The following is a 57168-nucleotide window of genomic DNA, read 5'->3' as shown; positions in this document are numbered from 1 at the left end:
CCTCGACGGCGCTGCCGCCCAACTCCTCGTGCACGGACGGCATCAGGAGGACGTCCAGGGCGGTCATCACGGCGGGGATCTCGTCGTTGGGCAGGAACCCGGTGAAGACGAACCGGTCGGTGAGACCGGCCTCGGCCACCGCCGCCTCCATGTCGGCCCGCTGCGGTCCGTCTCCGACGACGAGGAAGGTGAAGTCCCGGCCCGCGTCCGCGAGTTCGGCCACCGCCTGGACGGCGTGGCGCCAGCCCTTCTCGTGGGCGATCCGGCCGACGAATCCGATGACGGGACCGCCCTCCTGCGGCAGGCCGAAACGCTTCTTCAGCCGCTCGACCTCGGCGGGCGCGGCCTCGGCCCGATCGGGGTCGACCGCGTCGGGCACCACGTCGATCACCCTCTGGGCCGCGCCCAGTTCGGCGGCGAGCACCGTGGCGGTCCGCTCGGTCAGCGTGGTGATCCCGGCCGCACGGCGCAGCGCCCAGCGCTCGACGGCGGTCACCAAGGGGTGCTGGATGCGGTCGACGGTGGACATGGGCTGATACACCGCCAGCCGCGAGCAGTGCACGGTGACCGTGTACGGCACGCCCACCAGGCGGGCGGCGACCGGTCCCGCGAGCAACGCCCAGAGCTGGCCGTCCAGATGGACCTGGATCAGGTCGGCGGGCCAGCGGCGCCGCAGTTTCACGCATTCGGTGAGCGCGGCGGCCAGCCACGCCTGGTTGAGGCCGACCAGGCCGGTGATCCTGGAGCGCAGCCTGGGCAGCGGGGCCCTGGTGATCCGCACCACCAGGTTCTCGGAGTCGCGCCGCACTCTGGGCAGACCGGGGAAGCCGACGGTGAGCACCTGCTGGCGCACCCCCAACTCGGCCAGGGCGCGGGACATCCGCAGGATCTGTACCTGCATGCCGCCCACCGCGTCGAACTCGGCGGGCCAGCTGTCCACACAGTCGTGGTGGTAGAACGGGGTGAGCCGGAGTACGCGCACGCTGTACCTCCATCTTGCCTAGTTCAGCCCAATGGGTTCTGGTCCGGCGCCCTCGCCTCGTGGGAACGGCTCCTGCCCGTCGTCAGCCCTTCGTGACCACGTAGACGAGTTCGTCGCCGAACTCGATCTCGTCGCACTTCCAGGGCCGTTCGGCGACGCGCCGGGCGAATTCCGCGGAATGGGTCTGGTACATGCCCCTGGAGCGGCGGCCCAGGGTCTTGGTGGGGAAACTCACCACCAGGACGGGGGAATTGATCTGGTCGAGCAGCTTCCAGCCGAGGCCCTTGCCCTGTGCCTCAAGGCAGGGGACGGCCTTGAACAGGAAGGTGACGTCGGCCGGTTCGGGATCCGGGTCCGTCAACAGGTCCCGCACCTCTACCCGGTTGGGGACTCCGAGAGCGGTGAGCACCGTTCCCGCGAAGTCCATCAGACGGTGGTCGATGTCGGAGGCGAGGTAGGTCGTCCCGGCGGGCAGCGGCATCCAGGGGACGGTCAGCGGGTTCATCCCGCAGGCCAGGTCGCGCACGGTGGCGGGGGCGGTGTCGAGGCGGTCGAAGACCTCGGCGTACATTTCCGTGAGGATGGGGAGCCGCTCCCTGGTGGAGGAGTGGGCGCCGAGGGCGGGTTTCAGGGCGGTGCGGATCGCCTCCGGGTCATCGAGCTCGACGGCCTCCCGCACATCGCGCAGCAGCGCCTCGTACTTGGGCGTCATCGGCATGAAGGCGCCGAAGACCTCGTGGAGTCCGCGCTTGGTCCGCTTGGTGGCCCTGGTGACGTCGCCGCCCTCCACAGCGAGTGCCGCTCTGGCCAGTCGGCGAACGGCCTGGTCGGTCACGCTCCGATACCGCCTGCCGCCCCGGACCGCCTCCACGACTCGCGTTAACTTGGGGTCCTCGTCGGACGCGGACTGCGACATGGGCCATCCTCTCCATGGGGTGAACGCGCCGGTCGGGGCGGACGGTGAGCCCGCCCCTCCCGTGACGAGGAACGTAACTGATCTTCGGAAGCCGGGATCATGCGGAACGATCACATCGGCCGAAATCACACCAGCCCTGGCGCGGTGCGCACGGCCGCGAGGCGCGCGGGCAACTCCTGTATCTCCGCGCCGAGTTCCGCGTCCCCGACGCGCCCCTGGCGGATCAGCCACAGGGCGACCTCGGTGACGCGCGACGGTCCGCCGCGCTCCTGGTAGGACGGCGCGAGCCGGTCGAGCAGGCCGAGGTCGAAGACCTGGTCCCAGCGGGAGGTCTCGGCGAGGAACTCGGCGTCCTCCAGCTGCTCGGCGGCCCACTCCGCGGGTACGGAAACCGGGTTGAAGGGGCGTCCGAGCGCGTGGTGGACCCGCTCGTACAGCTCGCGCCAGGGCAGCGGATGCCGGGAGGCCAGGTGGACCAGGACGCCGCGAGCGCGGTCGTTGGCCAGCAGTTCGGCGAGTGCGGCGCCCGCGTCGTCGGCGTGCAGCAGGTTCCACCGCGCCGCGCCGTCGTCGGCGAGCACGGCAGGCGCTCCGGCCGCCGCGTGCGCCAGCCAGCAGCCGTCCTCGGCGAGTTGGCCGTCCAGATCCGCGCCGAGCCGGTAGACCGCGCCCAGGCGCACGAGCAGGGCCTGGGAGGTGCCGTCCGCCCAGGCGGCGCGCACCGTCTCCTCGACGGCCAGCTTGTCGATGCCGTACTCGGAGAGCGGCGGTGCCGCTGTCGCCTCGGTGACCGGAGTGGTGGTGGCGGGCCCGGCGGCCGTCACCGAGGAGACGACCACGACGCGGTCGACCCCGGCGCAGGCCCGCAGGGTGACCGCCGCGTCCGCGGCGTCGTGGCAGGTCAGATCGATCACGGCGTCGGGCTTTTCGGCGGCGACCAGCCTGGTGTAGGCGTCGGGCTCGGTGCGCTCCAGGCGTACGGCGCGTACGCCTTCGGGCAGGAGCGCGGGGCTGTAGCCGCGGCTGGCCACCACGACGTGATGGCGGGCGGCGTTGAGTGCCCTGACGACACCCACACCGACGTTGCCGGAGCCTCCGGTGACAAGAACCCGCAAAGTGTCCTCCTCAGGTTTGCAAAGATTGGCCGATAACTCGGGCCCCCGCAGAGCGAGTTGACTGCTCACGGCGCGCCGTCGGCCGCCGTCGTCGTCAGCGGACGGCGAAGGGATGATCACCCGTCAGGTGATCCACGTCGCCCGCCACGAAGTGCGCGTGGGTGTGCCGATCGGAGCCGTCGACCCAGGACTTGACGGTGTCGGGCAGCTGGATCGGCGGCATGTCGAACCACTCTGTGTAGTGGGTCATCGCCAGCAGGGGCCGGGGGGCCGCGCTCAGATTGGGTACGCCGCGGTGCCACAGCCTGCCGTCGCGGATGACGACCGAGCCGACGGGGATGGGGAAGCGGACCGGCGGCGCGACGGCCCGGCGCCGCTCCAGCTCGGCGGGCAGCACACAGCCCCGCTCGTCGTAGCACTCGTCGGGGTTGAGGACGTGGGAGCCGGGCCAGTACTCGGTGCTGCCGTTCTCCAGCGTGAAGTCGATCAGGGGGACGTCGACGCAGAGGCAGTACGGGGGGTGGCTGATGCCCGGCCACAGGTGCGGCTCGTCCAGGTGGACCGGCTGCTCGTGGCTGCCCGGCAGGTTCATGTTGCCGCTGTAGACGGCGTTGCGGGCGTCCGCGCCGAGCACGGCATGGGTGATCTGGTAGACCACCGGGTTGAGCAGCACGTCGGGGAAGAGCAACGACTCCCGTACCGGCGGGTCCTGTTGGACGTGTCCTGGCACGAAGTTCGTGGGCACGTCCTGCTGCCGCAGCACCTCGGGCAGGTCGTCGAGCATCGCCGTGCGCAGCTGATCGGTGAGCCGGGTCCTGAGCATCCCGGTCAGCACCAGGATGCCGTGCTCGGCGAGTATGGCGAGCGCGCGGTCGAGCGAGGCGGGATCGAGGGTCTTGTCGTCCGGTGTGAGGGCGAGGGTCAGTTCGCCGGGCGGAGCGGCAAGGGCCATGGCTGGTCTTCCCTTCTCAGGGGCTGATGAGGGGGGGGGAGGGGGTGACGAGACGCCGGGGGCGGGGTGGGCGCGACGGGGCACGCCCGGGGTGGGCGGGACGGGGCACACCCGGGGGCGCGGCGCGGCACACCGCCGCCCCTGCGGGGTCCGTCAGGTCAGCTCGCGTCGTGCAGTTCTCGCAGGTTGTCGCGGACCTTGGCGACGGCTTCGAGGATGTCGCCGAGGTCCTTGTCGTCGCCGGTGAGCAGCGCGTGGTGCACCCACACGGACTCGTCGGCGGCGGCGCGGTCGGCGACGGGCAGGTCGACGCTGTCCGGGCCGATCCGATCGCCGTACCTCTCGGCGATCATGGGCCAGTGGACGGCGTCCACCGCGAACAGTTCGCTCTTGTGTACGGGCGGGTAGAAGGCGTCGCCCTCCAGCTCGATGCCCTCGGCAAGGATCGCCGAGAGGACCTCGTCCCGGTGCAGCCCCTCCCAGGCGGCGGGGTCGAAGCGGTAGATGACCTCGTAGTACTGGCGCCGGGTGATCCTCGGGTCGTCGTTCCCCACGGGAGTGAAGCCGCCGATCTCGGCGAGCCCCGCGGTGAGCTTCGCCGCGCTCGCCGCCCGCTTGGCGTGCAGCGCGTCGTGCTGCTCGACCTGCCCGATCATGAAGGCGGCCTGCAGTTCGCTCGCGCGGGCGTTCCAGCCCAGGGTGCGGCCCGCGAAACCGTCGTAACCCGGCTCCTTGCGGCCGCAGTTGGCCAGCGACATCATCCGCTGGTACACGTCCTCGTCCCTGGCCACCAGGAAGCCGCCCTCACCGGCAGTCATGATCTTGCTGCTCTCGAAGCTGAAGCTGCCCGCGTCCCCGTGGGTGCCCACGCACTGCCCCCGCCACTCGGCGAAGTGCCCGTGCGCGGTGTCCTCCAGGATCGCGAGTCCGTGCTTGTCGGCGATCGCCCGCAGCGCGTCGAGGTCGGCGATCTGATTGCCCAGATGGACCGGGACGATCACCTTGGTGCGCGGGGTGATCGCCGCCTCCACCGCCGCCGGGTCGATGCACCAGGTCGTGGGGTCGATGTCCACCAGGACGGGGACGGCGTTGATGTGCACGATCGCCGCGGCCGTGCCCATCCAGGTGTAGCCGGTGGTGATCACCTCGTCCCCGGCACGCACGCCCAGGGCGCGCAGCGCGATGGAGAGACTGATGGTGCCGTTGGAGACCATCAGGCCGTACGGGGCGCCGAGCTTGCCGGTGAACAGGTCGGCGAAGGCGGTGTGGTGGGTGTTGGGGAAGGGGATGCCGCCGAAGTTCCCCGAGTCGAGGACGGATTTGAGGCGGTCGAGATCGTGCGGCCCGATGTGCGGGCCGTCGTAGAACTCCTCGTTCCGTACGGGAGTTCCGCCGAACAGCGCCAGCTTCTTGCTCATAGCGACTCCTTGTCGGGTGTCACGGCGGCCAGCGTGGCCAGTGCCATCCGCTCGGCCAGGTCCTGGGGGAAGCCCGCCGAACTCCAGAGCCGCTCGCACGGGACGGACGCGCCGTCCGGCCGGTACGAGAGGACCTCGGAGGTGTCGGCGGCGGTCATCTGCGAGCGGTACAGCGCGAGATCGGCGCGCTTGGCCGCCTCGTGCCCCCTGATGTCGACCAGCCAGGGCCGGTGGTCGGAGGGCACCTCGACGGGGCTCTCCAACGCGTACGGCAGGTCCTCGTACCAGAGGCAGGGGGTGGCGCCGAGCGACTGCCGCACCGCGGTGCGGACGATGCGGTGATCCACGTGGCCGCCGACAGCCAGCGGCGCGACGACCAGGTCGGCCCCGGCGAGCGCCGCCGCGATCAGCTGCCGCACGGCGGCCCGGCGAGGATCGGTCGCCTCGGGGGCGATGAGCTCCTCCTCGTCGTCCATGCCCAGGCAGGAGCAGTCCTCCTGCCGGAGAGAGGTCAGCCGCAGCCCGTGACGGCGCGCGTAGTCGCGGTCCTCGCGCTCCCGGAGCGTGCTGATGGCCTCCTTGGTGACGGCGCGCGGGCTGTGGGGCGCGTACAGGGTCGTGCCGAAGACGGTCAGCAGGTCGAACCGCCAGCCCTTGGCCGCGAGCCCGCGGGCGTGGGCCGCGACCCAGCCGCCGAAGGACAGCGCGATGTCGTCGGGGTGGGGGGAGACGAGGAGGACCCTCACAGCCCGATCTCCCGGTAGATGCCCGCCAGTTGGTCGCCCGCCGCGGAGAGCGAGTACTTGGCGGCGGGCAGCGGGGCGGCGTTCTCCGCCATCCGCTCGCGCAGCTCCGGATCGTCGAGGAGCCGCTCGACGGCGTCGGCCATCTCCGGGGTCCTGAACGGGGGTACGACGATTCCGGTGGTGCCGTCCTCGATGAGCTTGTTGACGCCGTTCACGTCGTGCGCGACCAGCGGCCTGCGCATGGTCATGCACTCCAGGATGACGATGCCCAGCTCCTCGTACCGGGACGGCAGCACCACGAGTTCGCCCAGGGAGATCATGGATGGGATGAACTCGTGGGACATGAAGCCCGTGATGGTCACCCGGTCGCGCAGCCCGCGGGCGCCGATCAGCTTTTCGAGGTCCGGCCGGGCGGGACCGTCCCCGGCGATGACGAACTGGCAGTCCCGGCCCCTGCGGGTCAGTTCGGCCGCGGCCTCGATGTAGTACTCCACGCCCTTCTCGGCGGCGATCCGCCCCACGTAGAGCACGATCGGGCGGTCGTCGAGGCCGTAGCGCTCCCGCAGTTCCGCCCGCCTCGCCTCGGTGTCGGCGTCCTTGAACTGGTCGCTGGCCAGGTACGCGAGCCGGTGCACGCGCTCCGCGGGCAGCTGGGCCTTGCGCCGCATCTCGTCGCGGGCCCGGTCGGTGAGCATCAGGACCGCGGCGGCCTTGCGGACGGCGTGCCGCTCCGCCCACTTGGCGATCGGGTCGGTCACCCGCTCGAAGAGCGTGGTGGGGTGCTGGCTCAGATAGCGGCTGGAGTGGATCTGGACCACCAGCGGCACGCCGAGGATCCGGGACATCAGATACGGGTAGAAGGCCGCGGCGCCCGAGCCGTCGCAGTGCGCGTGCACCGCGCCGATCTCCCGGCGCAGCCGCTTGCGGTTGCGCAGCACCCACAACAGGCTGCCCTTGGCCCAGGCGCCGACGAGTCCGAAGTACCCCTCCAGGTCGGAGGGGATGGGCAGCACGGGCAGCCGCCGGGCGTGCACCTTGATCCGCTGCCCGATCCTGATGTCCTTGGGCACCTTGGGCGGTGACATCGTCAGGACCCGGTGCGGGACGCCGCGGCCCGCCATCTCCTCGACCAGGGCCCGCACCAGCAGGTGCATGCCGCCCATGGGGTCGAACTTGGGATCCCAGTGGTCCTGGTACTCCGAGTACAGAAAGAACGGAGTCAGCGCGAGCACACCCTTGGCAGGCTCGGTCATGGTCCCTCCATCGGTGAGGTGCGGACGAGGTACGGACGAGGCACCGCGGCGGGTCGGCCGCGGCCCCGGGCGGTCATCCCGAGCCCGGTGGCGTCGGCGGTCTTCCGGAGCCCGGCGGTGTCGGCGGTCGCCCCGAGCTCGGTGGCGGTCATTCCGAGCCCGCCGCCGTCGTCGACGCGCCAGGGCCGACCGGCGCGCCGGACAGCCGCAGTACCCGCCCCTCCGCGTGACTGCGGTAACCGGTGGCCAGGACACGGGCCGAGGCGAGCGCTTCCGCGGGGCCGTGGGTGAGGGGGATGCCCTGGCCCACCGCCTCGATCACGGTGCCGTCCTGGTGGTAGTAGCCGCTCGCCCGGATCCACTCCCATTCCGGATGCACCCAGCCCTGCTCGGGATCCCAGACGTCCTGATAGCCCTTGTCCGAGTAGGCGCGCAGCCCCATGCCGGTCCACAGGTCGACCTCGACCCTGCCCTTGGTGCCGATGATCTCCGCGGTGACCTGCTCACCGCCCTGGGTGACCCAGGAGACGTCGCACTGCCCGACCGCGCCGTCGGCGAACTCCATGACCAGCAGCGCCTGGTCCTCCAGCGCGACCCGCGCGGTTCCCGCGGTGCCGGACGCGCGGTCCGCTTCGGCGTCGTGGGGCGGCCGCACCCGCTGCAGTCGGGCGCTGACCGACTCGACGTCGGCGCCGTCGAGCAGCCACCGGCACAGCTCCACCGCGTGACAGCCCAGGTCCAGGAGGGCTCCGCCGCCCGCGAGGTCCTTGGACGCGGCCCAGGCGGCCTCGGGGCCCGAGTTGCGGAAGACGACCCGGACCAGGTGCGGCCGTCCGAACGCCTCGGTGTCCGCGACCAGTTGACGGGCCCGGACGAACTTCGGGCTGTGCACGAAGTTGCTTCCGTGGGCAAGGACCCGGTCGTGCCGTCCGGCGAGTTCGACGAGCTCGGCCACCTGCTCCGGCGTGACACCGAGCGGCTTCTCCACCAGTACGTGCTTGCCCGCCCGCAGCGCCTCGGCCGCCTGCCGGTGGTGCAGCCCGTTGGGCGTGGTGATGATGAGCAGGTCGATCGCGGGGTCGGCGAGCAGGTCCGCCCAGGAGGGCTCGGCCCGCTCGGCGCGGAACCGCTCGGCCAGGTCCCTGGCGGCGGCGGGGTCGAGGTCGTGCACCGCTTCGAGCCGGGCGCCGGGATGAGCCGCCACCACCTCGGCGTGCACCCCGCCCATGAACCCCGCACCGACGACGCCGACGCGCACGGGGGCGCTCACCCGGCACCGCCGAGGACGGTGGCGGCGTCGTCGGTCCTCGCGGCCGCGGGCCGTGGGGGTTCCGCGAGTTCGTCGACCACCGCGTCGACCAGGTCCCGTGGCGCCGCCGTCAGGACGGTGCCCTCGCTGCGCAGCACCTTGCCGGGGGATTCGAGCAGCACCATCGGATAGGTGTCGGCGGAGGCCGGGAGGTAGCCCCGCTTGTTGTCGAAGGAGAGGCGGTGCCTGACGGCGGAGAGCGGTATGTCGGACGGGATGCGCCGCGCGACCCCGGTCTTGGCGACGAGCTCCCGGTGCAGGTCGACGAGTTCGGCCGAGGCCCAGCCCGCCCGGTGGGAGACCTGGGCGGCGGCGATCATGCCGAGCGCGACGGCGGCGCCGTGCGGCACGGCTCCCTGCGAGGAGTGCTCCACGGCGTGCCCGACGGTGTGCCCGTACTCCAGGATGAGTCCCTCGCCGCGCTCGTACTTGTCGTACGCCGTGACCTGGGCCTTGGCGGCCAGGCTCTCGTAGATGATCCAGTGCATCGTGTCGTCGGGATAGCGGCCGTCGGGGCGCAGCCCGGCCGACAGCTGGTCGATCATGCTGGGGCGGATGGCGAGCGAGTTCTTCACCACCTCGCACATCCCCGACCTGACCTCGCGGACCGGCAGGGTGCGCAGCATCGCGGTGTCGGCGAGCACTTCGACGGGCTGGTAGAAGGTGCCGACCAGGTTCTTGCCGACTCCCGCGTTCACGGCCTGCTTGAGCGAGAGCACCGAATCCAGCATGGCCACCACGGTGGTGGGCACGTGCACCAGACGGATGCCGCGGAAGAGCAGCGCGGCCAGCAGCCCCGCGATGTTCCCGGTGACACCGCCGCCGAGTGCTACGACGATGCTCTGCCGGTCGGCGCCGCGCCGCAGCGCCTCCTCGGCCAGGTCGTGCAGTGCGGGCAGGCCCTTGTTCTGTTCTCCCGAGGCATGGGTGATCAGCTCGGCGGGTCCCGCCTGCTCCGCGAGCCGTTCGCGCAGCCCCTGCCCGTACAGCTCGGCGACCCTGGGGTCGCTGACGATCAGGTAGCGGCTGGCGCCGAGTTCGCCGAGGCGCGTGACGATGCCGTCGAGGCAGTCCGTGCCTAATCGGTAGGGATACTGGACGTCATCCATCGTGATGGTGGTGACCTGCATGGTCTGTCCCCAATCCTGAAGGCGTGTGTGACGGCTTCGGCTCAAGCGGCCAGGACGGCCCGGTGCTGGAGCACCTTGGTGAACGCTTCCGCGATGTCCCTCATGTCCGACTCGTCGCCGAGCAGGGCGGCGTGGTGGAAGGTGACGAGCCGACGCGTCAGGCGGCCGCTCACCGGGAGCACGAATCGGGCGGGGTCGATGAGCTTCTCGTGCTGCGGTCCGAGGGCGAACCGGCTGCGACTGGCCGGGTCGTACAGGGGGTTGGCGTTGAGCGGCGAGTAGGCCGGTGCCACCGGGAAGCCGAGTTCGGCGGTCAGCGCCTCGGTGACCTTGGTGATGTCCGCGCCGGGCAGTTCCGCGTCGGGCAGCTCGGCGACGTAGGTGTAGTACGTGCGGGCGGTGGTGCCGGGCGTGCTGCGCTGCGGGCGGTATCCGACGTCGGTCAGCAGCGCGTCGAGGAGTTCCGCGTTGTGCCGTCGCAGGGCGTTGAACCGGTCGAGTTCGCCCAGCTGCTCGGTCAGGACCGCTGCCTGGAACTCGGAGATGCAGCGGTTGCTGCCCATCAGCTCGCCCGTCTCGACGAGCTCCATGTGGCCGGAGGGCGGCGCCTGATCGCGGTAGCAGCGGCCGTCCGCGCGCAGGTGTTCCATCCGGCGGGCGAGCACCGGGTCGGCGGTGATGGCGGCGCCGCCCTCGCCGCTGGTCAGGACCTTGCTCTGCTGCATGCTGAAGGTGCCGACCGCGCCGAAGGTGCCGACCTTGTGGCCTTCGAACTCGGCGCCGTGGGCCTGCGCGCAGTCCTCGATGAGCACGATGCCGTGCCGGTCGGCCACCTCCTTGAGGCGGGTGAGGTCGGCGACGGCCGCGTAGAGGTGGACGACGACGATCGCCTTGGTGGCCGGGGTGATGGCCGCCTCGACGGCGTCCGGGTCGAGGCAGAGGGTGTCCGGGTCGATGTCGGCGAACACCGGCACCGCGTTGACGCCCACCACCGTGGAGGCGGAGGCGACCCAGGTGACGCCGGGCAGGATGACCTCGTCTCCCGCGCCGACGCCACAGGCCTCCAGGGCCAGCATCAGGCTCGCCGTACCGCTGGAGGCGGGCACGCAGTGGGCGATGCGGTGGTAGTCGGCGAACCGGCGGGCGAAGCGGCGTTCGGCCGACTCCACGCCCCGGTAGGGGCCGCTGATGGCCCAGCGGCCGGAACGCAGGACGCGGGAGAGGGCGTCGAGGGTGCCGTCGGTGGGCTGCGGCCACACCGGCCAGGGCTTGCCGCGGACGGGGGTTCCGTTGTCGACCGCAAGCCGTGAACTTTGCAGGGGCATGACACATACCTCCAAGGTCGAAGACAGTTCGCGCGTCACGAAGGGGGATTCACGAAGGGGGTGGCTCGCCACGGGGAAGGGCGGCAGGGCGTACGGGGGAGGGGAGAGGGGGCGGCCGTCAGGAGATGCCGACCGCGATCCGCCGGGCATTGGCCTGGATGGTGAGGGTGGGATTGAAGTTCCCGGCGAAGGGGAACGTCGCGCCGTCCGCCGACCACACGTTGTCGTAGTCGTGCAGCCGGCCCGTCCGGTCGGTCACCGAGGTCGCGGGGTCGTCACCGGCGCGCAGCGTGCCGTGCAGATGCGTGCTGCCGGTCGCGAAATCGCTGTCGACGGACTCGGTGCGCTCGGCCCCGGCCGCGTGCAGTACATCCTTCGCCTTCCCCTGGAGCACGTCCAGGCGTTCGCCGTCCAAGGGGTGCTGGCGGTAGTCCATGACGATGCGCTGGAGCCCGTCCCGGTCCCGGCTCCTGGCGAGCCGCACCATGTTGCGGGCCTGCGGGCGGTCGCCGAGGAGGCACTCCAGCTGGAGCAGCGAACCGGCGCCAGGACGGTCGGCCTCGGGGTCCTCCCACGGGTTGGCCTCGTAGATGATCCCGCCCAGCTGCCCGGGGAACTCCGCACCGCGCAGGTGGTCCAGGACGCAGACGCTGGAGTAGCGATGGCGCAGCGGCTGGTGGGCGACGATCCGCTCCTGGGTCCTGCCGCGGACGTAGACGCTGTTCTTCATGGCCAGGTGGCGGCCCACCTGACCGCTGGAGTTCCCCATGCCGTCCGGCTCGCGCCGGTCCGCCGAACGCAGCAGGAGCGCGGCGGACTGGATGGCGTTGGCCGCGAGGACGAAGCGGTCGGCATGGACCGAGCGGCGGCTGCGGGGACTGCCGCCGAGCACTTCGAGACGTTTCGCCCGCCCCGGTGCCGAGGCCACGAACCGCACCGCTCTGGTGTCCAGGGCGACGGACACGTCCCCCTCGGCGCGCGCCAGGATGCGGCTGATCACATCGGCCTTGGCGTTGACCGGGCAGGTGAAGCCGGTGCACGGCGTCAGCTCGGCGCAGCCGGGGCCGTGCCGGTCCCTGGCCCCGCTGATCGCCATCGGGGTGGACAGCGGGGTCAGCCCCAGGGCGTCGGCGCCCCGGGCCAGCGCGCCGCCCATCGGGGTGTGCGGCAGCGAGCCCCGCGCGTAGTGGGGGAAGGCGTAGTCGCCCACCCGGCCGTGGGACGGGCCGCTCACGCCGAGCCGGTCCTCCACCCAGTCGTAGTGCGGCTCCAGTTCGTCGAGCCGCAGCCGCCAGTGCGCGTAGTCGGCGTCGCCGAGGAGCGCGGGCGGCGGGTCGAGGTCGCGCTGTTCGTAGCGGAAGGAGATGCCGCCGTAGAACACCGTGCCGCCGCCGAACGCCATGGCGCTCCAGGGATAGCCCTCCTTGCTCCAGCCTTCCCCGTCGCGTGCGTACGCCCAGGTGTCGGGGTCCTCGACGTCGTCGTGGTCGGTGCCCGGCGGGATCGCGGTGCCCTGTTCGAGGATGAGCACGGACAGGCCCCGTTCGGCGAGCACCGCGGCGGTGATGGCACCGGAGGCGCCGCTGCCCACCACGCAGACGTCGAAGGTGCGGGTGGCCGCCTCCTGTACGGAGATGATGCGCACCGCGGCCTCAGAGGTCGCCGAGCGCGGCGGCGAACCGCTCGAGGAGCTCGTCGGTGTGCTCCGCGGTATGGAACATCATGTTGAAGTCGTCGCCCGTGTCGCAGAAGATCCCGTGGCGCAGCAGCGCCGCTTCGAGCCGCTCGGCGAGACCCTCGTCGGCGGCGTCGAAGTCCAGCTCGAACATCGGTCCCCAGCCCGGCGCCCCGACGGGCAGGCCGTGTTCGGCGAAGAGCTGGAGCACGCCCTGCCGGACCGCCTCACCCGTGCGGCGCGTCACGGCCGCCACGTCGTGCCGCTCCAGGAAGTCCAGGGACGCCAACGCGGCGGCGAACCCCACCTGTTCGTTCTGGTAGGTGGACCAGACGTGCGCCTCGCTCAGCTCCTGGGTGAGCTGTCGCTGGCCCACCACGGCGGAGATGCTGTGTCCGTTGGCCATGCCCTTGGAGACGGTCACGGCGTCCGGCTCGATCCCGGCCAGGGCGCTGAACCCGCCCGCCCCGGCCCGGAAGCCGGTCTTGACCTCGTCCACGACGAACAGGCAGCCGTGCTCCTTGGCCACCTCGCGCAGCTCCTGGTAGTAGGCGTGGTCGAAGCGGTGCGGCTCGGGCGTCACCACGACCGCCGCGATCTCCTCGCCGTGCCGGTCGAGCCAGGAGCGGTAGAGCGCCAGGTCGTTGTGGAACTCGGTGGCGTACGACTCGAAGGTCTTGGGCTTGGCCTCGGGCACCGCCTCCAGGTGCCAGTCGTGCCAGCCGTGGTAGCCGGAACTCAGCACCCGGTTGCGGCCGGTCGCGTGCTGGGCGAGCCGGGCCGCCGCGGACACCGCGCAGGACCCCGTGCGGTAGAAGATGGCCTGCTCGGACCAGGGGAACCAGTCAAGGAGCCGCTCCGCGAGGGCCAGTCGGCGCGGGCTCGCGCCGGTGTAGAAGAGATTGCCTTCGCTCAGGACGTCGGTCACCGCCCGTACGACGGCCGGTTCCGCGTGCCCGATGAGCACCGAGCCGAAGGATCCGGTGAGATCGAGGTAGGCGTTGCCGTCCAGGTCGTACACGCGAGTGCCGCTGCCCCGGGTCAGTACGCAGGGGTAGTGGCCGTCCTCGTCGGGGCGGGGGTCGGTGGTGACGCCGTGGGAGCGGCGCAGGTGTTCGGCGGATCGGCTCCAGTCCAGGACGGGGTGCGTGGACACAGTGATTACCTCTTCGAGTAGGTGGTGGGCTGCGGTTCGGTCGGTTCGGTCGGCTCGGATGCCGGTCGCTCCGGGAACCAGAACCAGGTGAGGCCCGCGATCAGGAGGCAGGGGAGGCTGAACCACGACGTGAGGCCGGAGACGTCGGTGACCGTGAGGGCGGTGGCCGCGGCCAGGTACCAGCCGACCGAGGAGACCTCGGCGCCGAATCCCGCGACGGAGGTGATGGTCGCGCGGGCCGATCCGACGATGGCGTCCTGGAGCCAGAGCCCGGACACCACGATGCCCCACTGGATGATGCCGAAGGCCACGGCGATCGAGAGCATCCCCCACTGGTGGTGGCTCTGGGCGCCGAGGAGCAGCAGCGGCCCGGTCGCCGCCACGGTGAGGAACGCGGTCCTGCGCGAGACGCCGGTGGAGCGGCCCGCGATCCAGCTGCCCACCGAGGCGCACAGCACGGGGATCGCCACCAGGACCGGGATGAGGCTCTTGGCCGCGCCGTTCTCGTGGGCGAGCAGCGGAAAGTACTCGTCGATGGCCGTCATGCTCTGCAGGATCGCGGCGATCAACACCAGCCGCATGACGGCCCGTTCCCTGCGGACCTCCCCGAACCCGGCTTTGAAGGTGGCGAGATAGCGGTGGAAGCCGCCGCGTTCGGATTCGATCTCGTGGCGCGGTGGATTGGGGAAGGTCAGTGCGGTGATGGTGGCCGCCACGCCCGCACCGACGCTGACCGCGCCGACCAGACCGTACCCGCCGAGGACGAAGAGCGGCCCGGCCAGGAGCAGTGCGGTGAGCGTGGCGAGCAGCGAGATGGCCCGCCCGGTGCCCATGACGGGGCCGTAGGCATGTCCTTCGCCGCGGTCCTGGAGTTCGTCGTAGACGAGGGACTCCAGGGTGCCGGAGGTCAGGGCGTCACAGACTCCCCAGCACAGGAATCCGACGGCGAAGGACCAGTAGCCGGGTGCGATGAACCAGAGGCTGAACCCGCCCGCCCGCAGCAGCACGCTGAACGCGAGCAGCAGCCTGCGGGACAGCAGGTCGCCGAGCGCGCCCGAGGGGATCTCCAGGACGAACGTGGTCATCGACCACAGGACGAGCAGCGAGGAGATCGCCGATCCCGACAATCCGTGGTCGGAGAAGAGCAGGGGATAGAGCGGGAAGAGCGGAACGAGCTCCATCAACCCCATGAACGTCCACAGACGTATGGCCGTCGCGTTGGCACGTTGGCCCCGTGACACGCTCATCCCTGGTCTCCTCACGAACGGTGCGACGACGGTGAAGGCGGAGCGGTGCGTGCGGTGTGGCGCGGTGCGTTGTGGTGCGTCGTGGTGCCGGACAGGCCCTAGTCGCGCAGGTTGAAGAAGGAGCGCACGTTGCCGTTCGTGCGGGACAGCGCCAGGTCGAGCGCGGTGGCGTAGTCGGCGAGGCCGAACTCGTGGCTGAGCAGCGGCTCGACCGCGATGTCGTCGCCCTTCGCGAGCAGTTCGACGGCGTCGTCGAAGCGGCCGCCGGGGCCCAGCGAGCCGCGCAGGGTCAGCGCCTTGACCGCGATGTGCTGCGGGGACATCGGTCCCGTCTCCTCCACCCGGTAGCCGATCAGGCCGATGCGGCCGCCCGGCCTGACCACCTCGATGGCCTCCTGGAGCGCAGCCGGATAGCCGGATGCCTCCAGGACCACGTCGGGCGTGAGCTCGGGGCGCCGGGCGACGAGTTCGGCCAGCTGCCCCGGCTCGGCGGAGCACAGCTCGGTGGCGCCCAACTGCCCGGCGACCGCGCGCCGTTCGGCGACCGGTTCGGACACGACCGTCACCTCACCGCCGAGATGCCTCGCGACCTGCATCAGCATGAGGCCGATGCCCCCGGCCCCCATGACGGCGACCCGGTCACCGGGAGCGACGCCCGCGATGCTGACCGCGTTGAGCGCCACCGCGAGCGGTTCGACCTGGCAGGCGCTACGCAGCGACAGCGCGTCCGGCAGCGGGCGGAGGTTGTCGACCGGGATGGTCATGTACTCGGCGCAGGCGCCGTCCTTGGTGAAGCCGAGTTCCTGGAGGTTCTCGCAGAGCACCGGGGTCCCGCGCCCGCAGGCCGCGCAGTTCCCGCACGCGCAGGTCAGATCGCCCACCACGTTCTTGCCGACCAGCGACTGGTCGTGTCCGTTGGCGCCGTTGATCTCGACCACGGTGCCGCTCCACTCGTGTCCGGGCACGACGGGGTAGCCGAAGCCGTGCCAGACACCGCGGTAGAGCGAGAGGTCGCTGCCGCAGATGGAGTTGTACGCGATGTGGACGAGGGCTTCGCCCGGCCGGGGAGTGGGGACGTCGCGCTGTTCGAAGGTCGCCTTCTCGGGGCTGTGGAACACGAGTGCCTTCACGGTGTCTGCTCCTTTGAACGCTGTGCACGGGTGCTCCGGAGTGGGCGGAGCACGAGGGGTGATCGGGGGAAGGACCCGGCCTGCTCCCGCCGGGTCACGCGTCGGACCTGCCGCGCTGGTCGAGGGATTCGGCGAGACGGAGCCAGCCCTCCGCACAGCTGCGGGCGAGGGCCGCCATGGCGGCGGTCCTGTGCGGCGGTACGCAGCGGGCGAACCGTGCGGCGCCGTGTTCGCGGAGCACGGCGGCGCCGAGCCAGTGAAGAAGGATCCGGCCGTCCTCCGTGAACCTCAGCGAGGGGTCCTTGCGCAGCCGGTCCAGGAGATCGGCGGCGACGGGGGCGCGCCCGGGGCTTCGCGGGGAGCGTGCGGAGGACGGCTTGGCGGGCCGGTCCGCGGCGTCGGCCGCGCTGTCCGGCGCGGCGGGCGGCCGCGTCGGCCTGGACAGCGCGGGGGGCAGCGGATCGTCGCCCGCCCGCAGTCGCGTCCGTACGTCGTGGGCCGTGCTCAAGGAGATCCCGGCGGCCTTCGCCACGGTCCGCAGGGAGGCCCCCGGCTGCTCGGCGAGGAACTGCCCGGCCAGCCTGCGCCGTTGGGCGATGTCCTGCGGGCGGATGCGGCCGTCCATGCCGAGGCGCGCGTTCGGCTGTGCGGTTCGAGCGGTCGAACGCCTGCGGACACCGCCCACTGTGCTGGCGGCCAGGCCGGTGACGCGGGCGATGCGGCGGTCCGACCAGTGCGGATGGGAGGCGATGATGCGCGCCGCCGCCGTACTGCGATCGGCCGGGGAGAGCGCCAGCCCCTGGGCGTTGTTGAGGGCGACGGCGAGGACGAAGGCATCGGCCTCACCGCCGTCGAAGAACTGCACCTCCACGTCCGTCTCCCCCCGGGCGCGGGCGGCGAGCAGCCGGTGCGTCCCGTCGATCACCCGCAGCGTGGCGCGGTGCACCACGATGGGCGGCAGCGGGGCCTCGATCCCGGCGAGCGACCGGACGTGCCGTTCGTCCACGCCTGCGATGCGGGGGGACACCGCGGGCAGGAGCAGGTCGAGCGGAACGCGCACCGAACTCCGCTGGAATAGCTCGGACTTGCTTTCCGGGGGAAGCGAGGCGGCCTGGATATCACTCTCGCGCACCGTGGCGGGCGCGCTACCGTGAACCTGCTGTGCCAAGGCTGGGCCCTTCTCTGTGAGGAGCCGAAAATCCATTGTGGCGGTGCGCTGCGGGCGGCCTTATCGGCGCAGCCGAAGGCGGCACGAATGGACGGTGAAGTGACGCCGAAGCGATAGGGAGCGGGGGAGGACGGAGCCTGCTGGTCCGGGCCGGTCGGCACGGCGGGGGATCAGGTTCTCGTCTGGCGCGCTGCTAACGGCCGAACGCGTCACGCGGGCCATCACGGCGGTACCCGCCGTGCGCCGCGCCGGGCGGACCCGGGCGTTCAACCGGTGACGACAGTAGCCAGCTGATGAAAGACCGTCAACGTGTCCGCTATAGCGAACAGTTGGACAGTGCTGGTCACAGCGTGGCCGGAATATCACGGGCGCCATGGTCACGTGCTGGGCGACGGCGTACGGTGACAGCCGTCCACTACGGCGAGGGTCTCATCCTTCGTTCCGGGCAGGGAGAGGGTGGCGCATGAGGGACGGCGCGGCGGAGCGTTCCGAAAGCGGCAGGCTGCTGCTGGATAAACTCGACCAGCGCATCAAAGATCTCATTTGCGCCATCTATCCGGACAAGGGCACCCGGCCCGGTTATGCGCGGCTCGCGCAGGACATAAGAGAAACCACCGGCGGGACCATCTCGGGAACGTACCTATGGGAATTGGCCACCGGCAAGAAACGAAACGTCACGCTGGAACAACTCGGTGTCCTGGCAGACTATTTCGGGGTACCGCCTGAGTACTTCCTCAATGACGAGGTGTCCGAACGGGTAAACGCTCAACTCGCACTGGCAACGGCCCTCAGGGACAACCGGATTCGCAATCTCGCGCTTCGGGCGGAAGGCCTTTCGCCCTCCACCTTGGACGCGTTGCTGGTCATGGTGAACGAGGCCCGGAAGATCCAGAACCTGTCCCCACCGGCTGACGAAGACGGGCGCGGTCCCCAGCACACGGAGTGAATCGAGCGCATCCCACGGGCACCCCGCAGCACCCTGTCCTCGCGATCGGGAGGGTCAATGCATGTCCGCAGGACCGCCTACTACCGATGCCCCGCTCAAGGCCTACGGAAAGAGCATATGTCTTATATATATGTGAAACTCCGACAGCGTTGCCAGGCGATCGTGGACGGACTCAGCCTGCCGCACCCCTTCACCGTCGAATCCTTCTGTACGCGCCTCGCGGCCCAGCGTCAGCGGCCCCTTCATCTGCACGCCTTGCCGCGGCAGGCGGCCCAGGCGGGCGCGTGCGGATTGTGGCTGGCCACGGACATCGACGACCACATCTTCTTCGAGCAGCGCACGGCCCGCGTGCATCAGGACCACATCATCCTGCACGAGATCGGCCACATGCTCTTCGGTCATCAATCGCTCGAACTGGGCGAGGGCTGGGGCGATGCGCCCCAGCTCTTCGGGGACCTCAGCCCGCAGCTGATCCAACGGCTGCTCGCCCGCACCGACTACACCACCCGGCGGGAGCAGGAGGCCGAGATGCTGGCCAGCCTGATCCGCACCAGGGGCGAACAGCCCGCCGGTGAACGGCACGCGGACGACGTGCTTCACTACCTCGGCGAGGCACTCGGCGTGGGAGCGACCCGTGGGGGCTGACTTGGCCCATACGGCGACCGTGGCCCAGTACGTCAGTGCCGCCGCCATGGGGGCGGTGGTCCTGTTGCGCGCCCCCGCCGCCGCCCGGAGTCCGGCCCAGCGCGGCCTGTGGCTGGCCGTCGCGACGGCCGCGGTCGCCATGGCGCTGCAACTGCCGGTCGTCATCAGGGCCGCCCTCGACCTCACGGGCAGCGTGCACGAGGTGGGTCTGGCCAGGAACCTCTTCGGGGTGTTGTCGGCGGGGTGCGTGCTGTACTTCGTCACGGCGGCGGCCCAGCACCGCTGGTGGCGCTGGGGACTCGTCACGTCGGTGGCGCTGGTCGTCCTCGCCCTGGTCCTGCTCGACCAGGTGCGGGAACAGCACGACAACCCGGGCGGTCCTTCGTCGCTCAGCGCGTACTGGGCCATCCTGATGGGCAGTCACATCGTGGCCAACACGGTCTGCGTCCACGTGTGTCTGTGGCAGGGCTGCCGGGCCTCGGCCCCTTCTCTCCGCCTCAGCCTGTGGATCTTCGGGGCGGGCACGGCTCTGGTCGGGATCTATTGGTGCGTGGCCCTTGGACGGCTGATCATCGGTGAGCCGCCCCTGCGGAACCTGTCCCTGCTGATGAGCCTGCACGGCTTCCTGCGGGCGGCCGCCCTGCTGGTGCCCCTGTGGGGCTCGATGCGCTCCCAGCCGTCACAGATCAGGACCCTGTGGGTGCTGTGGCCCCTGTGGCGAACCCTGGTGCAGGCGGTGCCGCACGTGGCGCTCCACCGGCGGCGCTCCCGGATCGTCGAGGTGGTGTGGCCGCGCGCGCCGCGCCGACTGGCCGTCTACCGCAGGATGATCGAGATACGGGACGCGATCCTCTCCCTGCACGGCTACGTCCATCCCGCGCTGCCGGGAGCCGTGAAGAGCCGGGTGGAACAGCTGGGTCTGCACGGGCGCTCCGCCGACGCGATGACGCTGGCCTGTCTCCTGCACGTGGCCCTGCGGGCCAGGCGGACGGGGGCGGCCAAGGACTTCGACGCCTCCCTCTCCCACGGCTGGGACAGCGTGAACATCTCTGGTGAAGAATCGTTTCTTCTGGAACTCGCACGCGCCTTCCGCACGCCGGTCGCCCGCTCGCTCGCCGGTCAGCTCGGCGGCCGGACGGGCGGCCTCACCGAGGTCGGCGACGGGTGAGGGCCCCTGCGCGCCCGGCGGGCGGCAGGGGCGCACAGGCGGCCGGGGTCGGACGGGCCGACCCGTCAGACCAGCTCTTCGGCCAGCAGGTCCATCAGCAGGGCGTCCTGCCACACGCCGCTCGTGTGGTCACGGGCGTATGACCGCATGACGCCGACCGGCTTGAAGCCCACCTTGCTGTAGCTGCGGATCGCGCCCGCGTTCGCCACCGCCGGGTCGATGGTGATCCGGTGGTGTCCCCGCTCGTCGATCAGCCAACGTGCCACGGTGCGGACGGTGTCCGTGCCGAGGCCGAGGCCGTGCCGACTCGCCGTGAGGAAGATGTCGATGCCCGCGTGGCGGAACTCGGGGTCTTCCTCCTCCTCGTACTGCACTGCCCCGATGACCTCGCCGTCGAGGGTGATGGCGAGCATCTCCTCGTAGTCATCGGGGGTCGACCACCAAGCGGCCACCTCGGGTTCTCTGACGATCTTGTCGAGCTTCTTCACATCGCTGTCGAGCACGGGCCGCAGCAGCACTTTCTCACCGTTCAGTTCCACTCCTGCATTGTGCCCGAGCCCGCGCCTGCGGATGCAGCAGCTCCGATGTGCCCGCATGCTGAAGGTGACGGCTCGAACCAAGGAGGCCGACGATGTCCGTGATGGACAAGCTCAAGCAGATGCTCAAGGGGCATGAGGACCAGGCGGGGAAGGGTATCGACAAGGCAGGCGACTTCGTCGACGACAAGACCCAGGGCAAATACAGCTCTCAGGTCGACACGGCCCAGGACAAGCTCAAGGAACAACTGGGCGGAGACCAGGGCCAGGACCAGCCGCCCCAGTCGTGACGCGCGGCCTCTAGTACGGCCACCGGGGGCGGCGGCGAAGACACCACGCGATGCATGATCGGATCATGCTCGTAGAGTTCCTGTCCGTCGCCGCCCTTGTCGTGGTCCTGGTCTGCGCCGTCGTCCGGCCGTTCCGCTGGCCGGAGGCGGCCTTCGCCGTACCGGCCGCCGGGGTCGTGGTCCTGAGCGGCGCGATCCCGCTCGACGACGTGCGCGAGGAGGCCGCGCGGCTCGGCCCGGTGATCGGCTTCCTCGCGGGCGTCCTCGTACTGGCGAAACTCTGCGCCGACGAGGGGCTCTTCCACGCCTGCGGGACCTGGATGGCACGCTGGGCCGCGCGACGCCCGCGACGGCTCCTGACCGCCGTCTTCGGGCTCGCCTCCGTGATCACCGCGGCGCTGAGCCTGGACGCCACCGTGGTCCTGCTGACCCCGGTGGTCTTCGCCACGGCGGCGCGCATGGGCGCCCCGCCCAAACCACACGTCTATGCGAGTGCCCATCTGTCCAACACCGCCTCGCTCCTGCTGCCCGTGTCGAACCTGACGAACCTGCTCGCGTTCACCGCGACGGGGCTGAGCTTCACGCGCTTCGCGCTGCTCATGACGCTCCCCTGGCTGGTCGCCATCGCCGTCGAATACGCCGTGTTCCAGCGGTTCTTCGCCGCCGAACTCGACGCACCCGTCGACGGCGGCGATACGGCGGAGCCGCCCGAGATGCCGCTGTTCGCCCTGGTGACCGTCGTCGCCACGCTCGCCGGGTTCGCCGTCGCCTCGGCCGTCGGCATCGATCCGGCCTGGGCCGCGGCGGCCGGGGCGCTCGTCCTCGGCGTACGGGCCCTGCTGCGCGGTCGTACGACCCCGGTGGCGATCCTGCGCTCGGCCTCCCTGCCGTTCCTGGCCTTCGTCCTGGCGCTCGGCGTCGTCGTCAGGGCCGTCGTCGACAACGGACTCGGCGACGCGCTCGGCCACGTCCTGCCGGACGGCGCCTCGCTGCCCGCGCTGCTCGGCACCGCGGCCGTCGCCGGGCTGCTCGCCAACCTGATCAACAACCTGCCCGCGGTCCTCGCCCTGGTCCCGCTGGCCGCGCCGTCCGGGCCAGGCGCCGTCCTCGCCGTGCTGATCGGCGTGAACATCGGACCCAACCTCACCTACGCGGGCTCCCTCGCCACGCTCCTGTGGCGGCGCATCGCACATCAGCACGAACACGACGTCGACCTCAGGGAGTTCACCCGCCTCGGTCTCCTCACCACGCCCGCGGCCCTCGTCCTGTCGACCCTCGCGCTCTGGGTGTCCCTGCGGCTGCTGCCGGTGTGAGCACGGCTTGGCTCACGGGCCTGATCACGCACCTGATCACGGACCCGATTTGGGAGGCCGGTACGCAGGGTGGTTGGCTCTCCGTGAACTCCCCGAAAAACCAAGTGCTGGAGGAAGTGCAATGGCGCAGGTCGAGGCGACCACGGAGCGGATCATCGCGGCACAGCCTGACGATGTCTTCGACGCACTGGCCGACTACAACGGCACGCGCGAGAAGATCCTTTCCGACCACTTCAGCGAGTACGAGGTGCGCGAGGGCGGCGACGGCGAGGGCACCCTCGTCCACTGGAAGCTGCAGGCCACCAGCAAGCGCATCAGGGACTGCCTGCTCGAGGTCGGCGAGCCGAACGACGGCGAACTGGTCGAGAAGGACCGCAACTCCTCGATGGTCACCACCTGGACCGTGACCCCGGCGGGCGAGGGCAAGTCCCGCGTAGTCGTCTCCACCGTGTGGAACGGCGCGGGCGGCATCGGCGGCTTCTTCGAGAAGACGTTCGCGCCGAAGGGCCTCGGGCGGATCTACGACGCCGTGCTCGGCAAGCTCGCCGCCGAGGTCGAGAAGTAGCCCCAACTCCCGCGTAACCCATCAGGGTTGTTCTCACGCTCACCGTTTCGAGTGGTTTTCGTCCCGGCTCCGTTGTACGCCGTAGGGCTCCGACCGGCACTAACGCCCGTGCGGCCCGGTTAGAGGGCGACTCGTCGCGCTTGCTCACAGTTGTCGCGTAATGCGAGAAATGGGCGGCGCAGGCGCGACGAGGGGAGCAGTACGTGGGCGGGACGACGCTGGTGAAGGCCGTCGAGCGGGACGGCACGGAGGCCGTCGAGGCGGCCGACGCACCCCCCGAGCGGGGCGCGGCACAGGCCCCGCCGCCCCCCGCTCCGGGGGCCACGGCGCACGGGCTCAGCCCCCGCCGGGTCCGGATGGTCTTCGTCGGGCTGATGCTCGCCCTGCTGCTCGCCGCCCTGGAGCAGATGATCGTCGCCACCGCGCTCCCGAAGATCGTCGGTGAGCTGCACGGCCTGGACAAGATGTCCTGGGCGATCACGGCCTATCTGCTGACCTCGACGGTCGGACTGCCCATCTACGGCAAGCTCGGCGACCTCTTCGGCCGCAAGGGCGTCTTCCAGTTCGCGATCGTCATCTTCGTCATCGGCTCGGCCCTGGCCGGCTGGTCGCGGACCATGGACGAGCTCATCGCGTTCCGCGCCATCCAGGGCGTCGGTGCGGGCGGTCTCATGATCGGCGTACAGGCGATCATCGCCGACATCGTGCCGCCCCGGCAGCGCGGCCGCTACATGGGCCTGATCGGCGCCTCCTTCGGCCTCGCCTCGGTGGCGGGACCGCTGCTCGGCGGCTTCTTCACCGACCACGCCTCCTGGCGCTGGTGCTTCTACTTCAACGTGCCCTTCGGCCTGGTCACGCTCCTCGTCGTCAGCCTGGTCCTGAAGCTGCCCAAGCCCGCGTCGCGGGGCAGACTCGACGTCCTCGGCGCGCTGCTGCTCGCCGCCGCCTCCACCTGCCTGGTGCTGCTCACCAGCTGGGGCGGGACCGAGTACGCCTGGGGCGACCGCGTCATCCTGGGGCTCGGCGCGGGAGCCGTCGCATCGGCGCTGCTCTTCCTCGTCGCCGAGCACTTCGCGGCAGAACCGATCATCCCGCTGCGCCTGTTCCGTGATCCGGTCTTCAACATCACCGGTCTTGTGGGCATGGTCGTCGGAATCGCCCTCTTCGGAGCGGCCAGTTATCTGCCGACCTTCCTGCAGATGGTCGACGGCGCCAGCGCCACCGAGTCCGGCCTCCTGATGCTGCCGATGATGGGCGGCATCGTCGGCGCCTCGGTCATCTCCGGCCAACTGATCAGCCACACCGGCCGCTACAAGATCTATCCGGTGCTCGGCGGCGCCCTCTCCGTAGTGGGCATGTGGCTGCTCTCGCGCCTCGAAGTCGACACGCCCCGGCTGCAGTACAGCATCTGGATGGCCGTGCTCGGCGCCGGTATCGGCATGGTCATGCCGGTCCTGGTCCTCGCCGTGCAGAACGCGGTGCGGCCCGCGGACCTCGGCACCGCCACCAGCGCCAACAACTACTTCCGGCAGATCGGCGGCAGCGTCGGGGCCGCCATCTTCGGCACGCTCTTCGCCAACCGGCTCGCCGACGCGCTGGCCGACCGCATCCCGGCGGACGCGGGGGCGGCCCTGCCCGACGCCGAGTCCATCACCCCGCAGCTCGTCCACGCGCTGCCCCCGGCGCTGCGCGACGGCTACATCGAGGCCTACGCCGACGCGATGCCGCGGATCTTCCTCTACCTGGTGCCGGTGCTCGTCCTCGGCATGCTGATCGCCTTCTTCCTCAAGGAGACCCCCCTGTTGTCCAGCGCAGCTTCCCAGAACGCACCCGCCGCCGAGCCCGCGCCCGTCCCCCAGGCCCGTACGTCGACGTACACCGCGGGGGTCCCGGTGTGCGGCACCGTGCAGCACCCCGACGGCACCGTGGTGCCCCGCGCGGCCCTGACCCTCATCGACGTCGCCGGGCAGCAGATCGGCCGCGGCGCCAGCGGCGAGGACGGCCGGTACGCCCTGTCCACGCCGGGATCGGGCTCGTTCGTGCTCATCGCGGCCGCGGGCGGTCACCAGCCGCAGGCCGTCACCGTCACCGTCGGCGAGCGCCCCGTCGACCTCGACGTGGTCCTGGGCGGCGCGGGCCGCCTCGCGGGGACCGTCGTCACCGCCGACGGGACGCCCGTCAGGGACGCCGCGGTCACCCTCACCGACGTCCGCGGCGAGGTCGTCGCCACCACCCGCAGCGGCCGCGAGGGCAGCTACGTGATCACGGAGTTGGTGGCGGGCGAGTACACGCTCGCGGCCAGCGCCCCCGCCTTCCGGCCCGCCGCGCTGCCCGTCTCCGTGCAGGCCTCCAGGGAGACCCGGCAGGACGTGGAACTCGCGGGCGGCGCCGTGCTGCGGGGTACCGTGCGGGCCAGCGGCGGGCGGCCCGTGGAGGACGCGCGCGTGACGCTGCTCGACGCCGCGGGCAACGTCGTCGACACCCTGACCACGGGAGCGGACGGCACGTTCCGCTTCATCGACCTGTCGTCCGGCGAGTACACCGTCATCGCGGCGGGCTACCCGCCGGTCGCCACGGTGTTGCAGGTCGCGGGCGGCGGCCGCACCGAGCGTGACCTCCAGCTGGGGCACGAGGACTGAGAGCGGACAGGACGCGCGGGCGTGCGCCGGAGGTCCGGCCCGCGGCCAATTCCCGTATTGCGCCGCACGGCAACCTGCCCCGGTCGTACGGTGGTTGGTGGCGGCTCAGATCTTGCGCTGCCGCGGGAAGGGGCAAGGGCCATGGAACAAGGCACTCCGGGCAGCGGGCCTGTGGCGCAGCGTGCCATGGCCGGACGCATCCCGTTGGCCGTGGTCGTCGTCGACGGCAGCGGTCTCGTCTCCCACTGGAGCACCGGCGCGCGACGCCTCTTCGGGTACGCCAAGGAGGACGCCGTGGGGCGCCCCGTGGGCGACCTGCTCCCGGTGCACGGCGCGATACCCGACGCCGCCGGGCCCTACGGGGAGTACGACGGACTCGGCCCCGACCTGGAGACCTCCCTCGACGGCCGCATCTCCTACCCGGCGGCAGGGCGCGCCCGCCTCGACGAGCCGGGCAGCGACCCCGCCCGCCGTCTCGACGTGCTGTGGTGGGCGTATCCGCTGGTCGGCCCAGGACCCGAGCGGCTGCTCGTGCTCGCCGCCGACGCCGCCGCGCTGACCGACGCCGGCCGCGCGGAGGACCGGGACGAGCAGGGTGAGCAAGCGGAGCTGGGAGAGCGGGACGACCGGGCTCAGGGGGCCACGTCGTTCAGGCACTGGGGCAGCATCGCCCCCGGGTTCGCCCTGCACACGGACTTCCCCGGTGCGGACCGGCTCGCGGACGGACTGCCCGAGATCCTGCCCAGCATGAGCGTCGGCGAGAGCTCCCGCATCGTCGCGCAGGTGCTCGAACTGGGCTATCCGGTACTCGAGTTCAGCCAGCACGACCGGGTGCCCGTCACCCCCGACTGGGGCGTGGCCCGGCGCGCCGAGCGCAAGGAACGCAGGCAGCGCGCCGCGCGGGCCGCCGCGCACGGCCTGCCCGCCGCGGTCACGGCCGACGACGAGGGCGACGACCTCGAGTACGCAGCCGTGCGCGAGCACCTCGAATTCCTGAACGAGGTCAGCGGGCGCATCGGTTCCTCGCTCGATCTGGCGCAGACGATCGTGGAGGTCAGCAAGGCGGTCGTGCCGCGCTTCACGGACGTCGCGGGCACCTACCTGCGGGAACAGGTCGTCGCGGGCGAGGGGTTCCCCGAGGGGGTGCCGGACGAGACCACGATGTGGCACCGGGTCGCCCTTGAACACACGGACGAACCGGGCCGCTGGGACGACGTGGTGCCGGTCGGCGAGTCCATGCCGTTCCCGGTGCACACCCCGTTCTTCCAGTGCATGACCTCCGGAGACCCGGTGCTCGTGCCGCGCATCACCGAGGAGATGGGCAACGCCATCGCCTCCCAGTTCGAGAAGCGCGACATCCGCCCGCTGATCAACCACCGCTCGATGCTCGTCGTACCGCTCAAGGCGCGCAATGTGGTGCTCGGCTTCATGATCCTGCTCCGCCACCGCGAGCGCCCCGTCTTCAACGACATGGACCGCGTCACCGGCTCCGAACTGGCCGCCCGCGCGGGCCTCGTGCTCGACAACGCCCGCATGTACACCTACCAGGAGAGCGTCGCCGACACCCTCCAGGACAGCATGCTGCCGCACATCGACCCCCGCATGCCCGGCGGCGACATCGCCACCCGCTATCTGCCGGGCACACTGCTCGGCCGGGTCGGCGGCGACTGGTTCGACTCCGTGAAGCTCCCGGGGTCGCGGACCGCGCTCGTCGTCGGCGACGTGATGGGCCACGGCCTGAACTCGGCGGCGATGATGGGCCAGTTGCGCACCGCGGTGCAGACGATGGCCGCCCTCGACCTGCCGCCCGAGCAGCTCCTGCGCAACCTCGACGACCTCGCACAGCGCCTCGGCGAGCACTATCTGGCGACGTGTCTCTACGCGGTCTACGACCCCATCGCGAGCGAGCTGAGCCTCGCCAACGCCGGGCACATCCCGCCCGTCCTGGTGCGCGCGGCGGACGGCCGCAGCGAACTCCTCGACCTGCCGACGGGTGCGCCCATCGGTGTCGGCGGCGTGCCCTTCGAATCCGTACGCATCAGGGTCGCGCCCGGCGACCGGCTGCTGATGTGCACCGACGGTCTCGTCGAGGTCCGTGGCGAGGACATCGGCGTCGGCCTCGCCACGCTCACCGAGTCCGCCGCGCACCCCGCCGCCTCCATGGACGACGCCTGCGACACGATCATCCGGGCGCTCAACACCCGCGGCGGCCGCAAGGACGACGTGGCGCTCCTGATGGCCAGGCTCAACGGCATCGCCGCCGACGACGTCGCGCACTGGCGGTTCGAGACCGGGCCAGGCGAGGTGAGCAGGGCCCGCGAGCTGGTCCGCGCGCAGCTGCGGGAGTGGTCCCTCGGCGCGCTCGCCGACACCGCGGAGCTGCTCGTCAGCGAGCTCGTCACCAATGTCGTACGCCACTCCCGCAGCGAGCGGCTCGAACTGCGCCTGGTCCGTTCCGCCGTGCTGATGTGCGAGGTCGAGGACGACGACCACACGCTGCCGACGCTCCGGAGCGCGGGCGGCGACGACGAGTTCGGGCGTGGCCTGCGGGTCGTGAGCGCGCTCGCCAAGGAGTGGGGCACGAGCCGTACGAACGCGGGGAAGACCGTCTGGTTCGAACTGGCGCTGCCCCGGCGGTAGCGCGCGGGGCCGGGCGCGCGGAGCGTCCCCGGCCGGGAGCGGCGTGCGCCCGGCACGACCGGCGCGTGTCCGGCGGCGTCTGTCGAACGAGCCGTGAAGGATCGCGCGGGTGACTTGTCCGCGCGCCCCGGGGCGCGGTACACCGATCTCGCCGTCGGGTTCGGCGGCCCTTGTCACACCCTGGGGAGCTGGTCATGAGCGTCACGAGTAAGTACCGGGCCGCCTGGGAGTCGTTCTGGAGCGACGCGCCCGACGAACAGGGCGCCGTGTTCTGGGACGCCGAACCCGCTCTGACCGCGGGACTCCACCTCGCCCTCTTCGAGCCGCACCTGGCCGCCGCGGGGCTGCCCATCATCGATCTGGGCTGTGGCAACGGCACCCAGACGCGGTTCCTCGCCGACCGCTATCCGCGCGTCCTCGGCGTCGACATCTCCGCCGCCGCGCTCGATCACGCCCGGCGGGCGGACCCGGCGGGACAGGCCGACTTCCGGCAGCTCGACATCGCCGAGTGGAGCGTCGCCGAGCAGCTGCACGCGGAACTCGGCGATGTGAACGTCTACATGCGCGGCGTGCTCCACCAGTGCGATCCCGACGACAGGCAGCCGCTGCTCGACAACATCGCGCGCCTGGTGGGGGAGCGCGGCAGAGCCTTCGTCGTCGAACTGTCCGAGGCCGCCAAGCCCGTCCTGCTCGGCCTGGCGCAGAGCCCCACGGGCCCGCCGCCGAAGCTGGCGCCGGTCTTCGCGCACGGCCTCGCACCGGCCGAGGTCGTCGACGAGGCGGTGCGGGAGTACGTCGCGGCCGCGGGCCTCGCGGTCCTTGCCGAGGGGGAACTCCCGCTGACCACCACCGAGTTCAGGCCCGATGGCACGCGGATCGAACTGCCGTCGTGGTGGCAGGTCCTCGGCCTGGACTGAGCGGGCCTGACATTCCGGCCTCCTGTCTCGTCGGATCACTGGGACCCACCACAGGGGCTGCCGCCAGATGAGGTCGCGGCGGCCGGAACTCAGGAATGGAGGCCGCTATGACCAGAGACGAGATCGAGGTCAGGGCGTTGTTGGAGAGCCGTGCCGACGCCGCGCAGGCGAAGGACATCGACCGGCTCATGCCGCTTTTCGCGCCGGACGTCGTCTACTTCGACGTCGTGCCGCCGATGCGGTTCGCGGGGCACGGCGAAGTGCGCAAGAACTTCGTGCGGTGGTTCGAGGGCTATGAGGGGCCCATCACGCTGGAGACGCGGGAGCTCACCGTCGCGGTCGGGGACGACGTCGCGTTCGCCCACATGCTGCACCTGGATTCCGGAACCCGTACGAACGGGATGCAGAGCGCGATGCTGGTGCGGTCGACCGTGTGCTGTCGGCGGGTGAGCGGCACGTGGCTGATCACGCACGAGCACATCTCGCTGCCGATCGACCCGGCGACGCTGCAGGCCTGGATGCCGCCCCAGGCGTGAGGCGGTGGGCGGGGGCGGCCCCCACGGGGGTGGCGCCGCCCACCCGCCCTCGCGAGGGCCGACGCTCAGGCCGTCGGCGCGATCGGCAGCCTGCGCTTGTGGTCCGTGAGGCGGTAGCGGCCGACGATCGACCGGAACGACGCGTCGGACACCGGCTTCCCCTCCAGGAAGTCGTCGATCTCGTCGTACGTCACGCCGAGCGCGTCCTCGTCCGGCTTGCCGGGGTCGAGCGTCTCCAGGTCCGCCGTCGGGACCTTCCACACCAGCTCGGCAGGGGCGCCGAGCGCGTCGGCGACCGCCCGCACCCGGCGCTTGGTCAGACCGGTCAGCGGCACGACGTCGGCCGCGCCGTCGCCGAACTTGGTGAAGAACCCGGAGACCGCCTCGGCCGCGTGGTCGGTGCCGACCACCAGACCGTCCCGCGCGCCCGCGACCGCGTACTGGGCGATCATCCGCTGCCGGGCCTTGATGTTGCCCTGCACGAAGTCCTGGTGGCGCTCGTCCCTGAAGACGACCCCGCCGGTGAGCGCGGCCTCCAGCGCGGCGTCGCTCGCGGCCTTCACGTCCACGGTCAGGACCTGGTCGGCGGCGATGAAGCCCAGTGCGAGCTGCGCGTCCTTCTCGTCGGCCTGGACGCCGTAGGGCAGGCGCATGGCGTAGAAGGTCGCCTCGTGCCCGGCGGTGCGGGCCCGCTCGACGGCGAGCTGGCACAGCCGTCCCGCGGTCGTGGAGTCCACCCCTCCGCTGATGCCGAGCACCAGCGAGCGCAGCCCCGTCGAGGTCAGCCGCTCGGTGAGGAAGGCGACGCGGCGCTCGATCTCGCGCGCCGGGTCGAAGCTCGCGGACACCTGGAGATCCCGGGCGATCTCCTGCTGCAGTGCGGTGGACGCCGGGTCGGTCACGGCTGCTCCTCGTGGTCGGTCGTGGTGGTGAACGCGGGGCCCGCCGGTGAAGGGGCGGCGGGTCTCGCACCACGACTCTATGCGGCCCGCGGGAGCGGCTCCCCGGCCGGGCGGATCAGGGCCGATTGCGACCCCGCGAGGACCGCGGGGAGAGCTAGGCTTCCCTACCTCGCACGGCGGTCCGTGTCGGCCGCCGGGCACCGTCCGGAGCGGAAGGGGAACGACTGTGGCGAACGGTGGAACCGGAGCGGCGGATGCCGGGGGCGTAACGGGGGCGGGGGACGGGGCGGACCCCAGGCAACTGGTCCAGCTCGTCTTCGGGAGCATGGCGGCGCAGACGCTGCGCGCGGCCGCCCGGATGCGGGTGGTCGAGCTGATCGGCGACAAGGAGCGGACCGCCGCCGAGGTCGCCGCAGAGGCCGGGGCCCGCCCCGAGGGCATGATCCGGCTGCTGCGCGCGCTCGCGGGCATCGGCGTGGTGGCGGAGCGGACGCCGGGCGTCTTCGCGGTGACGCCCACGGGCGCCCTGCTCGACTCGCGACGACCCGGCAACGTCGCGTCCCTGGTGCTCATGATGTCCGACCCGACGATGCTGCGCGGCTGGGAACACCTCGACGAGGTCGTACGGACGGGTGAGCCCGCCTTCGACACGGTGTTCGGCACGGACTTCTTCGGCCACCTCAGGGAGCATCCCGAGGAGTCCGCCCGGTTCAACGAGGCGATGAGTCAGAGCACCGGGGCGGCGGCCGCCACGCTGCCCCGCGCCTTCGACTTCACCAGGTTCGCCACCGTCGCCGACGTCGGCGGCGGCGACGGCACGCTGCTCTCCGCCGTACTGAAGGAGCACACGGGCCTCACGGGCATCATCTACGACACGGCGGAGGGCCTGGCCCAGGCACCCGCGACGCTGGAGCGGCACGGGCTCACCGAGCGGTGCTCGTCGGTGGCCGGTGACTTCTTCCAGTCGGCCCCCAAGGGCGCCGACCTCTACCTCCTGAAGAGCATCCTGCACGACTGGCCGGACGAGCGGGCGGTGACCATCCTGAGCCACTGTCGCGCGGTGCTGCCGCCCGAGGGCCGGGTGCTGATCCTGGAGCACGTCCTGCCCGAGGCCGTCGACCCGGCGGCCCCGGGGTTCGCGTATCTGAGCGATCTGAACATGCTCGTGAACCTGGGCGGCAGGGAACGCACCCGGGCCGATTTCGACGAGCTCTGCGGCAGGGCCGGGCTCTCCATCGTGTCCGTGACGCCGATGGGGGCGCCGAACCCGCTCTCGATGATCGAGGTGGCGGCCGCCTGACGGGAGGGCGGGGCGCAGGTGGTGACGGCGTGCCGCCACCACCTGCGCCGGGCCCTAGGGCCCTTCTGGCGGATCTCCGCGGCGTCGCGACGCCCGGCACGCACCCTCGCCGCACGGCGCGAAGGGACAGGTGGCTCCGCCACATGACCCTTCACACCGCACGCCGAGGGCACGCACCGAACGCCGCTCCTTCTCCCACGGAGATCCGCCAGAAGGGCCCTAGCGGCCCGCCTTGCGCTTGTTCCAGACGTCGAAGCCGACCGCGGCGAGCAGTACGAGCCCCTTGATGACCTGCTGGTAGTCCGTGCCGATGCCGACCAGGGACATGCCGTTGTTCAGGACGCCGAGGACGAGGCCGCCGATGACCGCGCCAAGGACCGTGCCGACGCCGCCGCTCATCGACGCGCCGCCGATGAACGAGGCGGCGATCGCCTCCAGTTCGAAGTTGAGCCCGGCCTGCGGGGTGCCCGCGTTCAGGCGCGCCGCGTACACGCAGCCCGCGAGCGCCGCGAGGACGCCCATGTTCACGAAGACCAGGAGGGTGACCCGCTTGTCCTTGACGCCCGACAGCTTCGCCGCGGCCTTGTTGCCGCCGAGGGCGTACACATGGCGGCCGATGACGGCGTTGCGCATGACATAGCCCAGCGCGATGAGCAGGCCGCACATGATGAGCATGACGACGGGCACGCCGTGGAAGCTGGCGAGGGTGAGGGTGAACGCCACCACGGCCGCGGTCATCGCCACGCACTTGGCCGCCCACAGACCGGTCGGCAGGACATCGAGCTCGTACGCCAACTGGCGCTTGCGAGCGCGCCGTTCACGCAGGAGCAGCAACGCGACGGCGAGCAGGCCGAGGACGAGCGTCGGGTTGTGGTACTGGGTGTAGGGGCCCATCTCCGGGATGAAGCCCTTGGCGATGTTCTGGAACCCGTCGGGGAACGGCGCGAGCGACTGGCCCTCAAGGACGATCTGGGTGAGTCCGCGGAAGAGCAGCATCCCGGCCAGCGTCACGATGAACGAGGGGATGCCGACGTACGCGATGAAGAAGCCCTGCCAGGCCCCCGCGACCGCGCCGATCAGGAGCGAGAGGACCAGGGCGAGCACCCAGGGCATGTCGTGCTTGACCATCATGACCGCCGACATGGCGCCGACGAAGGCGACCAACGAGCCCACGGAGAGGTCGATGTGGCCCGCGATGATGACGATCATCATGCCGATGGCCAGGATGAGGATGTAGCCGTTCTGCTGGATCAGGTTGGAGACGTTGTTCGGGAGCAGCAGCGTCCCGTCGGTCCAGATCTGGAACAGCACGACGAGGAACGCCAGGGCGATGAGCATGCCGTACTGGCGCGTGTTGGAGCGCACGCTTCGCAGCAGCAGCGCGCCCGCCGGCCACCGCGCGGGTGGCGGGGCGTCGGACGCGTCCCGGGAGGAGCCCGGGGGAGTGGTCGTGGTCGTCATGGCGGGCCTCAGCTCTTGGGGCTTCTGGTCTGGGTCATGTGGCGCATCAGGACTTCCTGGGTGGCCTCCGCGCGCGTGACCTCACCGGTCAGGCGGCCCTCGGCCATCGTGTAGATCCGGTCGCACATCCCGAGCAGCTCGGGGAGTTCGGAGGAGATGAACAGGACGGCCTTGCCCTGCGCGGCGAGCTCGTCGATGACCGTGTAGATCTCGTACTTGGCGCCCACGTCGATGCCGCGCGTCGGCTCGTCGAGGATCAGCACCTCGGGGTCGGCGTGGATCCACTTGCTCAGGACGACTTTCTGCTGATTGCCGCCGGAGAGCCTGCCCACCTCCTCGAAGACGGTGGGCGCCTTGATGTTCATGGCCTTGCGGTAGCGCTCGGCGACCGAGCGCTCGTGGTGCTCGTCCACGACGCCCCGGCGCCGCATGCCGGGCAGCGAGGCCAGGGAGACGTTGCGGTTGATGTCGTCGATGAGGTTGAGGCCGTACCGCTTGCGGTCCTCAGTGACGTACGCGATGCCCGCGTCGACCGCGGCGGGGACGGTCCGCGTCACCACCGGGCGGCCGTTCACCGCCACGTCCCCGGCGACGTAGACGCCGTACGAGCGCCCGAAGACGGACATCGCGAGTTCGGTGCGGCCCGCGCCCATCAGGCCCGCGATGCCGACGATCTCGCCGCGCCGCACGGTCAGCGACACGTCGTCGACGACCGTGCGCTGCTGGTCGACCGGGTGCCGCACGGTCCATCCCGCGACGGACAGCGCGAGCGTGCCCGCGTCCTCGCCCGCATAGGGCGTACGGTCGGGGAAGCGGTGGTCGAGGTCGCGGCCGACCATGCCGCGGATGATGCGGTCCTCCGACAACTCGGCCTCGGCGTCCGGAGTCTCACGGACCGTCAGGGTTTCGACGGTGCGCCCGTCGCGCAGGATGGTCACCGCGTCGGTGACGGCCCGGATCTCGTTCAGCTTGTGCGAGATGATGATGCAGGCGATGCCCTGCTCGCGCAGTTCCCCGATGAGGCCGAGCAGCTTCGCGCTGTCGTCGTCGTTGAGCGCGGCTGTCGGCTCGTCCAGGATGAGCAGCCGCACCTCCTTCGACAGGGCCTTGGCGATCTCCACGAGCTGCTGTTTGCCCACGCCGATGTCGGCGACCGGCGTCTGCGGCTTCTCGCGCAGACCGACCCGCTTCAGGAGTGCGCCCGCCCTGCGCAGGGTGCCGTTCCAGTCGACGAAGCCGCCGCGCGCCTGCTCGTTGCCGAGGAAGATGTTCTCCGCGATCGACAAGTGGGGGACGAGTGCCAGCTCCTGATGGATGATCACGATGCCCCGGCGCTCGCTGGCCCGGATGTCCTTGAAGGCCATCGGCTCGCCCTCGAAGAGGATCTCCCCGTCGTAACTCCCGTGCGGATGGACGCCGCTGAGGACCTTCATCAGCGTCGACTTGCCCGCGCCGTTCTCCCCGCAGATCGCGTGGATCTCCCCGGGGCGCACCGTCAGGTTCACGTCGGAGAGCGCCGTGACGCCGGGGAACGTCTTGGTGATGGCGCGCATCTCCAGGATCGGTGCGCTCACGAGAGCTGCCCCGCGCTGAAGTAGCCCTCGTCGACCAGGAGTTGGGTGTTCGTCTTGTCGACGCTGACCGGTTTCAGGAGGAAGGACGGCACGGTCTTCTCGCCGTTGTCGTAGTCCGTGGTGTTGTTGACCTCGACCTTCTTGCCGGTCAGGACCGCGTCGCCCATCCTCACCGTCTGCGCGGCGAGCTTGCGGGTGTCCTTGAAGACGGTCTGCGTCTGCTCGCCCCGGATGATCGACTTCACCGACGCCAGCTCGGCGTCCTGTCCGGTGATGACCGGCAGCGGCTCGCTCCTCGTCCCGTAACCGGCGCTCTTGAGCGCCGAGATGACGCCGATGGAGATCCCGTCGTACGGCGAGAGGACGGCGTCCACGCGCCGCTCGCCGTAGCTCTTGCTGATCAGGTCGTCCATGCGCTTCTGCGCGGTGCCGCCGTCCCAGCGCAGCGTGGTCGCCTGGTTCATCCGCGTCTGCTTGCTGCGTACGACGAGCTGCCCGCTGTCCAGGTACGGCTTCAGCACCTTCATGGCGCCGTTCCAGAAGTACTTGGTGTTGTTGTCGTCGGGGGAGCCCGCGAACAGCTCGACGGAGTAGGTGTCCCCGGAGTCCCTGTCCGGCTTGCCGAGCCCCAGCTTGTCGACGAGGTACCGCCCCTGCAGCCTGCCCACGCGTTCGTTGTCGAACGACGCGTAGTAGTCGACGTTCTCGGTGCCCAGGATGAGACGGTCGTACGAGATCACGGGGATGCCCGCGTCGTGCGCCCGAGCCAGTACGTCGGTGAGCGCGGAGCCGTCGATCGCGGCGACCACCAGGAGCCGGTGCCCCTTGGTGATCATGTTCTCGAGCTGGGCGACCTGGTTCTCCACCTTGTCGTCGCCGTACTGGAGATCGGTGTCGTAACCGGCCTTCTTGAACTGCGAAGCCATGTTCCTGCCGTCGGCTATCCACCGCTCGGACGCCTTGGTGGGCATCGCGAGACCGATGGTGCCGCCCTTGCCGTCGTCAGGGCGGTAGCGGCTGCCGCCCTTGGCCTCCTGGCCGCAGGCGCTGAGCGACAGGGCGAGTGCCGCGGCGGTCGTGGCGAGGGCGAGCGTGCGGATGCGCATGGGTTCAGTCCCCTTCCGGGGTGGGGAATCGGCGCAGCTCGCCGGGGAGCCGCGAGCCGAGCGGCGACATGCCGCCGTCCGCGCCGTGCCGGGCGAGCAGATCGAGGACGAGGCGGCCGCGGCGCACGCGCTCGCGGGCGGTGGCGAGGGTGTGCTCGCGCAGCTGGGCACCGTAGGGATAGATGCCGGGCGACTTGCTGAGGCCGAACTTCACGTACAGCGGGGCGCCGCGCCTGATCAGCTCGGCGACCTCGTACATCCGGATGTAGCCGCCGAGGTCGTCGGGCGCCTCGACGTACAGGTCCATGGGGGCTCGGCTGACCCGGCGGATCTCGGTGAGGTGGTCCGCCGTCAGGTCGGACGGCACGTTCAGGGAGTCGGCGCCGAGCCGCTCGTACACCGCGTACGAGGCGGGATTGACCGGCCCCGACAGGGCGGACAGCTTGAACGTGGTGTCGGCGGGCAGCGCGCCCACGGCGCGCAGCCGGTGCAGGGTCCACAGCACGCCCTCATCGGCGACGAGCAGGCACCGCACGCCCAACTCGGCCGCGCGCAGAGCGTCTTCGACGCACCCCGCGAGCGCGTCGTGGCCCCGGGCGCGGAGCCCGGCACCGCCGGATTCGGTGCGCGTGGAGCCCCCGATGTCCCAGGTGCCGCGCGGCCCGGTGAACAGACAGAGCTCGATGTCCCGCTCGGCGCAGGACTCCGTCATCTCGGTGATCTCGGCGTCGGTGAGCATCCAGACGCCGCTGCCCTGGCTGACCCGGTGCACGGGCACGTCGAGGCGCGCACTCTCCTTGAGCACGACGGCGAGCGCCTCGGGCCCCTCCACCGAGGGGATCTCGGTGCGCCAGGTGCCACCGTCGGGGAAGGCGTGGGGCGAGGCGTCGCCGGGGTCGGGGCGGGGCGCGCCGAGCCCGACGAGGGCGAGGGCGGGTTCGCCGGGGCGACGGGGACGTACGGAAGAAGTGTCGATCACAGACGGTCCTTCGTGTCCGAAATGCCGAACGAGGTTCGACTTACAGGGCATGGGGTGGCGCCCCGTAAGGGGCGCGGGGAACTGCGCGCTCAGCCACAACCGGCCCGCAGCCAAAGCTCAAGGACGCAAAAGCACCTTCCCGGTCTTGGGGTCACCCCCACCGACGAGAGAAACCGCCTCTCCGAACCGCTCCAGAGGAAACTCGTGCGTGATCAGCGCCGCGGGGTCGATCAGCCCGAGCCCGAACGCCCGCACCGCATCGCCCCACGCCGCGGACGACGCCCCGAAGACGGACCGCACCTCCAGCTGACTGAGGGAGAGATGCACGGGGTCGATCCCCACGGCCCCCTCCGTGAACATCCCGGTGAGCACGACCCGCCCGCCGCGCCGGGCGAGCAGACACGACGAGGCGGCGGTGGTCGGCGCCCCCGCGGTCTCCACGACGAGGTCGAACGAACCGCGTACGGATTCGGCCGCGACGGGGGAGAGCGCCGAGGTCGCCCCGCACTCCCGGGCCCGCGCACCCCGCGCCCCGCGCGGATCGACCACCACCAGCTCACCGGGGCCGGAAGCCGCGAGCAACTGCACCGCGAGCAGCCCGAGCGTCCCCGCCCCGACCACCGCGACGCGCTCACCCGGCCGGAGGCCGCCCGCCCGCACCGCCGCCGCGACCACCGCGGCCGGTTCCAGGAGCGCCGCGGCCCGCAGGTCGGCGTCGTCGCGCAGGAGGTGCAACAGCCGTGCGGGCACGGTCAGATGGTCGGCGAAGGCGCCGGGCTCGGTGAACCCGGTCTCCGCGTACCCGCCGGTGCACAGGTTCGTCTCCGCGCACCGGCACCGCTCGCAGACACCGCACGCCCGGAACCCCTCGGCGACGGTCCTGCGCCCGAGCAGCCCGGGGTCGACGCCCTCGCCGACCGCAGCGACGGTCCCCGACCACTCGTGGCCGGGGATCACGGGGTAGCGCACGTACGCGGCGTCGCGGTGTCCGTCGTACACCTCGCGGTCGCTCCCGCAGATGCCCGCGGCGGCCACGCGGACGAGGACCTCGCCGGGGCCGGGGGTGGGGGTGCCCCGGGTGACCAGGCGGTGTGCGCCGGGCCGCTCGACGACGATCGCGCGGCTGCTCACTCCGCACTCCCCGGGCCCGGGGCGCCGCCCGCCGCCCCGCCCGCCGCCGCGCTTGGTGAACGCTTCTCCCAGCCCTCGGCCCACAGGTCGAACCGCGCCTGCTGCTGCGGGAACTCCGCCGCCGCGTCGACGTCGAGCTCGACGCCGAGGCCGGGCGCGTGCGACAGCTCGAAGCAGCCCGTCGCCGGGTCGACCCGCGGGGCGCCCTTGACGACCTTCTTGATGTCGGCGTCCGCGAAGTCGTTGAAGTGCTCCAGGATCTTGAAGTTCGGCGTGGTGAAGCCGACTTGGAGCGATGCGGCGGTGAGCACCGGGCCGCCGACGTTGTGCGGGGCGACCAGCATGTAGTGCGTCTCGGCGGTGGCCGCGAGCTTCCGGGTCTCCCAGATGCCGCCGATGTGGCCCACGTCGGGCTGCAGGACGTCGGCCGCCTGGCTCTCGAACAGCTCGCGGAACTCGATCCGGTCGTGGATCCGCTCGCCCGTCGCCACCGGCATGTCCACCCGCGCCGCGACCTTCGCCAGGGCCTTGAGGTTCTCCGGCGGCACCGGTTCCTCCAGCCACGCGGGCCGGAACGGCGCGAGGTCGCGGGCGAGCCGGATCGCCGTGGCGGGCGAGAACCTGCCGTGCATCTCCAGCATCAGCTCGGCGTCGGGCCCGATCGCGTCGCGCACCGCCTCGATCAACGACACGGCGTACCGGGTCTGTTCGTGGTCGAGCTCGAAGTGGCCCGTCCCGAAGGGGTCGATCTTCAGCGCCCGGTAGCCGCGCTCCATGACCCCGCGGGCGGCCTCGTGGTACGCCTCCGGGGTGCGCTCCGTGGTGTACCAGCCGTTCGCGTACGCCTTCACGCGGTCGGTGACCTTGCCGCCGAGCAGCTGCCAGACGGGCACGCCGAGCGCCTTGCCCTTGATGTCCCAGCAGGCCATCTCGACGACGGCGATGCCCGACATGACGATCTCGCCCGCCCTGCCGTAGTCGCCGTACTTCATCCTGCGCACCAGGTCCTCGATCGCGAACGGATCGGACCCGGCGATGTGGTTGGCCTCCGCCTCGCGGAGATACCCGATGAGCGCGTCGGTGCGGCCGAGCATGCGGGTCTCGCCGATGCCGGTCAGGCCCTCGTCGGTGTGCACCTGGACGTAGGTGAGATTGCGCCAGGGCGTGCCGACCACGTGCGTGCTGATTCCCGTAATGCGCAAGGCAGTTGCCCCTTGACTTGTTCGGTATTTCGTCACACGTTCGAAATGGTGGCGTGACGGTATTCACGGCGGCCGGAAGGTGTCAATGGGTCGCGCGGAACGTCCAGAAGGAGCCATCGATGACCGTCGGCGGCCATTGCGCCGTGAACTGCCGCGTGCCTACCCTGTGTTCGTCATACCGATCAGTGGCCGACATGTCGGACGCGCAGGGTGGGAGAGGCCGAACTCATGGGACGACTGGTGCCCGCGGTGACCAGGTCGCTGGACATACTCGAACTGTTCCTTGAGGGCGAGGGCACGCTCTCCGCACCCGAGGTCACCCGCAAGCTCCAGCTGCCGCGCACCACGGTGCACGAGTTGCTCACCACCCTGGCCGCCCGCTCGTATCTCGTCCAGCTCCCCGACCAGCCGGGCCGCTACCGCCTGGGCGTGCGCACCTACCAGCTCGGCAGCAGGTACGCGGAGCAGCTCGACCTCGCGGCCGAGGGGCAGCAGGTGGCCCGCGAGGTCGCAGAGACCTGCGACGAGACCGTCCACGTCGCCATCCTGGAGGACACCGACGTCATCTACATCGCCAAGGTCGACTCCACGCACGCCGTGCGCATGGTCTCCGCGGCGGGCCGCAGGCTGCCCGCGCACTGCACGTCCGTCGGCAAGATGCTGCTCGCCTCGCTGCCCGAGGACCAGCTCGAATCCCGCCTCCGGGGTCGGGAGTTCACCGCGATGACCCCGGCCAGCATCACCGATCCGACGGAGCTGCTCGCCGCGCTCGCCGGGATCAGGGAGCGCGGTGTGGCGGTCGAGCACCAGGAGTCCAACCCGGACGTCAGCTGTGTGGCCGCGCCGGTGCGGGACCGCTCGGGCCGGGTCGTCGCGGCGCTCTCCATCTCCGTACCGATGATCCGCTGGAGCGAGGAGCGCGAGGGCGAACTGGCCGGGCTCGCCGCCAAGGGCGCCGCTGATCTGTCCGTCCGCCTCGGCCACCGGGGCGCGTGATGGGCCGCGCGTACGAGGTGGCGGTGCGCGAGCAGGCCGCACTCGGCGAAGGCCCCACCTGGGACCCCGCCGCCGAACACCTCATCTGGGTCGACATCCTCGCCTCCCGGATCCACACGTATGCCCCCGCGAGCGGCCGGCGCACGGTCATGGCCACGGAGCAGCACGTCGGCGCCGCCAAGCCGCGCGCGGGCGGCGGCCTCGTGGTCAACCTCAGGGACGGCGTCGGCCTGTACGGCCCCGGAGGGTCGTCCTTCGGCTGGCTGGTGCGCGACCCGGTGCCCGGCAGGCGCGGCAACGACGCGGCCGTCGCCCCCGACGGCGCGCTCTGGGCGGGCACGATGCGCTACGACGAGGCTCCGGGCGGCGGCAGCCTCGCCCGCGTCGCCCCCGACGGCACCGTCACCGAACAGTCCGGCGAGGTGTCCGTCAGCAACGGCACGGGCTGGAGCCCGGACGGACGGCTCATGTACTACGTGGACAGCCCCACGCGCCGCATCGACGTCTTCGACTACGAGGGTCAACATGCCCTGAACCGAAGGCCGTTCGCGCACATCGAGGCGGGCGCGGGATTCCCCGACGGGCTCACCGTCGACGCCGAGGGATGCGTCTGGGTGGCGCTCTGGGACGGCGCGGCGATCCGCCGCTACACGCCCGACGGGCGGCTCGACCGGACCGTCGAACTCCCGGTGCGCCGCCCCACCGCCTGCGCCTTCGGCGGCCCTGACCTGCGGGACCTCTACGTCACCACGGCCCGCACCGGGCTCGTCCGCCCGCACCCCTTGTCGGGCTCGGTCCTGGTCGTGCCGGACGCGGGCCGTGGCCTGCCGGGCGTCGCCTTCGCGGGCTAGCTCAGCCCTTGAGCCCTGCGAGGTACTTCCCGAACTTCTCCAGACCGTCGACGTTCCGCGGCCCGCTGATGCCTTCGTTGTAGTCGAGTACGAAGAAGTTGTTCTTCTTGACGGCGGGCAGCTCCTTGGTGTGCGGGGAGTTCTTCAGGAAGTCGATCTTCTCCTTCGCGGGCTTGTCGCCGTAGTCGAAGATGATGACGACCTCGGGCTCGGCCTTGGTCACGGACTCCCAACTCACCTGCGTCCAGCGCTCGTCGAGTCCGTCGAAGATGTTCCTGCCGCCAGCCGTCTTGATGATGTCGTTGGGCGGCACCTGGCTGCCCGCCGTGAACGGCTTGTCCGTGCCGGAGTCGTAGAGGAAGACCGGCACGGGGCTGCCGCCCTTGGGCGCCTTCGCCGCCACCGCGGCCACGCGCTTCTTGAGATCGCCGACGACCCGGTCCGCCTTCTTCTCGACCTGGAAGATCTTCCCGAGCCGCTCCAGGTCGCTGTAGAGCGCGTTGAACGGGGTGACCTTCTGCGGAAACCCCGGGTAGTTGAAGCAGCTCTCCGTGTGCATGAAGCTCTGGATGCCGAGCTTGTCGAGGATCTTCGGGGTGATGCCGCGCTGGTCGCTGAAGCCGGAGTTCCAGCCCGCGACGACGAAGTCGGACTTGGCCTGGACGACGAGTTCCTTGTTGAGGAGGTCGTCGCCGAGCATCTTCACCTTGGCGTACTCGGACGCCCAAGGGGACTCGCTCACGGGCGGGTTGGCGGGCGGCATCACGTACCCGTGCACGTGCTTGGTCAGGCCCAGGCTGAACAGTTTGTCGGCGCTGCCGCCCTCGTACGCCACCGCGCGCCGAGGGACCTTGTAAGTGACGTCCTCGCCGCAGCGCTTCACGGTGGTCTTCTTCGCGCCCTTGGCGTCGGCGTCGGACGCGACGTCGGCGCCGCAGCCGCTCAGGACCAAGGCGGCCGCGAGCGCGGATCCCAGGGCGATGGATCGGGTGTGGGACATGGGAGTTGGTGCCTTTCAGGGGGTGTGGTGCAGTGAGTACAGAAGCTGCGGGTCGCCCGTCAGCGGGTGCGGGACGACGGTGGCGCGGACGCCGAACACCTCGGCCACCAGCTCCTCGGTGAGGACCTCCGAGGGCGTCCCCGACGCGACCAGACGGCCCTGGGACAGCACGCAGAGCCGGTCGCAGGCGGCCGCCGCGAGGTTCAGGTCGTGCAGCACGACCAGGACGGTGGGTCCCGCGCCGCGCAGGTGGGAGAGGACCTCGACCTGGTGGCGTACGTCGAGGTGGTTGGTCGGCTCGTCGAGCACCAGGATCTCCGGCTCCTGGACGAGGGCGCGGGCGAGCAGCACGCGCTGGCGCTCCCCGCCGGACAGGGTGAGGACGCCGCGCCCCGCCAGGTGGTGGATGCCGAGCCGCTCCATCGCCCGTGCGCACAGGGCCCGTTCACGCTCGCCGAGCGCCTGGTTGCCCCGCTGGTGCGGCGCACGGCCGAGCGCGACGACCTCCTCGACGGTGAAGTCCAGGTCGACGGCGCCGTCCTGCGTCATGGCGGCGACGAGCTGCGCGCTGCGGCGCATCGGCAGACGGCCGATGTCGTCGGCGCCGACCCGGACGGTGCCGCGGTCCTGGCGCAGCGCGCGGTACACGCAGCGCAGCGCGGTGGACTTGCCGCTGCCGTTCGGTCCTACGAGGCCCACCACCTCGCCGCCGCGCACGTCGAGCGACAGGTCGTGCACCAGGCTCCTGCCGTCGATGTCGACGCCGAGCCCTTCGATGCGCAGTTCCATCTCAACGCCCCCCGAAGACATGGCCCTTGCGGCGCATGAGCGTGATGAACACCGGCACCCCGACGAGTGCGGTGATGACGCCCAGCGGCAGTTCGCGCGGCGCGACCACCGTCCGGGAAAGCAGATCGACCCAGACCATGAAGACCGCGCCGACCAGCGGGGCGACGGCGAGGACCCGCGCGTGCGTGGCGCCGACCACCATCCGCACCAGGTGCGGCATGACGAGCCCCACGAAGCTGATGGCGCCGCTGACGGCGACCATCACGCCGGTGATCAGCGACACCAGGACGAGCAGCGACGTACGCTGCCGGTCGGGGCTGACACCGAGGCTCGCGGCGGTCTCGTCGCCGAGCGAGAGGACGTCCAGGGAGCGGGCGTGCCGGTACAGCACGGCGAGCCCGAGCAGGACCACCGCGGACACGACGGGCAGCGCGCCCCAACTGGCCGCGCCGAAGCCGCCCATCGTCCAGTACAGGACCATGCCGGTCGCCTCGCTGTCCGGCGCGAAGTAGATGATCACGCTCATCAGGGCCTGGAAGCCCAGCGACATCGCCACACCCGTGAGCACCAGACGCAGCGGGGAGAGTGCGCCCCTGCTCGACGAGGCGGCATACACCAGGAAGGAGGCGACGAGCGCGCCGATGAACGCGCCCGCCGACACCGCGTAGACGCCGAGCGCGGCGAGACCCCCGGTGACGGTGACCCCGACGGCGCCCACCGAAGCCCCCGAGGAGACACCGAGCACGAAGGGGTCGGCGAGCGCGTTGCGGACCATCGCCTGGATGGCCACGCCGACCGCGCTCAGACCGGCCCCGACAAGGGCGGCGAGGAGCACGCGCGGCGTCCGGATCTGCCAGATGATCTGGTACGTCGTCGTCTCGTCGGCGCCGATGCGGCCGCCGGTGAGCGCGGCCCACAGATAGCGGGCGGTGTCGCCCGGCGTGACCACCGCGGCACCGAGCCCGATCGCCACCACGACGGAGGCGAGCAGGACCAGGAAGAGGGCGGCGCAGGTCAGGACCAGCGCCCTGGGGGAGGTGAGGCGGCCCCTCACACCAGCGGGCGCCGCCCCTTCGGCGGGGCGCGTTGGCGCTTCGGCGGTCGCGGTCATACGGAGTCCGCCCCCTCCCGCACGGGCCGTGCGCGCAGGACGAGCACCGCGGCGCCGACGGCGACGACGACGAGCACGCCGAACACGACGGCCACGCCCGGATATCCGGCGATGCCGAGCCCCGCGCCACCGAGCGCGGCGCCGACGAAGACGCCGAGGCTCATCCCGGCGGCGTTGATCCCGAGCGCCGCACCGCGCAGTCCTGGCCCGCAGCGCCGCACGATGAGGCTGACCGCGCAGGCCGCGACGACGGCGTGGCTCGCCGCGTGCAGCGAGGTCAGCGCGAGCGCGAGCGGCAGCCAGTGTGTGAAGTAGAAGCCCATGACGGAGACGAGCGCCGCCAACAGGCCGATGAACAACAGCCGTTCGGTGCGGATGCGCGGCTCGGCCGCGTTGGTGAGCCGCCCGGTGAGGAGGTTGCTGACGAAGAACGACGCGCCGCTCAGCGTCCAGACGAACGCGAAGAGTCCGGCGTCCAGGTCGAACCGCTCCTCGTAGAACGCCGCCAGGTACGACAGGTATCCCATGAACACGGCGGTGCGCAGGAGCGCGATGAGCAGCAGCGGCACGACGCCGCGCACGGCGCCCAGGGCCTTGAACGAGGCGACGTAGCCCAGGCGTTGACCGCCAGAGGCGGCATCACCCGCGTCCTCGGTGTCCTCGCGGCGCACCACGAACACCACCGCGAGCAGCAGCGAGAGCGCGGTCACCGCGAACAGGTCGCCCCGCCAGCCCCAGAACAGCGCGGGCAGCGCGATCACCGGCGCCGCGAGCATCGCCGTCATCGACTGGGTGGCGGTCACCAGGGTCGCCGCACGGCCCGCCGCCCTGCCGGTGCCGAAGCGGTCGGCGGCCGCGGCGGTGAGCGCCGGGTTCAGCACGGACGTACTGGCGCCGACGAGCAGACAGAACACGGCGAGCAGCACGAAGTCGCCGCTCGCGCCGAGCGCCGCGGAGAGCCCGAGCGCGGCGAGCCCGCCCGCCGCCGCCCACCGCCTCGGCACCCGGTCGATGAGCGGCGCGAGCGCGGTGCCCACCAACAGGGCGGCCAGACCGCCGAGTCCGCGCAGTCCGCCCATCGCGGCGACGCTGCTGCCCGCCTCGTCGGCGATGGGCACCAGATACGTACTGAAGACGGTGAACGGCAGCAGGCCCACGGCGGAGGCGAGGAGCACGGGCCACAGTGTCCGTGCCATGCGCAGATCGCCGGGTATCGGCTCCTCGGCTTCGTTTGCCGCGGAGTTCTTGACGGCGTCGACGCTCACGCACCCGCTCCGTTCGACGCGAGGCCGGCGCGGTACCGGTACATGGGTGTGGGGTCGGCGCTGAACTGGGAGAACGTGAACGGCTCCGCGTTGAGTCCGGTGACCCCCGCGCCGAGGAAGGCGCGGGCCACGGCGCTGCCGCTCTGGGCGTAGACGACCAGCGGCACCGCGTGCTCGACGCAGTGCGCGAGGATCAGGTCGAAGGTGCCGTTGCTGAGCGTCATGCCGGTGGCGACCACCGCGTCGGCGCTCGCGAGCACCTCGGTCATGTCGTCGCTGACGGGCTCGCCCCACGCGGTGGTGCGCAGGTTCAGGTCGCAGGGCAGGCAGACGCCGCCCCGCTCCCGTATCGCGGCCACCAGCGGGTTGACGACGCCGATCAGGGCGACCCGCGCGCCGGGCGCGATGTCGAGCAGACCGGCGATCGCGGCGTCGCGGGCCTCGGCCCTGACCTCGGGCGTACCGGCGGGCAGGAGCACGCGCTCGGCGTCGTCGGTGTCGCGGTGCGGCCGGGCCCGGGCCAGATAGGCGTCGAGCGCGGCGGTCCGCACGGGCGCGCACTCGTGACGCAGGAGCTTGTCCAGGGAGTGCCCTGAGGCGTTCTCGCAGAACTCCGGGGAGAGTTCACCGGCTTCGAAGGAGCAGGCGCCGAACGCGTCGCCGACGCGGAGCAGCAAGTAGTGGTTGTGGTACGTGACGTCGCCGCCTGCCAGGCGGGTCGTGTTGTACAGCCAGAAGGCGCTGGTGACCGTCAGGTCCCTGGGGTCGGGTCCGTGGGCGCCCGCGAGGACGGCGTCGGTGAGTTCGGCGACGGTCCGGGGTGTGGGGTGTGACATGTGGGTGCTCTCTCGAGGGGCGGGCGGTTCGGCGGGTCAGGAGGTGGTGGCGGGCCACGGCGCGGTGGACCAGGGGTGGCGCAGCTGGTCGAGCGAGGTGATCTCGTGCGGCTTCAACGTCTCGATGTCCAGGGCCTGTTCGTGCCGGGCGTAGGCGCTCTCGACGTAGCGGTGACCGGTGTCGGCCGCGATGAAGACGTAGGTGCGCGAGTCGTCCCTGCGCCGCTCCCACAGCGCGCCGAGGTAGGCGGCGCCCGCCGAGAGCCCGGCGAAGATGCCGCTGGTGCGCAGGAGCGCGACCGCGCCGGACACGGCGCACTCGAAGTTGACCCAGTGCACCCGGTCGTACAGCTCGTGCCGGACGTTCTCGAACTCGATGGCGCTGCCGATCCCGGCGATGATCATGTCGGGGTCGGCGACGTGCTCGGAGCCGAAGGTGACGCTGCCGAAGGGCTGCACGCCGACGAGTGAGACGTCGCGGCCCGCCGCGCGCAGATACGAGGCGATGGCGCCGGTCGACGCCCCCGACCCCACGCCGCCGACCAGCGCGAGCGGTCCTGTGGGCAGGTCCTTGCCGATGGCCTCGGCGACCTCGCGGTAGCCGCTGTAGTGGATGTCGTCGTGGTACTGGCGCATCCAGTGGTACGAGGGGTTGGCGGCCAGGATCTCGGCGATCCTGCGCACCCTCAGTTCCTGGTCCAGGCGGAGGTTCCGGGACGGCGGGACCTGTTCGAGGGTGGCGCCGAGTATCTCCAGCTGGACCCGCGTGGAGCGGTCCACGGTCGTGGAGCCCACGATGTGGCACTTCATTCCGTAGCGGTGGCAGGCCAGGGCCAGGGCCTGCGCGTAGATGCCGCTGGAGCTGTCGATGAGGGTGTCGCCCGGTTCGACGGCGCCCGATGCGAGCAGCTGCCGGACGGCGCCGAGGGCCGAGTAGATCTTCATGGTCTCGAACCGGAGGCAGGCCAGGTCCGGCGCGAGGGATATGAGGTCGGGTTTCTTCACCGCTTCGGCGATGTGCGCGTGCATGACGGAGATCCCCCAGAGGGACGTGGTGAGGGCAGGAGGTGCCTGGGGGAGGGCGTGGCTCCGTGTGCCGCTCCCCGGGACGCCGAGAGCATCACACTAGATGAAAATGATTGTCAAGACCGTGTAAGGTCGGCGCAACGCTGTACGAGATCTGCGCGTCGCCGCTGTACGAGGGAGGAATCGCGTGAAGCTGTACCAGGAGGCCCCGGCCGGGCCCCGCCCGTCGGGCCGAGGGCCCGGGCGAACGGGCGTGGGCACCGCGTTCGGCACCTTCGGCGAACTGCTCCAGGGCCAACTGCCCGAGGAGGACGGGGACTTCCTCGTGACCCTGCCCGTCGCCCGCTGGACCATGGCGACCTTCCGGCCGGGCTCCGCGTCCGGCGACATCGAGGTCCGCCCGCGCCACAAGGCCAAGGCGCTGCGCCTCGCCCGGATGATCGCCGAAGCGGCACCGGCGGGGGCGCGGACCGCACGGGGCGGCGTGCTCACGGTGAGCAGCGTGATCCCTGAGGGCAAGGGGCTCGCCAGCTCCTCCGCCGACCTCGTCGCCACCGCGCGGGCGGTCGGCCGCGCCCTCGACGTGCCCATGCCGCCCGCCAGGATCGAGCGCCTGCTGTCCCGGATAGAACCCACCGACGGCGTGCTCTACCCCGCGATCGTCGCCTTCCACCACCGCGCCGTCCGCCTTCGCGCGGTCCTCGGCGCGCTGCCCGCCATGGCCGTGGTCGGCATCGACGAGGGCGGGTCGGTCGACACGGTGGACTTCAACCGCATCCCCAAGCCGTTCACGCCCGCCGACCGGCGCGCCTACGCGGAGCTGCTCGCACGGCTCACCGACGCGGTGCGCACGCACGACCTCGCGGAGGTCGGCAGGATCGCGACCCGCAGCGCCCTGCTGAACCAACGCCTCAGGCACAAGCGCTCGTTGGAGCCGATGCGGGCGATCTGCCGCGAGGTCGGCGGCCTGGGCGTAGCGGTCGGACACAGCGGTACGACACTGGGCGTACTGCTCGACGCCACGGACCCCTCGTACACGCGACGCGTCACGGCGGCGGCCCAGGCGTGCGAGGAACTGACGGGCGGTGGGTGCGGCGGCGGGGGCGTGCAGGTCTACCGGACCCTGAGCTTTCGCACCGGGGGCGGTCCGGGTTCGTGACTCAGCGGTGTGCGCGGCCGTCCTGCGCGCGGTGCACTCCGACGCCCGTGAGCCCCGCCGCGACGTCCGGCCGCAGTGTCAGATCCTCGTCGTACTCCCCGCCGTTCTCGTGCCGGAAGGGCAGGGGCTCCGTGGTGTCCAGGGTGCGCAGGCGTTCGCGCAGGTCCGCCGTGGCGCGCGAGAAGCCCGCCGCCGTGAGCCGGTCGGCGCCGTACACCGCGAACGGCGGGAGCGCGGCCATGCCGGTGTACCAGAACGTGCCGTGCAGCAGCGGGAACAGGACCTCCTCAAGGGGTCCGTGGATGCCGCGCGGGCCGAAGCTGGACTCCCGGGCACCGATGGACGTGACGACCAGGGCGCGCTTCCCTGCCAGGCCCCCGTCGCCGTACCGCAGCGCCTGCCCTTCGGGATCCTTGATGCCGAATCCGAAGCCCTGGACCAGGACGCGGTCGAACCAGCCCTTGAGGATCGCGGGCGGTCCGAGCCACCAGAGCGGGAACTGGAAGACGACCACGTCCGCCCAGGCGAGCTTCTCCTGCTCGGCGCGGATGTCCTCGCTCAACTCCCCGCTGCCGTACGCGCGTTCCTGCTCGCGCCCGATGAAGAGCCGCTCGCGCGACGCGCCCCCGAAGTCACCGGCGTCCACGATCGGCTTCCAGTCCATGGCGTACAGATCGCTGACGCGGCGCTCGTGCCCGAGCTCGGTCAGCACGCGCAGTCCCTCGGTCATCAGGCGGCCGTTCAGGGAGCGCTGTTCGGGGTGGGCGGATATCCAGAGAATCTTCATGCCCCGATCCTGCGCGGGGCGCCCGCACGGCGACGACCGGCCAGATGGACATGGTCCGCAAGGATCTGGCCACGCCCGCGCGGGCGCGATCTCGGCCGTACGGGGCTACGCCGCCCGCCGCTCGGTCGCGTCGATGAAGTCGTGGAGCACGTCGCGCGAGCGCGTGAGCGTGTCGATGTTGTCGTCGAGGCCGCGCAGGCGCCCCCGCAGCACGTCCAGGAGATCGGGGCAGAAGTAGAAGTCGGGTCCTGTGCCCACGGCGCAGGGCAGCATGTACGCGATCTCCTGCGTCGAGAGACCGGCTTCGAGCAGGCTCCTGATCTGCCGCACGGTCAGCACGGCGTCCTCGCCGTAGTCGCGGTAGCCGTTGCTGCCGCGGTCGGGTGTGAGCAGGCCCTGGGCCTCGTAGTACCGCAGTTGGTGCGTGTGCACGCCGGTCCGTCCGCTCAGTTCTCCGATCAGCACGCCACTTCCCCCTTGACCTTCATACCGGTGTGAAGGTTGACGATTCTGCCATGCCCGACAACCCCTCTACGAAAGGGCGCATGATGCGGAACCAGCAGGCAGAGCACACCCCTGTGACGGTCATCGGCCTCGGCCTCATGGGCCAGGCCCTCGCCGGGGCGTTCCTGGGCGCGGGACACCCCACGACCGTGTGGAACCGGACGGCGGCGAAGGCCGAACCGCTCGTCGCCCGGGGCGCGAAGAGCGCGGGATCGGTCGCCGAAGCGGTCGCCGCGAGCCCGCTGGTGGTCGTCTGCGTCTCGGACTACGACGCCGTGCACGCGCTCCTCGACCCGCTCGACGGCACGGCCCTCCAGGGGCGCACCCTGGTGAACCTGACCTCCGGCACCTCGGCCCAGGCCCGCGAGCGCGCCGCGTGGGCGGACGGCCGCGGCGCCGACTACCTCGACGGCGCGATCCTGGCGGGACCCGCCGCGATCGGCACGGCGGACGCCGTCGTCCTCCTCAGCGGGCCCCGGTCGGCCTTCGACCCGCACGCGTCTGCCCTCGGCGGCCTCGGCGCGGGAACGACGTACCTCGGCGCCGACCACGGTCTCGCGTCGCTGTACGACGCGGCGGGCCTCGTCATGATGTGGAGCATCCTGAACGGCTTCCTGCAAGGCGCCGCGCTGCTCGGCACGGCCGGTGTGGACGCCACGACGTTCGCCCCGTTCATCACCCAGGGAATAGGAACCGTCGCCGACTGGTTGCCCGGCTACGCGCGACAGATCGACGACGGCGCGTACCCCGCCGACGACGCCGCCATCGACACCCATCTGGCCACCATGGAACACCTCATCCACGAGAGCGAGTTCCTCGGAGTGAACGCCGAACTCCCCAGGTTCATCAAGGCCCTCGCCGACCGGGCCGTGGCCGACGGGCACGGCGGCAGCGGCTACCCGGCGCTGATCGAACAGTTCCGCACGCACTCAGGGAAGTGATCATGACCTCGACACCCTTCAGCCCGCGCACCCTGCTCGCCGAGAGCAGGCTCGGCGTGCTCGCCACGATCAAGTCCGACGGCCGCCCCCAGCTCTCGCCCGTCCTGCCCTTCTACGACGAGAAGGCGGGCCTCCTCTACGTCTCGATGACCGAGGGGCGGGCCAAGACCGCGAACCTGCGCAGGGACCCCCGGGCCACCCTGGAGGTGACGGGGCCCGACGGCCGGGAGTGGGCCACCGCCGAGGGCGTCGCGACCCTGACAGGACCCTCGGAGGATCCGCGAGGGCCCGAGGTCGAGGCGCTGGTGGACTACTACCGCCTCGCCGCGGGTGAGCACCCGGACTGGGACGAGTACCGGTCGGTCATGGTGGCCGACCGCAGGGTGCTCATGGTGATGACCGTCGACCACGTGTACGGCGCCCGCATCGGCTGACGCTCCGTCATCGGCCGTCAGGGGGACGCGGGCGGATCCGGCGACGGGTGGGACTCCGCCCGCATCCCCATGACGACCACCGTGATGACGCAGAACGCGATGACCGTCTCCGCCCACAGGAAGGCGATGTAGTCGAGGAGGGAGCCGATGGGCGGTGCGCCGGGCGCGGTGTTGCGGAAGGCGGCGAGCGCGAAGAGCGTGGCGGCCATCCAGCCGAGCGCGGGCCAGGTCAGGCCCTTGCGCCGGGAGAGCAGGAACCACGCGCCGATGAGTACGGCGATGGCCAGCGCCCACATCGCGGCCATCATGAAGACGGCGAAGATCAGGACGCTGGTGGAGCGGCCGATCCCGACGTAGAAGACGGCGGCGCCGTTCGCCTCGGAGGCCTCGACCGTGGCCGCGAACAGCGCGTCGTTGTTGGTCAGCGTCATGCGGACGGGCACGGCCTCGCCACCCTGTACGGCGCCGAATTCGAGATCCGTGTCGTACGCGTCGAACGGATAGTCGGTGATCGAGCCCGCCGTCAGGGTGACCGGCACGTCCACCGTCGAGATCCGGCTGTGCGCGGGGAAGGTGAGATCTCCCCGCACGTCGGCCGACGTCTGCAGGGTCAGGGACTCGGCGGGGGCGACGCCGCCCGCCTCCGCCAGGTCTCCGCGCGGGGTGACCAGGAGGCGCAGGGTCAGCTCCCGGCCCGCCGCGTCGACCCGCTGGACCGACGCGGTGATGTCCACCCGGTCGGGGGCATCGCCGCCCGCGCGGTAGCGGGTGTCCAGGTCATGGCGTTCGCCGAACTGGAGCCAGACCCCGACGGTGACGGCCGCCGCCACGGCGCAGAGCACCAGGCCCGCGATCAGCAGTCTGCCGCGGGACCGGGTGGGGCGTCGCATCATGGCCACGGCCGCTCCATGTGTGGGGGACTCGGTCAGTCGACCGGCTTGCCCGGCTCGTCGTGCGTGGAGCAGTGGATGCCGCCGCCACCGGAGGCGATGGTGTCGATGTTGATCTGCACCACGTCACGCTTGGGGAAGTGCTCCTGGAGGATGCTCTTCGCCCGCTTGTCGGCCTTGCGGTCGCCGAACTTGGGGATGAACACCGAGTCGTTGGCGACGTAGAAGTTGGCGTACGTCGACACGAAGTCGTCGCCCTCGCCGGTGATCTCGTACAGGTCGGGCTGCGGCAGGTCGATGATCTCGAAGGGCTTGCCTCTGGCGTCGGTCGCCTCGCTCAGCACGGACTTCGCTTGGTCAGCCGCGCGCGACCAGGAGTCGGCGGGCGTGTCGGGGTGCGCCCGGTCCAGGAGCACCACGCCCGGCGCGGTGAACCGTACGAGGCTGTCCACGTGCGCGTCGGTGATGTCCTGCCCGCGCACACCGGCCAGCCAGATGACCTTCTTGATCCCGAGCGTCCGCTTGAGCTCGTCCTCGATCTGGTCCCGGCTCTTGCCGCGGTTGCGGTTGTCGTTGACGATCGAGCTCTCGGTGATCAGGAGCGTGCCCTCGCCGTCGGTCTCGAACGAGCCGCCCTCGGCGACCAGCGGGGCCTTCTTGCGGGGGATGTCGTACTCGGCCAGGAGCTTGCGGCCCACCTGGCCGTCGTTGTCGTGCTCCTGCTTGTTGCCCCACCCGTTGAAGTTGAAGTCGATGCCGGTGACCTTGCCGTCGTCCTCCACGAACACCGGCACCGTGTCGCGGGCCCACAGGTCGTCCACGGCGAGCGGGATGACCTCGACGTCGCGCCCGCACGCCTTCTGGGCGGCCTTCAGCTGGTCGGGCCTCGCCATCATCACGACGTACTCGTACTCCGCGATGGAGCGGGCGATGCGGGCGATGTCCTCGCGCACGTAGCGCAGGTCGTCCTCCCACACCGACTCCAGGGCGGGCCACGACATGAAGGTGCGCGCGTGGCTCTCCCACTCGGCGCCCATCCGGCGTCCCTCGGTCACCGCGTCCTCGTCGCCCGCGGTGCTCGCCCCGGCCACGGAGTCGCCGGGTCCGCAGGCCGAAGCGCCCAGGACGACGGCGCCGATTCCGGCGATCGCGCGGAGGGCGGAACGGCGGGAGGGGAGGAGGTGGGACACGGTGAACTCCGATCATCGTGATGGGGACAAGCTAGCCGCCGGTGCGCGAGGCCGCTCGGTGAGCGCGGCGCGGGTGGCGGGGAGGCCGCGGGCGTGATGTCCGCGAGCCGGTGGGGGGATGCGGCACCGGGAACGGTGCGGTGCGGCACCGGCTCGGCCGGTGTTCTTCCGTCCACTGTGGCACGGACTGAAAATTCAGTCAAAAAGTGTGGGACTGGCGCGCCTGGCCAACTGGGCGAGCTCCACCGCCATGGCGTCCCGCATCAGCTCACGCGCGTGCCCCAAGGGCAGCAGCTCGCTGAGCCAGCGCGTGCTGAGCCCCTCCAAGGTGGCGGTGAGCCGCTCGGCGGACTCGGTGAGCGCGGGCGCGGGAGCGGTCGGCTGGATGCGGCCGAGGGTGTGGGTCAGCTCGCCGATCCAGATCAGCCGGGCCTCCGCGAGCGCGTCGCGGAGCTCGGGGTCGAAGACCGAGGTGGCCTGCAACTCGCCCCAGGCGGTGCTGTTCTCGCGCACCTCGGGCCGGTCCTGGAACTCAAGGAGCAGGGAGCTTTCGAGGTCGCGGCGCGGGTCGCTGTCGCGCTCCCGCCGCGGATGTCCCGCGGTGTAGCGCTCGGCCCGGTCGCTGATGAACTCCAGGGTCCGGTGCAGGATGCCCGCGCGGTCCTTGAAGTGGTAGTAGACGAGCGCCGTGGAGACGCCCGCTTCGGCGGCGACCTCCGACACCCGCAGGCCCCGTACGCCGTGCCGGGCGATGACCCGGGCCGCCCCTCTCAGGATGACCGTCCTGCGGTCCGCCCCCACGTCCATGCCTTCCCGGTGTGCCTGCTGTGCCTGCTGATCGACGGCACGCATCGTCTCACATTGACTGAAACTTTAGTTAGCGGCACGATCATCCCTCGTGGCGGCCCGCGGCCGCCGCGCCACCGACTCGACTCGTCTCGTCTCGTCTCGTGCCTCGGCCCTGCCCTCTCGCCGAAAGAGCCACCGCATGTCCCCTCAGCCTCCCGGCGTGCCCGGCCCGCCCGGCGCGCCGACCGCCCACGCGCCCCTGTCGGCCGACGACCCCCGCGAGATCGGCGGCTACCGCCTGCACGCCAGGCTCGGCGCCGGTGGCATGGGGGTCGTGTACCTCGCCCACACGCCGGGCGGGCGGCCCATCGCCCTGAAAGCGGTGCGGGACGAGTTCGCCGCCGACCCCGAGTTCCGCAGGCGCTTCGCCCACGAAGTGGCCAGCGCACGGAGCATCCACGGGCTGTTCACCGCGCAGGTGGTCGACTCCGGAGTGGACGCCCCCACACCGTGGCTCGCCACCGCGTACGTACCCGGACTCTCCCTCCAGGAGGTGGTACGACGACACGGCCCGCTGCCCGTACGGACGGTGCTCCTGCTCGTCGCGGGCATCGCGGAGGCGCTCCAGGCCATCCACTGGGCCGGGGTCGTCCACCGGGACCTCAAACCGGCCAACGTGCTGATCGCCGAGGACGGCCCCCGCGTCATCGACTTCGGCATCGCACGCGCGGCCGATGCCACGGGCCTGACCGGCACCGGACTGCGGATCGGCACCGCCGCGTACATGGCGCCCGAGCAGGCGCGGGGCTTGGCCGTGACCCCGGCGACCGACGTCTTCGCGCTCGGCGCGCTCGCCGCGTACGTGGCCGGGGGAGTGCTCGCCTTCGGGGACGGGCCCGAATCGGCAGCGCTGTACCGGGTGGTCCACGAGGCGCCCGACCTGTCCAGGGTGCCCCACGACCTGCACGAGCTGCTGGGACGCTGCCTGGCCAAGCGCCCGGAGGACCGCCCTGACCCGGCCGAACTGATCACGGCGGCGCGGGCGCATCCCGTCATGGGAGCACGTCCCGAATTCACGGAGGGGTGGCTGCCGCGGGGGGTCAGCAGCGAACTCGCCGGGCGCGACGGGGCGCCGGAACCGGCACCGGGGCCTGGTCCCGGCTCTGGGCCCGGTCCGGGTCCTGGGTCCGGTCCCGGTCCTGGGCCCGGCGGTCACGCGCCGACGCACGCCCAGCCGACACTCGCCGCTGCCTCCGCCGCCTCTGCCGCCTCTGCCGAACCCGCCACCGGCCCCGAACCGCGCCGGACCCGCCGTGGCCGCGGCGGCCGACGGCGCGGGGCCGGGGCGGCCCTGGTGGTCGCGGCGGTGCTCCTCGTCTCGGTCGGCGGCGCGGCGTACTACTTCCTCGACCGTCGCGGAGACCCGGCACGAGACCCCTCCGGTTCCTCGGATTCCGCCGATTCCTCCGACACCTCCCACCAACCCCACACGCCGTCCCCCCGGCCCTCGTCGAAGCCGTCGTCGCCCGCCCCCTCGTCCGAGGGCGCGTACGTGCCGGACTACACGGACGCCGAACTCACCGCCCCCGACCCCGACTACGAGTTCGACCTCTCGGCGGGCAAGGTCGTTCCCGCCGAGACCGCGGACTGGTACCTGGAGCGGACCGACACCGAGTTCGTCCTGTCCGACGACAGCGACGCCTTCGTGGCCGCCGGATACGTGCTGAGTCCCGCCGACTGCGTACGCGGGATCGAGACGGAACCGGTGACCGAGCTCCCCTTCGACGACCTCGCCGACGAACGTCCCTTCTGCGTCCGCAGCCCGGACGGGAAGAGCGTCGTCATCGCGCGCCTCGTCGAGGCCGTGCCCGGCGAAGGGCCCGTCACGGTGGTCATGAGCCGCCACAACCAGGGCGGCTGACGCCCGGCCACGCCGGCGCCCCGGCCCCCTGCGCCCGCCGAAAGGCCGAGATCACGGGGCCGGGCCCTGCCCGGTAGGGTTCGGATCCATGGCGCCTCGCACTACTCAGATCCTCGAAGCGGCCGCACGGCTGATCGCCCGTCGCGGTGTCCGCGGCCTGCGCGTCGAAGAACTCGCGGCCGAAGCGGGCGTCTCGACCGGGTTGATCTACTACCACTTCAAGGACCGCACGGGGATCCTGCGCCACACCCTGGAGTTCATCAACGACCGCGCCGAGCGCTACACCACGGGGCGCGACCCCGAGGCCGAACCCCTGGCCCCCCGCGAGGAGTTGGAGGAGATCCTCCTGCTCGAACTGCAGGACACCCCGGAGGTCAGGGAGAACAGCTCCGCCTGGGGCGAGCTGCGGGCCAGCGCCGTCTTCGACGAGGTGCTTCGCGAGGACCTCGCCAGGGCGACGCTGGTGTGGGTGCAGGAGGTCGCCGCCCTGCTCGGGCAGGTGCGGCCGATGACCCCGGCGCCCGCTCTCGCCGCGGCGGGCGAGCGGCTCACCGCGCTCCTGGAGGGGCTCAGCATGCGCTGGCTCAGCGGTGGACTCCAGCTCGATCACGCGCGCGACCTGGTGCGCGGCGCCATCGACGCCGAGCTGGCGCTGCTGCGCGGGAAGTAGCCCGCCGCCTCGTTCCCCACTGGTGTCACCAGTGGGTTTCGTTGTCTCCAAGTCATTGACTGAAAATTCAGTCAGTGTCACAGTGATGCCGCTGGCCCGCCGATGAGCGGCCGAGGCCATGCCGAACTTCCCGGAGCGAGTGATGCACCCATGCCGCTGACCCCCACCGAACGTGACCGGCTCCTGCTGTTCACGGCCGCCGAACTCGCGCGGTCCCGGCACGCCCGCGGCCTCGGGCTCAACGTCCCCGAGGCCACCGCGCTGATCGCCGACACCGTCTGCGAGGCCGCGCGGGACGGGCTCCGCCTCGCCGAGGCCGTCGAGCGCGGCCGTGCCGTCCTCCGCCCCGACGACGTCCTGCCCGGCGTCGCCGACGTGGTCACCGAGATCCAGGTCGAGGCCGTCTTCGACGACGGCACGCGGCTGGCGGTCATCAGCGAACCGTTCGGTGCGTGGCCCCGGCGCGACGACGCCCCCGGTGCCGTACTCCCGGCGACGGAGGTCGCTGCGCCCGAGCCGGTCGTGACGCTGGGCGTGCGCAACACCGCGACCGTGCCCGTCTCCGTGACGTCGCACTTCCACTTCTTCGAGGCCAATCCGCGGCTCGACTTCGACCGTGCGGCGGCGTACGGGATGC

General features: G+C 71.4%; 54 protein-coding genes (2 of these 54 running past the window's edge). 19 read left to right on the top strand and 35 right to left on the bottom strand.

The genetic code is table 11. From position 1 onward, the window contains the following. The 16 genes from CP970_RS06630 to CP970_RS06560 form a co-directional block, all read right to left on the bottom strand. On the bottom strand, positions 1-982 hold the 5' portion of the coding sequence (locus CP970_RS06630; RefSeq protein WP_055555220.1) for a glycosyltransferase family 4 protein. Its footprint begins 263 nt before the window's first position; 982 of the gene's 1245 nt are visible here — the first part of the coding sequence; the start codon lies at positions 980-982; the stop codon falls past the left edge of the window. Between the two features lie 82 nt (positions 983-1064). Further along, positions 1065-1898: a class I SAM-dependent methyltransferase gene (locus CP970_RS06625; RefSeq protein ID WP_055555224.1), complete on the bottom strand. Its 834-nt coding sequence runs from the start codon at positions 1896-1898 to the stop codon at positions 1065-1067. 125 nt (positions 1899-2023) lie between these two features. Further along, positions 2024-3013, bottom strand: coding sequence for an NAD-dependent epimerase/dehydratase family protein (locus CP970_RS06620; protein WP_055555226.1), 990 nt, complete (start codon positions 3011-3013; stop codon positions 2024-2026). Positions 3014-3107: 94 nt separating this feature from the next. Beyond that, entirely contained in the window at positions 3108-3965 is an 858-nt protein-coding gene (locus CP970_RS06615) for a phytanoyl-CoA dioxygenase family protein (protein WP_055555228.1), read from the bottom strand. Between the two features lie 158 nt (positions 3966-4123). After that, the gene (locus CP970_RS06610; protein ID WP_055553810.1) at positions 4124-5383 is read right to left on the bottom strand and encodes a DegT/DnrJ/EryC1/StrS family aminotransferase; all 1260 of its coding nucleotides are present in this window, start codon (positions 5381-5383) and stop codon (positions 4124-4126) included. After that, on the bottom strand, positions 5380-6129 hold the full coding sequence (locus CP970_RS06605) for a PIG-L deacetylase family protein (protein WP_055553812.1): 750 nt from the start codon (positions 6127-6129) through the stop codon (positions 5380-5382). Before CP970_RS06605 ends, CP970_RS06610 begins: the two co-directional genes overlap by 4 nt. Continuing rightward, positions 6126-7382 (bottom strand): glycosyltransferase family 4 protein, encoded by a 1257-nt coding sequence (locus tag CP970_RS06600; protein ID WP_055553814.1) that lies wholly within the window; start codon positions 7380-7382, stop codon positions 6126-6128. Before CP970_RS06600 ends, CP970_RS06605 begins: the two co-directional genes overlap by 4 nt. Next, a complete protein-coding gene (locus tag CP970_RS44055; protein ID WP_157877797.1) occupies positions 7379-7534 on the bottom strand; it encodes a hypothetical protein in 156 nt (51 codons plus the stop codon). The genes CP970_RS06600 and CP970_RS44055 overlap by 4 nt, the downstream gene beginning before the upstream one ends. Next, positions 7531-8652: a Gfo/Idh/MocA family protein gene (locus tag CP970_RS06595; RefSeq protein WP_055553817.1), complete on the bottom strand. Its 1122-nt coding sequence runs from the start codon at positions 8650-8652 to the stop codon at positions 7531-7533. Before CP970_RS06595 ends, CP970_RS44055 begins: the two co-directional genes overlap by 4 nt. Continuing rightward, positions 8649-9821: a 2-deoxy-scyllo-inosose synthase gene (locus CP970_RS06590; protein WP_055553819.1), complete on the bottom strand. Its 1173-nt coding sequence runs from the start codon at positions 9819-9821 to the stop codon at positions 8649-8651. The genes CP970_RS06595 and CP970_RS06590 overlap by 4 nt, the downstream gene beginning before the upstream one ends. Before the next feature lie 41 nt (positions 9822-9862). Then, complete coding sequence (locus CP970_RS06585) at positions 9863-11146, bottom strand: DegT/DnrJ/EryC1/StrS family aminotransferase (protein ID WP_055553821.1); 1284 nt, start codon at positions 11144-11146, stop codon at positions 9863-9865. A gap of 118 nt (positions 11147-11264) precedes the next feature. Continuing rightward, positions 11265-12791: a GMC oxidoreductase gene (locus CP970_RS06580; protein WP_055545103.1), complete on the bottom strand. Its 1527-nt coding sequence runs from the start codon at positions 12789-12791 to the stop codon at positions 11265-11267. Positions 12792-12798: 7 nt separating this feature from the next. Further along, the gene (locus tag CP970_RS06575) at positions 12799-13977 is read right to left on the bottom strand and encodes an aminotransferase class III-fold pyridoxal phosphate-dependent enzyme (RefSeq protein ID WP_055545102.1); all 1179 of its coding nucleotides are present in this window, start codon (positions 13975-13977) and stop codon (positions 12799-12801) included. A 5-nt stretch (positions 13978-13982) separates the two neighbouring features. Then, positions 13983-15224, bottom strand: coding sequence for an MFS transporter (locus CP970_RS06570; RefSeq protein WP_055545101.1), 1242 nt, complete (start codon positions 15222-15224; stop codon positions 13983-13985). A gap of 98 nt (positions 15225-15322) precedes the next feature. Then, positions 15323-16354, bottom strand: a complete 1032-nt coding sequence (locus CP970_RS06565; protein WP_055545100.1) for a zinc-dependent alcohol dehydrogenase — start codon at positions 16352-16354, stop codon at positions 15323-15325. Positions 16355-16448: 94 nt separating this feature from the next. Continuing rightward, positions 16449-17414, bottom strand: a complete 966-nt coding sequence (locus tag CP970_RS06560; RefSeq protein ID WP_055545099.1) for a ParB/RepB/Spo0J family partition protein — start codon at positions 17412-17414, stop codon at positions 16449-16451. Between the two features lie 571 nt (positions 17415-17985). Between CP970_RS06560 and CP970_RS06555 the strand changes: the two genes are divergently transcribed. The 3 genes from CP970_RS06555 to CP970_RS06545 all read left to right on the top strand — a co-directional run bounded on the left by CP970_RS06555 (position 17986) and on the right by CP970_RS06545 (position 20281). Continuing rightward, positions 17986-18468 (top strand): hypothetical protein, encoded by a 483-nt coding sequence (locus CP970_RS06555; protein ID WP_191094878.1) that lies wholly within the window; start codon positions 17986-17988, stop codon positions 18466-18468. Positions 18469-18630: 162 nt separating this feature from the next. Then, entirely contained in the window at positions 18631-19113 is a 483-nt protein-coding gene (locus CP970_RS06550) for a hypothetical protein (RefSeq protein WP_224058295.1), read from the top strand. Further along, positions 19103-20281, top strand: coding sequence for an MAB_1171c family putative transporter (locus CP970_RS06545; RefSeq protein ID WP_150493059.1), 1179 nt, complete (start codon positions 19103-19105; stop codon positions 20279-20281). Before CP970_RS06550 ends, CP970_RS06545 begins: the two co-directional genes overlap by 11 nt. 65 nt (positions 20282-20346) lie before the next feature. Here the strand turns inward: CP970_RS06545 and aac(6') are convergent, their stop codons facing one another. Continuing rightward, on the bottom strand, positions 20347-20820 hold the full coding sequence (gene aac(6'), locus CP970_RS06540; protein ID WP_055545096.1) for an aminoglycoside 6'-N-acetyltransferase: 474 nt from the start codon (positions 20818-20820) through the stop codon (positions 20347-20349). A 92-nt stretch (positions 20821-20912) separates the two neighbouring features. Between aac(6') and CP970_RS06535 the strand changes: the two genes are divergently transcribed. The 7 genes from CP970_RS06535 (at position 20913) to CP970_RS06505 (ending at position 29717) form a co-directional block, all read left to right on the top strand. Beyond that, the gene (locus CP970_RS06535; protein ID WP_055545095.1) at positions 20913-21107 is read left to right on the top strand and encodes an antitoxin; all 195 of its coding nucleotides are present in this window, start codon (positions 20913-20915) and stop codon (positions 21105-21107) included. A gap of 65 nt (positions 21108-21172) precedes the next feature. Further along, positions 21173-22420 (top strand): arsenic transporter, encoded by a 1248-nt coding sequence (locus CP970_RS06530; protein WP_055545094.1) that lies wholly within the window; start codon positions 21173-21175, stop codon positions 22418-22420. A gap of 121 nt (positions 22421-22541) precedes the next feature. Beyond that, on the top strand, positions 22542-22985 hold the full coding sequence (locus CP970_RS06525; protein ID WP_055545093.1) for an SRPBCC family protein: 444 nt from the start codon (positions 22542-22544) through the stop codon (positions 22983-22985). A gap of 203 nt (positions 22986-23188) precedes the next feature. Continuing rightward, on the top strand, positions 23189-25624 hold the full coding sequence (locus CP970_RS06520) for an MFS transporter (protein ID WP_055545092.1): 2436 nt from the start codon (positions 23189-23191) through the stop codon (positions 25622-25624). A gap of 141 nt (positions 25625-25765) precedes the next feature. Then, the gene (locus CP970_RS06515; RefSeq protein WP_055545091.1) at positions 25766-28264 is read left to right on the top strand and encodes a SpoIIE family protein phosphatase; all 2499 of its coding nucleotides are present in this window, start codon (positions 25766-25768) and stop codon (positions 28262-28264) included. 194 nt (positions 28265-28458) lie between these two features. Next, a complete protein-coding gene (locus CP970_RS06510; protein ID WP_055545090.1) occupies positions 28459-29181 on the top strand; it encodes a class I SAM-dependent methyltransferase in 723 nt (240 codons plus the stop codon). Positions 29182-29288: 107 nt separating this feature from the next. Then, the gene (locus CP970_RS06505) at positions 29289-29717 is read left to right on the top strand and encodes a YybH family protein (protein WP_055545089.1); all 429 of its coding nucleotides are present in this window, start codon (positions 29289-29291) and stop codon (positions 29715-29717) included. A 65-nt stretch (positions 29718-29782) separates the two neighbouring features. On the opposite strand, the gene nadE is transcribed toward CP970_RS06505, so the two are convergent. Beyond that, positions 29783-30619, bottom strand: coding sequence for an ammonia-dependent NAD(+) synthetase (gene nadE, locus CP970_RS06500; RefSeq protein WP_055545088.1), 837 nt, complete (start codon positions 30617-30619; stop codon positions 29783-29785). A gap of 226 nt (positions 30620-30845) precedes the next feature. On the opposite strand from nadE, the gene CP970_RS06495 reads away from it, so the two are divergent. Further along, positions 30846-31919, top strand: coding sequence for a methyltransferase (locus CP970_RS06495; protein WP_398654692.1), 1074 nt, complete (start codon positions 30846-30848; stop codon positions 31917-31919). Positions 31920-32138: 219 nt separating this feature from the next. Here CP970_RS06495 and mmsB read toward each other — a convergent pair whose 3' ends face one another. The 6 genes from mmsB to CP970_RS06465 all read right to left on the bottom strand — a co-directional run bounded on the left by mmsB (position 32139) and on the right by CP970_RS06465 (position 39372). Further along, a complete protein-coding gene (gene mmsB / locus CP970_RS06490) occupies positions 32139-33380 on the bottom strand; it encodes a multiple monosaccharide ABC transporter permease (protein WP_055555807.1) in 1242 nt (413 codons plus the stop codon). A gap of 8 nt (positions 33381-33388) precedes the next feature. Further along, positions 33389-34954, bottom strand: a complete 1566-nt coding sequence (gene mmsA, locus CP970_RS06485; protein WP_063806258.1) for a multiple monosaccharide ABC transporter ATP-binding protein — start codon at positions 34952-34954, stop codon at positions 33389-33391. Continuing rightward, entirely contained in the window at positions 34951-36060 is a 1110-nt protein-coding gene (gene chvE, locus CP970_RS06480; protein ID WP_107099123.1) for a multiple monosaccharide ABC transporter substrate-binding protein, read from the bottom strand. Before chvE ends, mmsA begins: the two co-directional genes overlap by 4 nt. A gap of 4 nt (positions 36061-36064) precedes the next feature. Continuing rightward, a complete protein-coding gene (locus tag CP970_RS06475; protein ID WP_398654690.1) occupies positions 36065-37090 on the bottom strand; it encodes a hypothetical protein in 1026 nt (341 codons plus the stop codon). Positions 37091-37156: 66 nt separating this feature from the next. Further along, positions 37157-38170 (bottom strand): zinc-dependent alcohol dehydrogenase, encoded by a 1014-nt coding sequence (locus CP970_RS06470; protein ID WP_055553860.1) that lies wholly within the window; start codon positions 38168-38170, stop codon positions 37157-37159. Continuing rightward, positions 38167-39372: a mandelate racemase/muconate lactonizing enzyme family protein gene (locus CP970_RS06465; RefSeq protein WP_055553848.1), complete on the bottom strand. Its 1206-nt coding sequence runs from the start codon at positions 39370-39372 to the stop codon at positions 38167-38169. Before CP970_RS06465 ends, CP970_RS06470 begins: the two co-directional genes overlap by 4 nt. Before the next feature lie 228 nt (positions 39373-39600). Between CP970_RS06465 and CP970_RS06460 the strand changes: the two genes are divergently transcribed. Continuing rightward, on the top strand, positions 39601-40368 hold the full coding sequence (locus CP970_RS06460; protein WP_055553850.1) for an IclR family transcriptional regulator: 768 nt from the start codon (positions 39601-39603) through the stop codon (positions 40366-40368). Next, positions 40368-41219, top strand: a complete 852-nt coding sequence (locus CP970_RS06455) for an SMP-30/gluconolactonase/LRE family protein (RefSeq protein ID WP_055553852.1) — start codon at positions 40368-40370, stop codon at positions 41217-41219. The genes CP970_RS06460 and CP970_RS06455 overlap by 1 nt, the downstream gene beginning before the upstream one ends. A 1-nt stretch (position 41220) precedes the next feature. On the opposite strand, the gene CP970_RS06450 is transcribed toward CP970_RS06455, so the two are convergent. Genes CP970_RS06450 through CP970_RS06425 form a run of 6 tightly spaced genes read right to left on the bottom strand, consistent with a single transcriptional unit; the run spans position 41221 to position 47249 of the window. Next, the gene (locus CP970_RS06450) at positions 41221-42219 is read right to left on the bottom strand and encodes an ABC transporter substrate-binding protein (protein WP_055553854.1); all 999 of its coding nucleotides are present in this window, start codon (positions 42217-42219) and stop codon (positions 41221-41223) included. A 15-nt stretch (positions 42220-42234) separates the two neighbouring features. Further along, on the bottom strand, positions 42235-43008 hold the full coding sequence (locus CP970_RS06445; protein WP_055553856.1) for an ABC transporter ATP-binding protein: 774 nt from the start codon (positions 43006-43008) through the stop codon (positions 42235-42237). Position 43009: 1 nt separating this feature from the next. Next, positions 43010-44119 (bottom strand): FecCD family ABC transporter permease, encoded by a 1110-nt coding sequence (locus CP970_RS06440; RefSeq protein ID WP_079043897.1) that lies wholly within the window; start codon positions 44117-44119, stop codon positions 43010-43012. Then, positions 44116-45384 (bottom strand): MFS transporter, encoded by a 1269-nt coding sequence (locus CP970_RS06435; RefSeq protein WP_224058292.1) that lies wholly within the window; start codon positions 45382-45384, stop codon positions 44116-44118. The genes CP970_RS06440 and CP970_RS06435 overlap by 4 nt, the downstream gene beginning before the upstream one ends. Further along, on the bottom strand, positions 45381-46220 hold the full coding sequence (locus tag CP970_RS06430; RefSeq protein ID WP_055554984.1) for a Rossmann-like domain-containing protein: 840 nt from the start codon (positions 46218-46220) through the stop codon (positions 45381-45383). The genes CP970_RS06435 and CP970_RS06430 overlap by 4 nt, the downstream gene beginning before the upstream one ends. Before the next feature lie 36 nt (positions 46221-46256). Beyond that, positions 46257-47249, bottom strand: coding sequence for a pyridoxal-phosphate dependent enzyme (locus CP970_RS06425; RefSeq protein ID WP_055554982.1), 993 nt, complete (start codon positions 47247-47249; stop codon positions 46257-46259). Positions 47250-47439: 190 nt separating this feature from the next. On the opposite strand from CP970_RS06425, the gene CP970_RS06420 reads away from it, so the two are divergent. Continuing rightward, entirely contained in the window at positions 47440-48405 is a 966-nt protein-coding gene (locus CP970_RS06420; RefSeq protein WP_055554988.1) for a GHMP family kinase ATP-binding protein, read from the top strand. A 1-nt stretch (position 48406) separates the two neighbouring features. Here the strand turns inward: CP970_RS06420 and CP970_RS06415 are convergent, their stop codons facing one another. Both CP970_RS06415 and CP970_RS06410 read right to left on the bottom strand, forming a co-directional pair. Continuing rightward, positions 48407-49192 (bottom strand): NAD(P)H-dependent oxidoreductase, encoded by a 786-nt coding sequence (locus tag CP970_RS06415; protein ID WP_055554980.1) that lies wholly within the window; start codon positions 49190-49192, stop codon positions 48407-48409. Positions 49193-49297: 105 nt separating this feature from the next. Continuing rightward, positions 49298-49657 carry a MerR family transcriptional regulator gene (locus CP970_RS06410; RefSeq protein WP_055554978.1) on the bottom strand — a complete coding sequence of 120 codons (360 nt, stop codon included), beginning with the start codon at positions 49655-49657 and terminating at the stop codon, positions 49298-49300. 83 nt (positions 49658-49740) lie between these two features. On the opposite strand from CP970_RS06410, the gene CP970_RS06405 reads away from it, so the two are divergent. Then, entirely contained in the window at positions 49741-50637 is an 897-nt protein-coding gene (locus CP970_RS06405; protein WP_107099103.1) for an NAD(P)-dependent oxidoreductase, read from the top strand. Positions 50638-50639: 2 nt separating this feature from the next. Next, a complete protein-coding gene (locus CP970_RS06400; RefSeq protein ID WP_055554974.1) occupies positions 50640-51071 on the top strand; it encodes a PPOX class F420-dependent oxidoreductase in 432 nt (143 codons plus the stop codon). Positions 51072-51088: 17 nt separating this feature from the next. On the opposite strand, the gene CP970_RS06395 is transcribed toward CP970_RS06400, so the two are convergent. The 3 genes from CP970_RS06395 to CP970_RS06385 form a co-directional block, all read right to left on the bottom strand. Beyond that, on the bottom strand, positions 51089-51964 hold the full coding sequence (locus tag CP970_RS06395) for a DUF4436 domain-containing protein (protein WP_107099102.1): 876 nt from the start codon (positions 51962-51964) through the stop codon (positions 51089-51091). A 32-nt stretch (positions 51965-51996) separates the two neighbouring features. Continuing rightward, a complete protein-coding gene (locus CP970_RS06390; protein WP_055554972.1) occupies positions 51997-53151 on the bottom strand; it encodes an agmatine deiminase family protein in 1155 nt (384 codons plus the stop codon). A gap of 195 nt (positions 53152-53346) precedes the next feature. After that, positions 53347-54003: a TetR/AcrR family transcriptional regulator gene (locus CP970_RS06385; RefSeq protein ID WP_398654684.1), complete on the bottom strand. Its 657-nt coding sequence runs from the start codon at positions 54001-54003 to the stop codon at positions 53347-53349. A 136-nt stretch (positions 54004-54139) separates the two neighbouring features. Between CP970_RS06385 and CP970_RS44770 the strand changes: the two genes are divergently transcribed. The 3 genes from CP970_RS44770 to ureA all read left to right on the top strand — a co-directional run. Continuing rightward, positions 54140-55861 carry a serine/threonine-protein kinase gene (locus CP970_RS44770; protein WP_224058290.1) on the top strand — a complete coding sequence of 574 codons (1722 nt, stop codon included), beginning with the start codon at positions 54140-54142 and terminating at the stop codon, positions 55859-55861. 88 nt (positions 55862-55949) lie between these two features. Further along, entirely contained in the window at positions 55950-56531 is a 582-nt protein-coding gene (locus CP970_RS06375; protein ID WP_055552951.1) for a TetR/AcrR family transcriptional regulator, read from the top strand. A 150-nt stretch (positions 56532-56681) separates the two neighbouring features. After that, positions 56682-57168, top strand: the 5' portion of a protein-coding gene (gene ureA, locus CP970_RS06370; protein ID WP_055552950.1) for an urease subunit gamma. It continues 224 nt past the right edge of the window; only the first 487 of its 711 coding nucleotides appear in the window; it begins with the start codon at positions 56682-56684; its stop codon lies off the right edge, out of view.

It is taken from the genome of Streptomyces kanamyceticus (assembly GCF_008704495.1).
In the GTDB taxonomy this organism is placed as follows: Bacteria; Actinomycetota; Actinomycetes; order Streptomycetales; family Streptomycetaceae; genus Streptomyces; species Streptomyces kanamyceticus.
The sequence above is the reverse complement of the archived record's forward strand: the minus strand, read 5'-3'. Positions and strand labels throughout refer to the sequence as shown.

Bases quoted from the DNA above. Each gene is read 5' to 3' on its own strand.
- CP970_RS06625 (WP_055555224.1), bottom strand. From the start codon at position 1,898: ATGTCGCAGTCCGCGTCCGACGAGGACCCCAAGTTAACGCGAGTCGTG.
- CP970_RS06615 (WP_055555228.1), bottom strand. From the start codon at position 3,965: ATGGCCCTTGCCGCTCCGCCCGGCGAACTGACCCTCGCCCTCACACCG.
- CP970_RS06610 (WP_055553810.1), bottom strand. From the start codon at position 5,383: ATGAGCAAGAAGCTGGCGCTGTTCGGCGGAACTCCCGTACGGAACGAG.
- CP970_RS06600 (WP_055553814.1), bottom strand. From the start codon at position 7,382: ATGACCGAGCCTGCCAAGGGTGTGCTCGCGCTGACTCCGTTCTTTCTG.
- CP970_RS44055 (WP_157877797.1), bottom strand. From the start codon at position 7,534: ATGACCGCCACCGAGCTCGGGGCGACCGCCGACACCGCCGGGCTCCGG.
- CP970_RS06590 (WP_055553819.1), bottom strand. From the start codon at position 9,821: ATGCAGGTCACCACCATCACGATGGATGACGTCCAGTATCCCTACCGA.
- CP970_RS06585 (WP_055553821.1), bottom strand. From the start codon at position 11,146: ATGCCCCTGCAAAGTTCACGGCTTGCGGTCGACAACGGAACCCCCGTC.
- CP970_RS06570 (WP_055545101.1), bottom strand. From the start codon at position 15,224: ATGAGCGTGTCACGGGGCCAACGTGCCAACGCGACGGCCATACGTCTG.
- CP970_RS06555 (WP_191094878.1), top strand. From the start codon at position 17,986: ATGAGGGACGGCGCGGCGGAGCGTTCCGAAAGCGGCAGGCTGCTGCTG.
- CP970_RS06535 (WP_055545095.1), top strand. From the start codon at position 20,913: ATGTCCGTGATGGACAAGCTCAAGCAGATGCTCAAGGGGCATGAGGAC.
- CP970_RS06530 (WP_055545094.1), top strand. From the start codon at position 21,173: ATGCTCGTAGAGTTCCTGTCCGTCGCCGCCCTTGTCGTGGTCCTGGTC.
- CP970_RS06525 (WP_055545093.1), top strand. From the start codon at position 22,542: ATGGCGCAGGTCGAGGCGACCACGGAGCGGATCATCGCGGCACAGCCT.
- CP970_RS06515 (WP_055545091.1), top strand. From the start codon at position 25,766: ATGGAACAAGGCACTCCGGGCAGCGGGCCTGTGGCGCAGCGTGCCATG.
- CP970_RS06510 (WP_055545090.1), top strand. From the start codon at position 28,459: ATGAGCGTCACGAGTAAGTACCGGGCCGCCTGGGAGTCGTTCTGGAGC.
- CP970_RS06505 (WP_055545089.1), top strand. From the start codon at position 29,289: ATGACCAGAGACGAGATCGAGGTCAGGGCGTTGTTGGAGAGCCGTGCC.
- mmsB (WP_055555807.1), bottom strand. From the start codon at position 33,380: ATGACGACCACGACCACTCCCCCGGGCTCCTCCCGGGACGCGTCCGAC.
- chvE (WP_107099123.1), bottom strand. From the start codon at position 36,060: ATGCGCATCCGCACGCTCGCCCTCGCCACGACCGCCGCGGCACTCGCC.
- CP970_RS06475 (WP_398654690.1), bottom strand. From the start codon at position 37,090: ATGCCCTGTAAGTCGAACCTCGTTCGGCATTTCGGACACGAAGGACCG.
- CP970_RS06460 (WP_055553850.1), top strand. From the start codon at position 39,601: ATGGGACGACTGGTGCCCGCGGTGACCAGGTCGCTGGACATACTCGAA.
- CP970_RS06455 (WP_055553852.1), top strand. From the start codon at position 40,368: ATGGGCCGCGCGTACGAGGTGGCGGTGCGCGAGCAGGCCGCACTCGGC.
- CP970_RS06450 (WP_055553854.1), bottom strand. From the start codon at position 42,219: ATGTCCCACACCCGATCCATCGCCCTGGGATCCGCGCTCGCGGCCGCC.
- CP970_RS06445 (WP_055553856.1), bottom strand. From the start codon at position 43,008: ATGGAACTGCGCATCGAAGGGCTCGGCGTCGACATCGACGGCAGGAGC.
- CP970_RS06440 (WP_079043897.1), bottom strand. From the start codon at position 44,119: ATGACCGCGACCGCCGAAGCGCCAACGCGCCCCGCCGAAGGGGCGGCG.
- CP970_RS06430 (WP_055554984.1), bottom strand. From the start codon at position 46,220: ATGTCACACCCCACACCCCGGACCGTCGCCGAACTCACCGACGCCGTC.
- CP970_RS06425 (WP_055554982.1), bottom strand. From the start codon at position 47,249: ATGCACGCGCACATCGCCGAAGCGGTGAAGAAACCCGACCTCATATCC.
- CP970_RS06415 (WP_055554980.1), bottom strand. From the start codon at position 49,192: ATGAAGATTCTCTGGATATCCGCCCACCCCGAACAGCGCTCCCTGAAC.
- CP970_RS06405 (WP_107099103.1), top strand. From the start codon at position 49,741: ATGCGGAACCAGCAGGCAGAGCACACCCCTGTGACGGTCATCGGCCTC.
- CP970_RS06400 (WP_055554974.1), top strand. From the start codon at position 50,640: ATGACCTCGACACCCTTCAGCCCGCGCACCCTGCTCGCCGAGAGCAGG.
- CP970_RS06395 (WP_107099102.1), bottom strand. From the start codon at position 51,964: ATGATGCGACGCCCCACCCGGTCCCGCGGCAGACTGCTGATCGCGGGC.
- CP970_RS06385 (WP_398654684.1), bottom strand. From the start codon at position 54,003: ATGCGTGCCGTCGATCAGCAGGCACAGCAGGCACACCGGGAAGGCATG.
- CP970_RS44770 (WP_224058290.1), top strand. From the start codon at position 54,140: ATGTCCCCTCAGCCTCCCGGCGTGCCCGGCCCGCCCGGCGCGCCGACC.
- CP970_RS06375 (WP_055552951.1), top strand. From the start codon at position 55,950: ATGGCGCCTCGCACTACTCAGATCCTCGAAGCGGCCGCACGGCTGATC.